Genomic DNA, 55,505 nt, shown 5'->3' on the forward strand with positions numbered 1-55,505 from the left:
GCGTTTCCGATCAGGTCCGTCAGCGGGTCGAGCCCGCCGACCATGAGCAGCCCAGCCGTGCTGAGTGCGTCGCCGGGCGCGAGCGCTCCTGCGGTGTGGGCGCGAGCCAGGACCGTGAGCGCGTCGTCAGCCGGTCGGAGCGAGCGGGCGTGCAGGTGATCGGCGAACCGTTCGAGCATCTGCTGCATCTGTCGGGCGGCGTGGCCGTCGGTGTCGGGATCGGCGAACGGGTCCAGGTTGACCGCGACGGCAGCGCCCCAGTCAGCGAGTTCAGGAAGCTCGGGCGGGTCCATTCCCAGGAAGCTGCCGAGGACGGAGACCGCCAGGGGGCGGGCGAACCCGCCGACCAGGTCGACCTCGTCACCTGATCCGAGCGCGTGGCACAGGTCCCGTACACCGGCGGCCACCGTGGGAGCCATCCACGTCCTCGCCCGCGCCATCGCGGCGGGCTCGAAGGCCGGAGCCGCCGCACGACGTAACCGCGTATGGTCCGGCGGGTCCGTGGTCAGCATGGAGGGCGGCAGCGCGGTCCTGCGTAGCCGCAGCCGTTGTCCTTTGCTGGCAGAGAACCGCGCGTCGCGCAGCACCGCGAGACAGTGCTCGTGTGAGGTGACGAACCACGTGCCGGCCGAGGGTACGTGGCTGACCGGGGCGAGGCTCCGCATCGACCGGTAGAGGGGATAGGGATCGGCGTGGCCGTCTGGCCGACGCGGATCGAAGACGGGAACGGTCGCCATCGGGTCAGTGCATCGTCAGTCCGCCGTCGACGGTCAGGACCTGACCGCTGACGAACGCCGACTCCGGCGAGCAGAGGAACCGCAACGCCCCGACGAGGTCCGTCGGCCCCTGCGGACGCTTCACCGCCTGGTAGCGCACGATCTCGTCGACCGCGTTCCGTCCTACCTGGCTCAACGGCCGGTCGGGAATCACGGCACCAGGGGCGAGTGCGTTGACCGTGATGCCGCGCGGCCCGAGTTCGCGGGCAAGGGCCTTGGTGAGTCCGACGACTCCCGACTTGGCGGCGATGTAGTGAGCCATGTTCGCGAGTCCGGACCAGACGAGGTTGGTCGCGATGTTGATGATGACCCCGTCGCCCTGCGCGGTCATGGCCGGCAGTACAGCCTTGGTGCAGAGGAAGACGCTGTCGAGGTTCAGGGTCATCACGCGGCGCCAGGCGTCGAGGTCGATGTCGTCGAAGGGGACGTGCGGGTAGCTTCCGGCGTTGTTCACGAGCACGTCGACCGAGCCGAAGGTGCTCCTCGCCGTGTCGACCATCGCGATCGTGTCCTCGGGCGAGGTGACGTCCACTCCCACGCCGGTCACGCGCTTCTCGCCGCACGCGTCGTTGAGTGAAGCGGCCAGGTCGTGGGCGCCGTCCGCGTCGATGTCGGCGACGACCACCCGCGCTCCGGCTCGTGCGAGGTCCTCGCAGTAGGCGCGACCAATGCCGTTGGCACCGCCGGTGACGATCACGACTCGCTCGTCCAGTGGTTTTGTGCTCACGTGTCACTCCGATTGGTGTGCGGTTCGAAGAACATCAGTTGGTTGCCGTCGAGATCGCGCGCGGCGAGCACCCGTGCCACCCCGGCGATCTCGGTCGCCGGTTCGGTGACCGCCACGCCGTTCGCCGCGAGTACGCCGCGCACCCGCTCGAGGTCGTCGACCTCGAAGTCGAGAACGGCGCCCCGGTTCGCCACCGTCGTGGGCATCTCCGTCAGGCCGAGCGTCATACCGGGGACCGCCGTCGACACCTCGACCCATCCGAACTCGGGGATCGTGGAGACGATCTCGCTGCCGATCACGCGGGCGTACCAGTCGGCCGACTTCCTGGCGTCGGCAACGCCGAGCACACACTGGACCCGGCGCCCCGTCAGGGCGGCGCCCTTGGCCAGCGCGGCGGCGTGCACCGCGGCGGCTGGTTCGGAGCGGACGGCGTCAAGGGTGGCCTCGTCCCGCTCACCCAGCAGGCCGGACGTCACGGTCGGGTCGAGTGCGAGCGTGTGGAGCTCCCGGGCCAGGTCCCGCAGTCGCGTGGCGAGGTAACCGTCGGCGGCCCGGCCGGCCGGGATGCCCGTCCGCCACGACTCGTCGTCGCGAAGGCGCGCCCTGATCCGGGTCAGCAACAGGCCGAGTACGTCCACGGGCGCGAAGGAGAAGTTCAGGGCCAGTGACGCCTCGCCGACGGCCTTCGCTTCGTGCCACGTACCCGCGGGCAGGCACAGCACATCACCGGGTCGCAGCACCACCTCGACGAACCTGTCGCGATCGACCGGAGGGGTTTCCCAGGGCCGCAGGGATCGTGGGGTACGCCCGACGTAGCGGATCTCTCCGCTGGTGTCGAGGAACGCGTTGTCCCTCGGATGGGGCACGCCGGGCTGTCGCGAGATCCGCCACCGCTTGGTTCCCTCGATCTGCAACGTCGTCACCACCTGGGCGTCCAGATGGGTGTTGAACCCGTAGCCGGGCGTGGAGTAGTAGCACTTCACACTCACTGGCCCGACGTGTCCGAGTCCGTTCTGGAACGAGGTCGCGAGCGCCGCGAGCCGCGGGTCCGCGCGGTCGACGGGATCGACGCACAGCGACGTACCCGCCCGCACGTGCTCGGCGACGTCGGTGGCCTCGACCAGGACGTGTGCGCTCGCCGCGCCGTGGTCACCCTCGCGGTCACCGCTCACGCGGACCGAGAGTCCGACCTCGTGCTGGCGGGCCAGCACCCGGCGCAGCGCGGCCCGGTCGAACACGCCGGCGAGCCGGTCGGGCCAGCCGGTGAGATGGACCGGCCGGCGCTGCCAGTACTCGGCGCGGAACTGATCCGGCGACAGCGGGTACAGCAACGACTTCAGGGCCGTGGCTCCGCTCGGGGCGGGCTGGTGCGCCGTGTGCGAGATCGGCACACTCATGCCGACACCGGCCGGCCGACCAGCATCGCGTACACCACGGACTCGTGGAGCCCGTCGAACCCGAGGGCGCGGTCCACCTCGCGGTCGAAGTAGCCGCCGATCGGGACGGCTGCGAGTTCCCGACCCCGCGCGGCGAGGAGGGCGTTCTGCACCAGGTGTCCCGCCTCGAGCAGCACGAACCGGTACCCGCGTTCGCCGTACTTGAAGACCGAACGGAAGAAGACGGCCGAGACGAGTACGACGGCGGCCGCGGACTCCACCAGGTCCTGCTGGACGAACGCGTCGTCGATGTCGACGTCCCCGAGAACGTCGAGGTCGTGGTCGTGCGGGTCGTAGTGGTAGAGGCCGGTCGGGAGGTCGGTGACCGACCGCGCCCAGACATACACCTCGAGCGGGTAGAGCGCCCCGCCGGACGGTACGGAGCGGAACGGGCGTGGGAAGGAGGTGTCCACGTTGTCGCGGGTGACCCCCTGGGCGCAGCGCAGGATCGTCCCGACGTCGCCGAGACTCACCGGCCCGGGCCCGAACTCCCGCGCCGACTCCCGCCCCGTGAGCGCGTCCTCGAGGGAGACCCGCATCGAGCCCAGCTCCTCCGGGAGGGCGACCTTCGCCCGGTCGGCGTACGGCTTGACCTCACGCAGACCCCGCATCATGGTCACGATCGTCTGGTCGGAGGGGTGGCGTTCGAAGTAGAGGTGTGGTTCGACGCGGCTCGTCTTGGAGTTCTCGTGAAAGGCCTCCCATACGACGTCGTCGCCCTCACTCAGCAGGAACGCGTCGAGTGGGTGCACCGCAGATCTCCTTCACTGTCGGGAAGCCGCTGGTCCGGGCCGTCGCCCTCGGGGACGTCGGTGTCGGGTGGGTCGACTCAGGGAAACGGGTGGGGGTAGGGGTTGTCGTGCTCGGGCGCCCAGGGAGCGGCGGCGCCGAGCCGGCCAGGCATCGTCGCGAGTCGTCGACCGCCCAGACAGCGGTTGGCGTGGCCCATCTGGAGCGGGTGGAACCCTGGCACGACGACCCGCACCACGCGCAGGCCGAGGTCGGCGATGTCGGGGGTGGTGAGGTCGAAGGCGATGACGTCCTCACCCGTTGCCGACACCTCGGCCACGAGGGTGTCGAGGCCGCCGTCGGCCGCGCCCCGAACCTCGTCCATCGCGACCTCGCTGTCGCCACTCCACGCGAACCGTGCCGCGGCCTTCGACTCCTGCGGGCAGTAGAAGCGCAGGTGGGCGCGCTGGCCGTCGACCGCGGGATGGCCGCCCTCGACGTCGACCGGCACCGGTGGCAGGAAATCCATCACCTGGGCGGCGAACTTGCGGGTGTGGGCGAGTTCCTCAAGGCTCTTGCGGGTCGCGACCCCCGGGGCGGGGTGGGACGCCGCGGCGACGGCGAGAGCGGGCGACGTCGGCGCGAAGCCCTCGGCGACGGACAGGACGGTCGGGCAGGCGACGTCGGTGCTGATGTCGACGAGGTGGACGACCAGCCCGACGGAGTGGTACCGCTCCACGAGGTCGAGCAGGTCGCCGGGAAGGCTGGAGCAGGGGATCCGTGGCCGCCGCAGACGGGCCTGCCACATGAGGGTGAAGGCGTCGCGTTCGACCACCTCACACAGGGCGGACAGGGCCGCGTTCTCGAACGACACACCGCACGCCAGCCCGGTGGAGATCGGCTGGGTGACAGGGGTGTCGGAACGACTGCGCTGGTAGTGGTAGGGCACGTAGACGAAGGGCGCCGGTACGAGGACGGCTTCGCCGCTCACCAGGGAGGTTCCCCGGACCCAGGCGACCGGAGTGTCGACGTCGAAACGGCGCCACGGAAAGCCAGGAGCGTCGTACTGCGCGGAGGTGTAGAGCGCGAACGCGTCGGGTGGGGTCGCCGGCTCGCCGAGCCCACGGAAGGTGGACCAGGTCAGGTCGTCGTAGTCGAACATCGCGGAGCAGTACCGCTCCACCGCCTCACCGAGGGCCTTCGCGATCGCGGCCGCCGGGCTCGCGCCGACACCGCCGTTGTTCCCGAAGTTGGGCAGGTACCCGAACGCCTCGGTGTGGGAGGAGTAGGAGAGATAGTGGACGAACGGCGGATCGTCGTCGTCCACGAGCAGCTCGCGGAGTTCACGGACGATGCCGGTCCGTGCGTCGACGAGCTCACTCCACAGATCGAGGATGGTGGGCGCAGCCGTCATCGTCGCGACCTCTCACTCGGCGAGTTGGGAGCCGTGCGCGACGATCGGCGCGCCCTGCCGGGCCACGCCGCTGCAGGCCGGACACCGCGGCACCCGAAGCACGCGTCGAACATCGCAGCGGAACGGGACCAGGCTAAGTTCGATCGCCCGGCCGACGGTCGTCACCGGTAGGCCGCTGAGGTACTTCACCACTTCCATGCCAGCGACCTGACCCGCCACCGAGGTCATGGGCGACAGGAACCCCGCGCCGGAGTAGCCGTCGCCGTCCTGTCCGCGCAGGAGCCGGTGGACCTCGCGGTGTGGGTCGTTGGCGTCGACCCGCAGCAGGTAGCAACGCAGGCACGCACTGTCGAACGGGTGGGTCATCGGGCCGACGTGAATCACCAGATCGTCAAGCCACACAGGAAGGAAGACGACTCCAGCGCCGAGGGCCGCGTCCGCCTCCGCCACCGGGCCGCCCCCGGCGGGATCCTCCGAGGCCGCGCACCAGATGTCCCACGTACCTGCCTGCTTGGGTGGCTTGGTGTCGGTCTCCACCCGACCGACACCGCACGCGGTAAGGGAAGCGGCCAGGGATTCGGTGACCTGGCCGTCGCCGATCACGAGAGCAGAAGCCTGGGTAAGCCGCGCCCTCGCGTCCGGGGCGTGCGAGGCGACACCCAGCCAGAACAGGTCGGCCGGCTGCTCGGCGCTTCGGTCGTGCAGCAGACCTCGCGCCCGCAGGCCGGTGACCAGGCGACGCACCTCCGGCTGGAGGTCGGGCTCGAACGTCGCCACCATGGCTTCCGCATCGAGGGTTCCGTCGGCGAGCCGCAGGACGCGGTCGAGGACTTCGGCCACCCCTTCCAGCTGCAGCCGCACCTCGGCGAGGCCTCGTTTGACGATGACCTCGTCCGGGCTGAGCCGTACGACTCGCACTCCGCGGGCGCTGAGTCCTGGCTGGGGGTCGGCCGGCTGCCCGTGATCCGCGTCCGGCAACTCGCTTCGTGCCATAGCTAGGCGGACTCGGACATGTCCGTGGCCGCGCAGCAGCAGCATGGAGTGCAGCAGCAGCACGACACGTCGACCGACGCGAGCTGGCCCTTGCCGATCTGGGCAAGGTCCTTGCCGGCCGCGACCTTGAAGTCGAAGAAGACCGACTCGATGTCCTGGATGTCCTCCAGCGACAAGGCGGCGACCTTCGGGTTGTTGGTGGGAACACCGCTGAACTCCGCGGCGAGGTCGTTGAGGTCACGAACTGTCAGATCGGCGATCCTGGGGGTCCTTTCCAGGGTCTCTCGCCCGACCAGGTCGAGGTCGGCGACAGTTCGAAGTTGCTGGGCCTTGGTGGGATTGGTCGCTTCCCGCGAGAACGGGCGGACCTCTGCTTCGGCCCCTTCCAGAGCCTTTTTGAACGGGTTCTCTTCGCCGGCCATCACGGCCCCCTCCTGAGTCTTTTCTGGAAGATAGGCTCCGTGTATAACCCGGTCAAGGCTGTGTTGAAGCCCGACTTCAGGCCCGTCTGGAAGCGGTGTCGACGCGGTGTCGAGAATGCGTCGCGACGGCGTCGAAACGTGCTGTGGCGTTGGTGGTCCGTACTTGCTGTGGGGGTGCGCATGTACGTCGGATGGACCCAGGTGGCCTCCGATTCGGAGTTGACGGGCGAGGTCCTTCCGGTCGACATCGCCGGCCGTCGGTTGGTCGCGGTGTACGGTGATTCGGGCTGGGTGGTGTGCGATGGGACCTGCCCACATCGCGGGGCTCACCTCGGATATGGCGGACGCGTGGATGGTTCGGTCGTCGTCTGTCCCTTCCACGGTCACCGGGTACACCTCGGCGACGATCGTCCGGCGTTGTTCTCGGTTACCCGGTATTCAACGTTGCACGCGGCCGGCGGCCTGTTCGTGCTGCTCGATGATGCGTGCGAGACGGGTCTTTCCCGCCGCCTGCTTGCCCTTTCGCGCACTCATTTCGTAAAACCCGCGTTCCAGCGAACATTGTCGATTCCTGCCGAGTACGTCATCGAAAACGTCGTCGACGCCGACCATTTCGCGGCCGTGCACGCCCTGACCCGCCGGCCCCGGCTCTCGGTGTTCGAGGACGAGGCGGGTGTCCTACGCGTCGAGGGCTCCTTCGAGATGGTGCGGCCGAACAAGTGGCAGGTGGAGGAGGGCGCCGACACGACGGCGCGGGCGCGGTTCTCGGCCGAGGTGTTCAGCCCGACCGTCGTGGTCTCCGAACTCGGGTCGGCGGATGCTCCGAACGTCGTCATCACCGCGGCGACGCCGACGGCAGAGGGTGGTTGCGTGGCCCGGGTGACGGTGGCTCTTCCACGCCAGCGTGCGAGCGGTGCGCCGACCGTGCGCGAACTCTCCTCACTGGTCAGCGGCAGCAGAACCGCCTTCGACCAGGACACGGTGATCTGGGACCACCTGGACACCTCGGTGACGCCGAAGTACACCGAGGGCGACGAGCTCGTACGTGCCTACCGCGCGTTCTGCCAGCGATTCGTGAGCGTGGGCCGATGACCGCGTCGCACTGGGACGGCCTCTCCGTCACCGAGGTCGGAGCCGGCCCCGGGGTGCTCTGGTTGCACGGTTACACGATGCGGGCTGCGGTGTGGCAGCCCCTCTGGGACCTGCTGCCGGGCTGGCGGCACGTCGGGATCGATCTGCCCTGGCACGGATCGTCGCGCTCGCTTCGGCCGGAGGAGGATCTGGGGGCGCTGGCCGACACCGTGGTCAGTGCGGCGGCCAGGACCTCGATCGCGCATGTCGTCGCGCTGTCGTTCGGCACCGTCCTCGCTGCGGAGATGGCGATCCGCCACCCACAGGCGTTCGAGTCGTGGACGCTGGCCGCGCCCGCACTCGCCGGAATGCCCCACGAACCCACGGTCGAACGCCGCTATGTCGACCTGGCCACGCTCTTCGCTCGGCACGGACCCGGCCCGCACATGACGCGCCTGTGGATGACGTCCCCGCCGGCGACCTTCGCCGGCCTCGACAGCCGTCCGGACGCCTGCCCGCGTGTTCGGGCGCTGATCGAGCAGCACGAGTGGCGTGAACTCCGCGACGGTGGCATGCGCCGCCTCGTCGACCGTCCGCAGCGGGCCGGTGAGCTCGCCGCCGTCGAGACTCCTGTTCTCGTCGTGCTCGGCGAACGCGACCTGTTCACCCACCGGGCCTGCGCCCGGTCGATCGCGGCCGCGGTCCCGTCGGCCACGGTGCGGGTGATGCCCGGCTGCGGACACCTTGCCCTGTTGGAGGATCCGGGCTCGGCGGCCGCCCTCGTCGGGGACCATCTCAGGAGGGTCAGGCGTTGACCCAGCGCACCAGCCGGTTCAGCACGCTCATCCCGTCGTGCGGCCGCCCGGCATAGGTGCGCTCGGCCTCACCCAGCGGCAGCACATTGTCGACACCGCGGCTGGCGAGCACGTCGCGCAGGCCCGCGAGGGCATCGGCGGGAGCGACTCCCACATGGGAGACGTCGCGATCGACGTGGGTGCGGGCCGCTTCGGCGAGGTTCGGGACAGCGCGTACGAGGACCATCCGGCCCCCTGGATGGCGGCGCAGGTCGAAACCGCGGTCGATCCGTACGACGGCGGACGTCACGTCGGGCCAGCGTCCCTGGACGTGCCAGTCTCCGGTCGCCAGCAGGCCCCGGCGCAACGCCAGCAGCTCTCCCCTGGTCCGGTCGGGGGAGCGGTGGGGGAGCGCGGCGTCCCAGCGAGCCAGCATGTCGGCGAGCCACCTGGCGTAGGTGTCCGCCTCGTCGTCGGAGCCCTCGACGAGATGCAGCAGGGACGACATGCATGCCTGCTGGTCGGCGATCGTCGAGTCGACCGCGGCGAGTCGGACCGTGGCGGCGAGGTCGTGCGCGAGCGCCGCTCGCCCGATCAGACTGACCGCATGTCGGGGCCGCATCACGATGGTGTCGGTCGACCCGCCCCTGCGTGTCACGCTGCGGACCGTCTCGGCCGACCCCCAGACCACCCGGCGGTCGAAGGCGCCTTCCGCCAGCAGGACGTCCTCGACCCGCGCGTCACCGCCACGCCAGTACGCCAGGGTCGTGTGCCTGGTCAGCGGATGCGCCGGGTCAACGGAGGCCAACGCGCCCGCGAGCGCCGCGATGACGGGTGCGGCCTCGGCGGACGGCTTGACGACGCACGCGCCCTTGGCCGCCCATCCCCACAACAGCGAGACCACCGGCACGACCGGCGTGTTGCCTGCCGTGATGTGCAGCTGGGTGGTCGGCGCCGCCCTCGACAGGGGCGCGGCCGTGGACACGGTGGGCGGGCTGAGTTCGGCATCGCGGGAGGCCAGCTGTGCGTGGATACCGTGGACGACCGGCTCCGGCATCCGCACCCAGCCGTCGAGCTGGCGCAGGCCCGTCCCGCCGAGCTCGGTGCTCACCATGGATCGCAACGTCGCACCGTCGAAGAGTTGGGGGAGCTGGCTCCCGAAGGCACGGTGGACGCGGTCGTCGACGGACGAGGTCACCGCCAACAGGTCCGCGGCGGCAGCCACGTCGCCGGCACCGTCCGCGAGGGCCGCGCCGACGGCGTCGACGAACTGACAGATCTCCTCGAACGGCGTCCGCAGCAGTTCGACGATCGCGGCGGACGGATCTGGTTCGAGCAGCTCACGCGGGTCAGGAGCGGGTACGACGACCACCTGCACGTCACCGGAGGGCGCGAGGGAGCCCCGGTCGAGAACGGGACGGACAAGCAGGTAGGCGTCGTCGGTGGTGGGACCCAACACCACCTGTGCGCGGGCGGCCACGGCCTCGCGGATCTCGCCGACCCGCGGCCACGCCGGCATCCGGGGGCGACCGCGGACCACGGCCGGCAGCCGTACCACCTGGACACCCGCGACGGTTCGGACGTCGGCGAGGTTGAGGCCGGCTCGGACGGCGGTCATCGCTGCGCCCGCACGTCGACCACGCCGCACCCACGCTCGGGTGCACCTGGCATCCGGCGGATCGGCGGGAGGAGCGTCTGGCCACCCAGCCCGCACGCGCAGGGGTCCTGACGCAGGTGCACCTGGTCGGAGGTGGCGAGGAGGCCGGGGTAGGAGAGCGCGAACGGATCGAACACCGCCAGCCGCCCGTCGGGTGCCGGATCGTCGACAGGTCTGAGCAGGTCGTCGACGACGACGGCCTCGACGACGGGCGGCACGTGGTAGCGACCGTCGCGGCAGGAGACGAAGACCGTGTTGAGCTCGGCCGTGGAATAGGTGTCCACACAGCGTCCGCGGTCGATGCCGAGCAGCTCCGACACAGCGTCGAACAAGGTCGCGAGGTCGTGGGGAAGGTCCTTCTTCCAGCCACCGCCGGTGAGAACACAGCTACCGGGTGGGAGTCGCAGGCGCTCGGGGAGCTGACCGAGCCGGTCCACCACCTCCGAAAGCCCGGACGGCGGACCGTAGATGACGACCTGCTGCTGGTGGTGTGCGGCCGTACGCAGGAACTCGGCGAGTCCGGGTCCGCCGAGCCGGTGGACGCGGCGCGCGCCGGCCGCGAGCCCGGCAGCCCCCGACTGGATGCCGGAACCCATACCGGGGGACGTCAACGCCAGGAGGTCGTACTCGCCCGCCGCCGGCGACCAGGGCAGACGTACTCCGGAACTGCTCCGTAGGGCGGCCAGCGTGATCTCGTCGCGTGGAACGAGCGACGGCTGCCCGCCGGTGCCGCTGGAGAACGTGACGAAGATGCCGCTCCGCCTGAGCTCGGCCCGCCACGACGCCAGGTCGGTCGACCCCTCGATCCTCAGCGGAGCGCGGACGGCAGCGATCGTCTCCAGCCACGCCGTGAGCCGGGCGAAGTCGCAGCCGACCCAGTCCGGGTCGTAGCTCTTGAACCAGTCGTCGCGGAGGACGAGCCGCTCCCGGATGACGTCGGGGGAAGCCTGGTCCGAAACGCCGGCCTCGGCCGCTATCTGGGCGTACACCGGTATCTCTGCCAGGTGACGCCGGTGGTTCGAGGCGAGTGCCTGGTCGCGGACGGAGGAAACCGCGTCGAGGTCGACCGCGCCGCCGGTCGACCACAGGCGGGCCGCCACCAGCAGCCTCTGGAGCAGCGGCAGGGCCGTGACGCCGGCGGCCGCCGGTCCCTGCGTACGCTCGATCCCCCCGATGGCCGCCATAAGGCTCAATGTCCCAGCCCGCACCGCTCCCGTCCAGCCCGCCGGTGCCGCGAAGTCGGGAGGGGTCCTGACTGGCTCAGTCGATGACGACGACCATCTTTCCGTTGGCCTCGTTGGCCTCGTTGGCCTCGTTGGCTTCCATCACCCGATGCGCCTCCCTGATCTCCTCGAAGTGGAAGACCCTGGACGGCTTCGCCTGGTAGCGCCCGGCGGCCACGTCGGCCGCGATCTCCCCCAGAGGAACGTCGGAGAGCGGGAAGCCCGGCGTGCCGAAGACGAAGCTTCCGAAGAAGCTGAAGTGCACTCCGCTCGGCATCTGCAGCAACGGGTTGAATTCCGCGATGGGGGCGAGGCCGCCCAGCCACCCGGCGAGACACACCCTCCCGCCGCGCCGGACCATCGCCAGCGAGTCGAGCAGCGTGCTGTTTCCCACGAGGTCGAGAACCGCGTCGAGCTCACGGCGTTCGAGGATCCGCTGGGACAGGTCGGTGCCCTCGATCTCGACGCGTTCCGCGCCCAGCGCCTCGAGTTTGCCGGCACGCTCCTTGCTCCGGGTCGTCGCGATGACCTTCGCTCCCGCGTTCACCGCCATGTTCAGTGCGGCCAGTCCGAACGACGAGGTGGCCCCGCGAAGCACCAGCGTCTGGCCGCGGGAGATCTCGAGGTTGCGGAAGAGGCAGGTCCATGCTGTCGCGTACGTCTCCGGAATGGCCGCGAGCTCGGCCCAGGACAGCTCCGACTCGATCGCCGCGACGTTCGACGCCGGCGCGCGCGTGTATGCGGCGTAGCTGCCGTTGATGGTGCGGCCCAGGCCGCCCATGAGCGCGGCGACCTTGGTCCCCACCTGGAACTCCCCACCGGGACAGGCGTCCACGACACCGACGCACTCGATGCCGCTCACCTCGGCCGCCTCCGCCCACTCTCCCCGGCGCATGTGCATCTCGGCGTGGTTCACCCCGAATGCCATCACCTTGATGACAACTGTCCCTTCTACTGGCTCCGGCTTCGGTATCTCCTTGAACACCAGCCTGTCGAGGCCGCCGAATCCGGCCAGTACCACTGCCTTCACTCTGAACACCTCCATGCCTGCGGGCGCGATGCGTTTGACTTTCACCATCGAGCCTAGGAACGCAGATCCGCGGCCGGACGCCAGAGATCATGAAAGTTTCGGGGTCTGATCGTAGGTTTCGCGAATGCCGTGAGACCGTGTGCCGTCAGCGGATCAGTGTCGCGACATGGTGCTGGAAGCCGGCGGAAGCGGCTGCTCGTGGATGACGAGGGGTTCGATCAGCAACGCTCGCCACGATGTCAGCTCGGCGGATCGCCGCAGCCGCTGGGCGAGTGACCGCGGCCGCAGGTCGTTGCTGAGCAGAGAGTCTGTCGCCAGCCACACGGCGCGATAGCTGCCGGAGTCCGAGTCTGCCGGGCTTCCCATCTCCGGCCCGCCGCCGGTGCCGAAGGTCCCGCCCACGGACCGGGCCAGGAAGTAGTACTGCTCGCTGCCGCCGAAGTGCACGGTCGCGACGAGCCCGTCGATGGACACGTCCAGGCCCAACTCCTCGGCCGCCTCTCGCACCGCGGCCTACGCGGGCTCCTCGCCAGGCTCGATCTGACCGCCGGGCAACACGTGGTAGCGGCTGCCCGATCTCACCCGCTCGATGGCGGCGACGAACCCGTTCGCGACCAGGATCACTCCAGCACGTGGCACGTGCGCATGCTAGATCCGTTCGTCTGCTTTGTCGACGACTCGCCCTTCGCACCGTTCCGGTGCTTGGCGCCGATGTGCGCAGGTCTGCCTCACGTGGCGACAATGGCGGCTTGACAGATGATCGCCGCGATCACGGGCGCGTGATCGGAATCCCCGGAACAACGAGGAACCACAGACCGGTTGAGCAGGTGTCATGGAATGGCTGACTGGTTGGTTGCTGGGCCTTCACGGCCTTCCCCTGTACGCGCTGGTCGGTCTGATCGTGTTCGCGGAGGACGCGCTGTTCGTCGGGTTCGTGTTCCCCGGGGAGATCGCCGCCATCCTCGGTGGAGTCGCGGCCAGCGCCGGGCACGCGAACCTTGCGGTGATGATCACCGTGGTGGTGGTCGCCGCGATCGTCGGTGACACCGTGGGCTACGAGGTCGGCAGGCACCTGGGTCCGCGACTCCTGTCCGCCCGTGCGCTCGGCCGGCACCGGCGACGAGTGGACTCCGCACGTGACCTCATGGCCCGCCGGGGCGGCACCGCGGTGTTCCTCGGCCGGTTCGTCGCGTTCTTCCGGGCCACCATGCCGGCGTTGGCCGGCGCTTCGCGGATGCCCTATCCACGGTTCCTCGCCTACAACGCCGCGGGCGGCGTCACCTGGGGCGTCGCCGCCGTCCTGGTCGGCGAGCTCGCGGGCTCGTCGTACGCGGTGGTGGAGAAGACGTTCGGCCGGGTGACGGCTCTCGTCGTCCTCGCGGCGGTGCTGATGGTGATCGCGGTCTGGCGCGTTCGCCGCCACCGTCGTCACCGCGGTGACGGCGAGACGGAGGTCGACCGCCCCTCCGCGCCAGAGGGAGGTTGATCAGACCCGACTGGGCCGAACCGCGCGTCCGGGGGAGTCCTGCCAGCTGGAAAGATCCGCGAGCGCCTCTTCGGATCGAGAGCGAGACTTGGGCAGATAGACGAACAGCGTCTGTTCCTCGTCGTCGTGGGAACGCAGCGCCTCGACCTCGAACTCGAGGTCACCAACCATCGGATGATGCAGGTGTTTCTCCCCGCATCGGGTCACCACTCGCTGGCTCTCCCACCACTTCCGAAACTCCGGGCTCTTCGCCGAGAGTTCGCCGACGAGCTCAGATGTACGAGGGTCATCCGGCCGCCGGACGGCGTCCAGCCGTAGGCACCCGACGATGTCGGAAGCTACCTCTTCCCAGTTGCGATAGATGGCTCGCGCGCGTTCGTCGAGCAGGAGCCACCGGGTGGCGTTGCGTTCCCGGGCCGGCATGGCGGAGAAGTTCGTCAGTAGGACGCGCGCCATCTGGTTGGCCGCGAGCACGTCGGTCCGTCGACCGAGGACGTACGCGGGCATGTCGCCGAAGGTGTCCATGAGCCGGAGCAGACCGGGCCGGACCGCCTGCGCGGCTTGCGGTTGACGCTTCGGCCTGTTCCGCGCGCGAGCAAGCTCGACGAGGTACCTGCGTTCGATGTCCTCCAGGCCCAGCGCGGATCCGAGAGCGTCAAGCACACCTTCCGACGGCGAGATGGGCCGGCCCTGCTCGAGCCGGGTGTAGTAGTCGACACTCACCCCGGCGAGACGTGCCAGCTCCTCCCGCCGTAGGCCGGGCACCCGCCGCGGCACGACCGACTGGAGGCCGAGGGAGTGCGGGCTGGTCCGCTCCCGGCGCGAGCGGAGGAAGTCGCCCAGCTCGGCGTTCGGATCCATACGTCCACGGTAACCGCGCCGACCTTGGTCACCGGCTCGCACGTGGCCCTCCCAATCCTAGGAAGCGGTGGGCTCGCTGCCGTACCCCGTGGCTGCCGTTCTCCCTGTTGGCTGAAGAGACATGAACACGACGGCACACAGCAGCAGGAGAACCGCAATGTCCACGACCTGGCTCATCACCGGAGCTTCCTCCGGATTCGGCCGGCTGCTCGCCGAGCGGGTGGCATCGGCCGGCAACCACGTGATTGCCGTGGCCCGCCGTGCCGACCGGCTCGCCGAACTGGCGACGCTCGCGCCGAACCACATCACGCCGGTGATCCTCGATCTCACCAGCGAGGGGGCCGGACCGATCGTCGAGGAGGCCCTCCGCACGGCCGGAGGTCTGGATGTCCTTGTCAACAACGCCGGTTATGGGCTGTTCGCCACGGTCGAACAGACCGACGACCAGAGCGCCAGGGCCATCTTCGAGACCAACTTCTTCGCCATGCTCAGCGTCCTGCGCACCGCGCTGCCCGCGCTGCGTGAGTCCGCCGGCCGGATCGTCCAGGTCTCCTCGTTCCTCGGACAGGTCTCCTGGCCCGCCACCGGTCTGTACTCCGCGACGAAGAGCGCGGTGGAACTGCTCTCCGACACCCTGGCGCTCGAACTGGCACCCACTGGCGTTCGGGTGTCGACCATTCAACCGGGCGTCTCCCGCACGGGCTTCGCGTCCTCGGTGCGTTTCGTCGCGCCCAACCAGACCTACGCTCCGACCGCCGGCGCCTTCCTCAGCGAGCTCTCGAACCGCCCGATCGAGGGGTACGGCGATCCAGGCCTGGTCGTGGACGCGATCCTCGCCGTGGTCGCCCACCCGCAGCCGCCCCGACGCCTGGCCGTCGGAAGCGAGGCGTTCGAAGGAGTCCGCGGCGTCCTGCAAGCACAGCTTGACGAGCTGCGCCGATGGGAGCCCCTCAGCCTGGGACTGACGGAGACCTGACGTTCACCTCGACCCCCACCATGAGCCGGTTGACGCTGGCTCGACCGCTGAAAGACATCCCTGGAGTTTGAATGTCAAGCCGCAACCGCAGATTCCTCTGGTTTGGCCGAGCGGTGAGCCCAGGCGGTTTCCTCGTTGTAGCGGGTGCGGGTCTTGAGGCAGCCGTGCAGGATGCCGACGAGCCGGTTGGCGACGTGTCTGCATGCTGCGAAGTGGTCGGTGCCGCGGGCTCGCAGCTCGTCGTAGAGGGCTCGTGCACCGGGCGAGGCGGTCATGGCGGGGACGACCTGGCTGAGCAGGGCGTCGATGAGCCTGTCGTTGTGAACGTAGCGGGCGGCGACGACCTTCTTCTTGCCCGAGGCGCGGGTGATGGGGCTGGTGCCGGCATAGTTCTTGCGGGCTTTGGCGCTGGTGTAGCGGTGCTGGTCGTCGCCGAACTCGGCGAGCACCCGGGCACCGAGAATGGGCCCCAGGCCCGGCTGAGACAGGACGATCTCAGCGTCCGGGTGTTGGCCAAAATGTTGCTCCACCTGCCCTTGCAGGGTCTTGATCTGCTCGTTCAGTGTGGCCAGCACGGCAGTGGCAGCGCGGATGGTGGTCGCGTACGCCTGTGCCACCACGGCGGGCTGGCCGAGGTGCTCGGCGCGCAGGGCGGCCTGGATCTTGCCCGCTTTGGTGTCGATGTCGCCGCGTCGACGTGCTCGTTTCAGCGCCGTGCGGATCTGGGTGAGCGTCAGCTTCGCCGCCGACGCGGGGTCTGGTGCCTTGGCCAAAAGTTCCAGCGCATCGGGCGTGGTCAGCTCTTCGAACGCCTCGAGCGCAGCCGGGAAGTAGTCCCGCAGGGCGTGCCGCAGCCGCTGCATGTGCCGGGTCCGCTCCCAGATCATGCTCTTGTGGGCACGAGACACCACCTTGATCGCTGCCGCCTCGGCACTGTCGCCGGCCACCGGGCGCAGCTGGTGGGAATCGGTGCGCACCATGTCGGCCAGCATGTGCGCATCGGCGCCGTCGCTTTTGGCGCCAGACATCCCGTACCGTTCCCGGTATCGCGAAGCCTGCAAGGGATTCACCGCACACACCCGGTACCCGGCAGCGATCAACGCCTGCACCCATGGGCCCTTATCGGTCTCGATCCCGATCACCACCTGCTCGGCGGTCTCGTCGGCGTCTTCACCGAGCTGCTCGCCGATCAGCGCGTGCAGCCGGGCCATCCCGGCCACGCCCTCGGGCAGCCGCGCTCTGGCAAGCCGCCTGCCAGAGGCATCCATCAGCTCGATGTCGTGGTGGTCTTCGGCCCAGTCATCTCCTACGAACAGCAACGCGCCTCCCAGGCTCGATGTTGGTCATGGTCAACATCGGCGGCCGTACGAGAGAACCATCGGCGACCTAATGAACCAGTGCTCACGCCCACCAGGGACAAGCACGACATCCCATCAGCGATCAACTCTCTCGGTCACCGGCGGGGGCACGATCTTTCATCGGAACTCCCACAGGGGTTCAGGAGCAACAAGTGCTCACCCGCCGGCGGCCACCAAACCCGAAGTCTGCCCGAACCCGGGCCGACCCCGTTAACAACCATTAGGAGCACCCATGAAGACCTGGTTCATCACCGGTTGTTCGAGCGGCTTCGGCCGCCACCTGGCCGAGGAGGTGCTGGCCCGGGGCCACCAGGTGGTGGTCACCGCCCGGAACGTCAACCGCTGCACGCCACTCGTCGAAGGGGTGGGAAGCCGCGCGCTGGTGCTGCCGCTGGACGTCACCGACCACGCCCAGGCGGGCACGGCGGTCGCGGCCGCGCACGAGGCCTTCGGGGGTATCGACGTTCTGGTCAACAACGCCGGCATCGGTTACTTCGGTGCGGTCGAGGAAAGTGCCGAGGCCGAGGTACGCCGTATGTTCGAGATCAACGTGTTCGGCCTGTGTCACCTCACCCGGGCCGTTCTGCCTGGGATGCGGGCGCGCCGCACCGGGACCATCGTCAACTTCTCCACCATCGGCGGGCTGCGCTCGTTCCCCTGTCTGGGCTATTACAACGCCACCAAGTTCGCTGTCGAGGGACTCTCCGAAGCGCTGTGGCAGGAGGTCGAACCCCTCGGGCTGCGCGTCCTGATCGTCGAACCGGGTCCGTTCCGCACCGACTGGGCCGGACGCTCGGCCGAGCAGACACCGCCCACCGACGAGATCGCCGACTACGCCAACACCGCCGGAACCCAACGTGCCGCCCTGCGCACCAACGCCGGACGAGAGCCCGGCGACCCTCGCCGCGCGGCCGCGGCGATCGCCTCCACCGTCGAGGCCAGGAACCCTCCGCACCGGCTGCTCCTGGGCGGGACCGCCTACGAGATGGCCATGCACAAGCTCGACGAACTCCGGGCCGAGTTCACGAACTGGGAGCCGCTCACCCGCAGCGCCGACTTTCCCGTCGACGACCAGAGCCTGATTCACCTGTGACACCCGCTCAGGCGAGTAGTCCAGGCATGTGACGGGCGACGCCTCCACGATCGGCCCCTCCGATCACTCCGCTGGACCGACCTTATGGACCGGTCCACGAGCAGACATCGGGCCGATGGTCGCCGGCCGGGAGCGAGATAGCGTGGACGCGCCGAAAGGGGAGAGTCCATGAAGGCGGTGGCCTGGCACGGCAAGCGTGACGTGCGGGTTGACGAGGTGCCCGAGCCGAAGATCGAAGAGCCCACCGATGCTCTGGTGAGGGTCACCACGGCGGGAATCTGTGGGTCTGATCTGCATGTCTATGAGGTGCTTGGTCGCCCCTACATGGAAGAGGGCGATGTACTCGGACACGAGACGATCGGCATCGTCGAGGCAGTCGGGCACGATGTCACCAATGTCAGCCCCGGTGATCGGGTGGTCCTCCCGTTCAACATCTCCTGCGGCCGATGCTTCATGTGTGCCCACGAGCTCTACAGCCAGTGCGAGACGACCCAGGTGCGCGAGCACGGCAAGGGAGCGGCTCTCTTCGGCTACACCAGGTTGTACGGCAGCGTGCCCGGTGGACAGGCCGAGTTGATCCGGGTTCCGCAGGCGCAGTTCGGTCCGATCCGGGTGCCTCACGGCCCGTCCGACGAACGGTTCGTCTACCTCTCCGACGTACTTCCGACCGCCTGGCAGGCGGTCGCCTACGCCGAGCCACCGCGCGACGGCAGCCTGGCGATCTTCGGCCTGGGGCCGATCGGGCAGATGTGTGGCCGGGTGGCTCGCCACCTCGGCGTGGCGCGCGTGTTCGGCATCGATCTCGTCCGCGAGCGCCTGCAGCTTGCCCGGCGGTACGGCATCGAGACCCTGGATCTGCGCGAGTGCGACGACATCGCGACGGCACTGCGTGATCTCACCGACGGACGCGGGCCCGACGCCGTCATCGATGCCGTCGGGATGGAGGCCCACGGTGCCTCGGTGGCGAAGCTGACCCACCAGATCGTGGGGGCTCTACCGAGCCGGATGGCGCTGTTGGTGGCCGAGCGGGCCGGTATCGACAGGCTCGGCGCGTTGTACGCGTGCCTCGACTCCGTACGCCGGGGCGGAACCGTCTCGATCAGCGGAGTCTACACGGGGATGATCGACCCCCTTCCGCTCATGGACATCTTCGACAAGCAGCTCCAGCTGCGCATGGGTCAGGCCAACGTCAAGCGTTGGGTGGACGACCTGATGCCCCTGCTGACCGGCGAGGACGACCCGCTCGGTGTCCAGGACCTGGCGACGCACCGCCTTCCCCTCGCCGAAGCGCCACGTGGTTACGAGCTCTTCCAGGAGAAGAAGGAGGGCGCCATCAAGGTCCTCCTGGAGCCTGGTCAGGTCGCGGCTGACGGGGACGCCGGGCGAGCGCCGTTCGCACGATAGAAGGCCGCGACCGCACTGAAGGCGGCTTTGGGTTCCCACCGCATGTCCGGGTAGGTGTCACCGTGCCGGTCGTCGAGAACCCTCACGATGCCGTAACTCGCCAGGTCCAGGTCGTCGCGGGGATCGCCGTCGGGGCGGTGCGGGAAGCTGTCGAGTGCGAAGGCGAACACGAAGGTACTGTCGACGCCTTCGGTGTCGAAGATCTCCAGCAGTTCGCGTAGACAGGTGGCCTGGCCGGCCTCGTCGCGGACATATTCCCCGTTGAGTCGAACCGGCGCGCCGGTGTCCTTGTCGTTCTCGACGATCTCCAGGCCGCGAGCGCCCATGTCGCTCGCACCCCGGAAGGTCGCGGCGCCGAACTCCGTGATCGCGACCGGCTTTCCCTGCGCGACGAGGCGGCGGACCCCGTCGTTGAACTGGTCGGCGATCTCGGCTGACCGGTAGAGATCCATGGACACGATGTCGAAGGGCGCCCAGTCGACGCGGTCGAGTTGTATCGAGGCGTAGGTGACCCTGCCGCGGAATCGTTCGCGGATGAGTGCCACGGCTGTGCCGAGGAACTCGTTGACACGTGCGCTGGTCTCGGCGATCTGTTCGCGCAGGTCGTGTGGTCGGCCCAGAATCAGCTGGAGCCGCTGGTCGATACTCTCGCCGGGCAGGAACCCCTTGGTCATCAGGCTCAACTCGGCGCCGGTGACGAACACGACCTCGCCACCGCGCTGCCGGAGTCGTTCGGCCCGCTCGGCACAGTCGGCGAACAACGACAGCATCTCGTCGGTGGTCAACTCCAGCGGGTACGGCGAGAACCAGACCTCCAGGCCCAGGTCGACGGCGAACGTCGCCGCCAGCTCCAACCGCTCGGGATCACCACCGATGATGCGGACCGCGTTGCAGTGCAGGTCGTCGCGGATGATGCGCAACTCACGCTTGACGACCTCGGGGTCGAAGTGCTCGCGGGAGATCGTTCCGTCGCGGACGAAGCCGGTGTCGTAGCTGATGCCGTTGGCGCGCACGGGCAGCCTTCCTCTCACTTCATTAGGTACGCCGAGTACTCTAACTCATAAGGTACGGTTGGTGTCGATGTCTGGCAAGCCCGGTGATGACGTGCGGACCCGCGCGACGCGGCGGCGTGGAGCCGTGCTCGAGCAGGCGATCCTGCGCGCCGCGATCGACGAGCTCGTCGAGTTCGGCTACGGCGGACTGACCATGGACGGGGTCGCCAAGCGGGCGGGCACCAACAAGAACGCGATCTACCGCCGCTGGCCGAGCCGCGCCGCGCTCGGCATCGCCGCCTACCGTGAGATGGTCGAGGCGCAGATCCAGGCGCCCGACACCGGCGAGCTGCGCAAGGACGTGCTGACGCTGCTAGGCCGGATCAACCGCGGACTGTCCAGCCCCAACGGTGACATCCTCCGCGGCCTGTTGGCCAGCGCGAGTGACGAACCCGAACTCTTCACGCAGCTCCTCGAGCAGGCCGGTGACGGCGCGAGTGACGTCTGGCTGACCATTCTCGAACGTGCCGTCGCCCGTGGAGAGGCCTCACCCGAGGCGTTGCGTCCGCGGGTCGCCACGGTGGCTCTGGTGCTCCTGCGCAACGAATACATCACCCGGGGGATCACCACCGTCGCCGACACCGTCCTCACCGAGATCGTCGACCAGGTCTATCTGCCGCTGGTACGTCGAGCGGAGTGACGCTGCCGGCCGGCGGGCCCGCTTGACAGCCACGTCGGCGCCGAGCAGCCTGACAGGTCGCTCACCCGCACCGAGGAGAAGTGATGACGAGCACCGATCCCGTCGTCCGGACGATCATCGACGCCAACCTCTACATGGTGCTCGCCACCGCGGACGAGGGTGGCCGCCCCTGGGCATCGCCGGTCTACTACGCCCATGCCGACTTCCGCGAGTTCTTCTGGGTGTCGTCGCCGACGTCGACCCATTCGCGCAATCTCGCGGTCCGCCCCGAACTCGGCATCGTGATCTTCGACTCGCAGGTGCCGATCAGCACCGGGCAGGGGGTCTACATGACCGCCGTGGGGGAGCAGGTCAAGGACACGGAGCTCGAACGGGGAATGGACGTCTTCTCGCGTCGCTCCCTCCTGCACGGCGGCGTGGCGTGGACGCCGCAGGACGTCCAGGGGGAGCCGGCGATCCGGCTCTACCGCGCCACCGTCGAGGAACACTCGATCCTCGCGAAGGACGGCCAGCCGGACCACCGAGTGCCCGCTCACCTCGGGTCCTAGGAACCACCTGACCCGAGCCGCCGATCTCAGGCGGTGACAGCCTCCGCCATCGGAGAACCCTGGTCGGTCGTGATCGCGCCGAGTAGGTCGTCGAAGCTCACCAGGCCGAGCAGGTGTCCGCGTTCGTCTCGTACGAGACACAGCTGTGCACGCCGCTCCCGCAACAGCCCGACGGCACCCGCCAGATCGGTGTCGTGCGCGAGCGTCGGGATCGGCGTGGACAGCGAGCCCGCGGGCGTCTGCGAACCGTTCGCCCGCGCGAGAAGCGCATTGCGCACGTGGACGGAGCCGACGATGTCTCCGGCGCCGTCCATGACCACGAGGCGGGTACGTCCGCTGCGGTGTGCGGTGTCGACGACCGTTTGCGGAGGGGCGGTGTCCGCGACGGCGACGATGTGTTCGGCCGGGACGAGGATCCGCTGGATCGGCGCCGACGCCGCCCCGATCGTTCGGGTGAGCAGCCGGTAGTCCTCCTCGGCGATCAGGCCGAGGCGGTGGGATTCGTCCACCAGGTGGTGGATCTGCTCCCGGTTGCGGACGTTGACGATCTCGTCCCGAGGCGACACCCGACACAGCCGGAGCAGGAGGTTGGAGATGCCGTTGAGCAGGCCGATCAGCGGGCGCAGTGTGCTGGTGAAGGCTCGGAAGACCGGGGCGAGCAGCATGGCCGAGCGATCGGGATCGGTGATCACCCACGACTTCGGAGCCATCTCGCCCACGACGACGTGCAGGTAGCTGACGGCGACGAGGGCGACGACCAGGGCGATCACGTCCGACGCGGCGGCCGGCAGCCCGAGTGTGGCGAGCACCGGTTCCAGGTAGTGGTGCAGGGTCGGCTCGGACACCATGCCGAGGCCGATCATGCACATGGTGATTCCCAGCTGGGCTCCGGCCAGCATGAAGGACAGCCTGCGGATGCCCACGAGCGCCGCGGCGGCTCCGCGGACGCCGGCCCGGGCGGCCTGTTCGATGCGGTGGCGGCGGGCGCCGACGAGCGCGAACTCCGAGGCGACGAAGAACCCCGAGGCGAGGAGGAGTCCGAGGGTCACCGCAAGTGCGGGTTGCCAGCTCATGCGCGGGCCACCTCCGTCCTTGTCGCGGTCGCCGGCTGGGCAACGCGCAGCCGCACCTGGTCGGGCACGCGCCGGTCCACGGTCAGAACCTCGACCTCGATGGCTGGCGCACCTGACCCGGGTGTCGCGGGAACGACGAGGTGGTCACCGGGGCTGACCAGCCGCCCCGTCATGGCGACGATCATGCCGGCCACGGTGTCGTAGTGCGGGCCGGCTGGTAGCTCGATGCCGGTCCGTTCGGTGATCTCGTCCGTACGGCGTGCGGCGTCGACGTGCCACCAGTCACCGGCCTGGGTGGCGAAGGCGGCATGCGTGTCGTTCTCGTCAGCGATGTCACCGACGAGTTCCTCGGCCGCGTCTTCGAGGGTGACGATTCCGGCGAGGCCGCCGTACTCGTCGACCACGCAGGCGAACTCCTCGTCCTGTTCCCGCATCTGGGCGAGCAGTCTGGGCAGGCCGACGGTGGACGGCACGAACAACGCGGGTCGTGCGATCGACCCGACGCGAGTGGTGCCGAACGCCTCCGCGGGCAGGGCCATGAGCTCACGAACGCCGGCGACGCCCAGAACGTCGTCGGTGTCCGAACCGAGGACCGGGTGGTGGGAGTGGCCGCTCGCGGCGATCAGTTCGAGAAGCCGTGCGGCGGAGTCGTCGGCGCGGACGCTGACGACGCCTGGCCGGGGAACCATGGCCTGGGCCGCGGTGCGATCGGAGAACAGCAGGGCCCGTTCCAGCATGGCCGACAGGTCGGTTGAGAGCGACCCGTGCTCCTCGGACTCGCCGATGATGTGACCGAGTTCCTCGAGGGTGGCGCCGTGGTGGAGTTCCTCGACGGGTTCGATGCCGACCCTGCGCAGCACCCAGTTCGACGAACTGTCGAACACCCTCACCACCGGCCCGGCGATCGCGAGGTAGACGTGCGTGGAGGGAGCCAGTGCCTTGGCGAGCTGTTCGGACCTCGCCAGGGCGAGGTTCTTGGGGAACAGCTCACCCAGGACCATCTGGATGACGGTGGCCAGCGCGAAGCCGATCACGACGGACAGCGCGGACACCGCGGTGTCACCAAGACCCATCGCACCCAGCAGCGGGCGGAAGGCCTGCACCAGTGCGGGCTGGGCGATGAAGCCCACCAGCAGACCGGTGACGGTGATGCCGACCTGCGCGGCGGACAGCATGAAGGAGAGTCGTTCCATGACTCGGATGGCCGAAGCGGCGTTCTTGTCCCCGGCGGCGGCCTGGCGGGACAGTTCGACGCGGTCGGCGGAGACGTAGGAGAACTCCTGGGCCACGAAGTAGCCCGTACCGAAAGTCAGGACGAAGACGGCGACGATTCCCAGCGCGACGCTCATCGGACACCACCCCACCGCGCGCTGGACAGATCGTGGGATGGGCTGGATCTATGACTTGATGGGTCCGTCGACACGGGCGGACACCACTCCTCTCGGCATTCGGGTTCATCAGGATAGCCGTCGACATGTGGACCCGACCAAGGGCGGCTCGACCCTGCGGGTCCGGGCCGGAACGCTCAGCTACCGAGCGATGTCAGCGATGGTTGGGTGTGGGGCTCGCGGGTGCGGCGGCGATCCCGCCGGAGACGTTGAACACCCCGGCCATGCCCTCGCGCCAGTGGGCCTGGCTGTAGAAGGACAGATTGCCGGACTTCGGGAGCGTCAGGGGGATGGGCCAACGCTGTCCGGGCGGGACCTGCAGCTTGATGTAGCGCCCGTCGACGGCGAACATGTGCGGCTCTTTGGCCTTGTTCTCGATCTGCAGGGTGATCTTCTGACCAGGACTCCCTTTGATCACCGTCGGAACGAAGTAGCCGTCCTCGATCACCACGGTGACGAGACGGTCCCCGACGATGTTCCTGGATCCGTGGTAGTTGGCCGTGATGCCGGCGACTTTGACCCTGCTCCCGATCGCTGGGCCCTGCTTACGTGGTTCGGCGGTCGGAGTACGAGATGTCTGGGCGGGTTGCGGCGCGGACTGCGCGCTGCAGGCGGTTGTCACGAGCGCGGCGGTGGCGACCAGCGCGCCGACGATCAGCTTTACCCGCATGTCACAACCCCCAAGGGAAACCGTGCTGGGTTCCCCATTGCGATGTGCGGAGACGTTCGACCCCGGATACGAATCTAGACGAGCACAGCGGCCCGCACCGGCGCGTGCGATATGCGTCCGACGGAACGCCCGAAAAGGGAGGGTTGCTTCAGCGGGCGGCAGGCACGGCCTCGTCGCCGGCGGCGGCTTCGTCTCCGACCGGTGCGTCGGTGAGACCCAACCGCAGGTGCTCGACGTGGTAAAGCGCCTGGTCCAGTAGCTCGGCGACGTGGTTGTCGTACAGCGCGTAGACCACCGACCGTCCCGTGCGGGTGCCCGTCACCAGACCGAGGTTGCGCAGCAGGCGCAACTGGTGGGAGCAGGCGGACTGCTCCATGCCCACCTCGGCGGCCAGTTCGGTCGCGGGAAGCGGGCCTTCGCGCAGTCGCGCGAGGATCAGCAGCCTGGACGGGGTCGCCAGCGCCTGCAGTGTCGTGGCGACCTTCGCGGCGCCGGCCGGGTCCAGGCGTGTGCGCGAAACGGCGCTCTCGCCTGGCGTGGCTCCATGACCCATGCCGACATCATACGCCGCCCATGAACGCATGAATCATTGTTCATTCATTCCTGTATGGTGGGGAGGTCAGCGTCCCCTTCCCGCCGTGAGGTCTCCGCCACGATGTGGTCCACTCTCGTCCGCTCGACCCCGCCCACTGGCGCCACCCGCGACGCGTCAGCACCTGTGCGCCGGACCCGGATCCTCGCCGTGCCCGAGGCTCGCTGGGCCGCGGTCGCGCTGGCGCTCTTCCTCGTCGCGCTGCCGCTGAACCTGACCGGGGCTCCGGCGTGGTCCTGGGCGCCGCTGTTCGCCGCCGTCTACGTGACCGGCGGTTGGGAGCCGGGCTGGGCAGGCTTGCGGGCGCTGCGGGAGAAGCAACTGGACGTGGACCTGCTGATGGTGGTCGCCGCGCTCGGGGCGGCGGCGATCGGGCAGGTCCTGGACGGCGCCCTGCTGATCGTCATCTTCGCCACCTCCGGGGCGCTGGAGGCCATCGCCACAGCCCGGACGGCCGACTCCGTTCGCGGCCTGCTCGATCTGGCCCCGACCAGCGCCACTCGCCTGACCGACGACGGCGCCGAGGAAAGCGTCCCGACCGACCGGTTGCGGGTGGGGGACATGATCCTCGTGCGGCCAGGGGAGCGGATCGGCGCCGATGGTCGGGTTCGTGGCGGCGCGAGTGAGGTCGACCAGGCCACCATCACCGGCGAGCCGCTGCCAGTGGCCAAGGAGGCCGGGGACGAGGTGTTCGCCGGGACCCTGAACGGCGCCGGTGCGCTGCGGGTGAGGGTCGAGCGCGACCCGTCGGACTCGGTGATCGCACGGATCGTCGCCATGGTCGAGGAAGCCTCCCAGACCAAGGCGCCGACCCAGTTGTTCATCGAGAAGGTCGAGCAGCGCTACAGCCTCGGCATGGTTGCGGCCACCGTGGCGCTGTTCGCGCTGCCGCTGCTCTTCGGCGCCGCGCTGCAGCCCACCCTGCTGCGGGCGATGACGTTCATGATCGTCGCCTCACCGTGCGCCGTGGTGCTCGCCACCATGCCGCCGTTGCTGTCCGCGATCGCCAACGCCGGCCGCCACGGCGTACTGGTGAAGTCGGCCGTGGTCATGGAACGCCTCGGGCAGGTCGACGCCGTCGCGCTGGACAAGACAGGCACCCTCACCGAGGGCACGCCACGGGTCACCGACATCAGGCCGCTCCCCGCCACGGGACTGGACGAGGACGCGCTGCTGCGGCTGGCGGCCGCGGCCGAGCATCCCAGCGAGCACCCGCTCGCCCGCGCCATCGTGGCGGCCGCGCGGTCCCGCGGCCTGGACATCCCGTTGGTGGAGGACTTCGGCTCCGCGCCCGGTACCGGAGTCACCGCGACCGTCGACGGCAAGGTCGTCGCGGTCGGCAGTCCCGCCCGGCTGCTGAAGGGGCGCGCCGAGCATCCCGCCGCGGTGGTGGCTGCGCACCTGGAGGGCGAGGGTCGCACCGCGGTGGTGGTCGAGGTGGAGGCCACGCCGGTCGGCGTTCTCGGTGTCGCCGATCGGCTCCGTGCGGAGGCGGCCGCCACGGTCGCCGCCCTGACCACCCTCACCGGCACGTTGCCAGTGCTCCTCACCGGGGACAACCCGCGCGCCGCCGCCCGGCTGGCCGAGGAGGTGGGTGTCACCGACGTGCGCGCCGGTCTGCTGCCCCAGGACAAGGTCGCCGCTGTACGGGAACTCGAGTCCGCCGGTCGCAAGGTGCTGGTGGTCGGTGACGGCGTCAACGACGCACCCGCGCTGGCCGCTGCCCACACCGGCATCGCCATGGGCCGAGCCGGATCCGACCTCGCCCTGGAGACCGCCGACGCCGTGGTCGTGCGCGACGAACTCGCCACCATCCCCGCCGTGGTCGCGCTGTCCCGCCGGGCCCGCCGTCTGGTGGTGCAGAACCTCGTCATCGCCGCGGTGTTCATCACCGGCCTGGTGATCTGGGACCTGGCCGGCACGCTGCCGCTCCCGCTGGGCGTCGCCGGTCACGAGGGCTCCACCGTCATCGTCGGCCTCAACGGTCTTCGTCTGCTGGCCGACGGCGCGTGGCGCCGTGCCGGCCGGGCTCAGGAGGTCCGTACCGCGCGGACATAGCCGTACGACGGGTGGTCCCTGGACAGGCCGCGGAGGCGGAACGGCATCTGGCCGGACTCGATCTGGGCGAACCCGGCGGCTTTCAGGAGTGGGGGGAGGTCCTGAACGCCGGTCGTCGGCCCGCTTACCGAGCCGGGCTCAACGGGGTGGTCCGGCCGGGTGAAGTCGACCAGAACCACGCGCCCGCCCGGTTTGAGCACACGGCCGACCTCGGCGAGCCCGCGCGGGAGGAGGTCGTGGGGGACATGGTGGGTCATGAAGGTGCCGAACGCGGCGTCGAAGGAGTGGTCGGCCAGCGCGAGCGCCTCGATTCCGGCGAGCTGAAACTCGATCGGCAGGCTCCGCCGGGCAGCCTTGCGTCGTGCACCGGCGAGCAGGTGCGCCGACGGGTCGACGCCGACCGCGCGACCCGCCTCGCCGATCCGACGTTTCGCGGCGATGGCCAGCGTCCCGGTGCCGCATCCGACGTCCAGGATCGCCTCACCGGGGCGCGGTTCGGCGAGGTCGAGGACCATGGAACGGAAGGTCTGCTCCCGGCCGCGCATGATGAACCAGCGCGCGATCAGGTCGTAGAGGACCGGGGGCGCCATGATCGGGCCATGCAGGTGCTGTCGTGCCATGGGACGCGCCTTCCTTGACTCGTTGCCGGCGACTTGTCAGGGCGAGGATCTGAACCGGGCAGTGCTAGTTTATGGGCGGTCGCCCATACTGTATGGGCAATCGCCCATACTGACAACGGGTCGCGCGGCAAGGAGATGGGATGTCGCCACGAGGCGTGCCGGTGGTCGGACTGCACGAGCGGCTCTTCACGGCGGCGGAGCAGTTGCTCGTTCGTAAGGGGCCGGGCGCGCTCGACAGCAGGAGCATCACCTCCGAGGCCGGCTGCGCCAAGGGGGTCCTCCACAACCACTTCGGCAATCTCGACGCGTTCCTGACGGCGTTCGCGGCCGACCGGTTGCGCCACGTCCTGGATACGGCGGCGCGGCTACCGGGGCGGGCGGGCGAGGGCGACGTGACCGAGAATCTGGCGACGACCGCGGTCGAGGCCTTCGGTTCGAGCTCGATGGCGATCGTCGGTCTGCTGACCGCCCGCCCCCAGCTCCAACCGCTGGTGCAGGACGCGCTCGGCGTGTGTGCCAACCTCCAGGGCCTGGAAACCGCCTTCGCGGCGTACTTCGCGGCGGAGGCGGAGTTGGGTCGGATCACGCCGCACGCCGAGCCCGAGTTCCTGGCGCTGATGTTCGTCGGCACGCTGCACCACCTCGTGGCCAGCGGTCGATCCGGCGTGGGTGACCTTGGCGAGCGGGTGAAGAAGATCGCGACCGTTCTGGTCGGCGTCGACCAGGCCTGACCGGCGGGCTCGGCGCGACGAAGTTCGCGCCACGAACTATCGTGCATCCGGGTGTTACTCTCGCCGCGTGGCTAAGGACAGTGGCCAGATCGGGGTCGTGACCGCGCTGGTACGAACCTCGTTCCTGGTGAATGCCGTGTATGCCGAGTCGGGCCGGGAGTACGGGCTCACACCGCAGCAGGGACAGTTGCTCTGCGTACTGATGGCCCAGCCCTACGGCATGGGCGAACTGAGCGCGATGCTGGGACTGGCCAAGTCGAGTCTGACCGGCCTGGTCGACCGCACCGAGCGTAACGGCCTGGTTCGACGCGAACCCGACCCGCAGGACACGCGCGCGGTGCGGGTCGCGCTCACCCCGCGCGGCGGCAGGCTGGCGGAGGAGTTCTACGCCGAGACCTGCCGGCGAATCGACATGCTTCCGCTGGGGCTCACCTCCGCGGAGCGCGCCACGCTGGCCACGCTGCTCGGCCGCATCGTGGTGGACAACGAGGTGCCCATGGTCTTCATGGAGTCGGACGAAGGAAAGTCTGCCGCTCGCAAACGCTGAACGAGAACCTGAGGGCGGGATAGACAGTTCGTGCCGCGAACTATATAGTTCGTGGCACGAACTGTAATTCTTTTGTCCGTAGGAGGAGCGATGTCTCTACAGGATGTGGTCTTCGGATTCGGTGCGCACAGCGGCGTCGACGACGGTCCGGAGCTGTTGCGCATGACCCAGCAGGCCGACCGGGACGGGCTCGACCTGTTCTCGCTGTCGGACCATCCCTACATCGGTGAGCGCCTCGACGCCTACGCCACCGTCGGATTCGTCCTCGGACGTACGCAGCGCCTCGCGGGCTTCGCCAACGTGACCAACGTGCCGACCCGCCCCGCTCCCATGCTGGCCCGGGCGGTGACCTCGCTGGCGGCGCTCTCCGACGGCCGCGTCGTGCTCGGTATGGGCGCCGGCGGGCTGTGGGATCGAATCTCCGACATGGGAGTCCCGCGGCTCTCACCGGGGGAGGCCGTGGACGCCTTCGAGGAGGCGATCGTCCTGGTCAAGAGGCTGTCGGGTGGCGGTTCGCCGGTCACCTACCAGGGCCGCCACTACCAGGTGAAGGACCTCGAGCCGGCTCCTGTCGACGCGCCCCCGGTGTGGACCGGATCGGTCGGCCCGAAGTCCCTGGCCGCCACCGGCCGAGTAGCGGACGGCTGGATCCCCGGTCACGCCGCGGACTGGCTCAGTGAGCGGTACCGGCGGTCGCGTCCGATCATCGACGAAGCCGCCGCGGCCGTCGGCCGCGATCCGCGGGCGGTCCGCACGATCTTCAACTTCCCCGGACGCATCACCGACCGGCCACTGGCCGCCACGCGTGACGACGCCGGCCGCTGGATCGGTGGTTCTGTCGACCAGTGGATCGAGGAGCTGACCAGTGCCGTGCTCGAGCACGAGGCGTCGGGTTTCATGCTCTTCTCGCCCGAGGGCGGCACGCCCGACGCGGTCTCCCTGGGGCGCTGGGCCAACGAGATCGTGCCGGCCGTACGTGAGTCGATGTTGAGTAGCAGTACTCATCACTGACAGCACCGCGCCACCTAAAATCGGTGCGTGACCGACCCTTCGAGGCTCGCCCAGATCGAGGCCGACCTGGCAGCTGCCGCCGAGCTCCGCCGTCGGCATTCGGACCTGACCCAACGACTGACGACCGAACGCGCGCAACTCAAGCTCGTCGAGGAGCGGGTACGCACACTTCGCGGCCACCTCATCGACGAGGCCAAGGACGTCGAGGTGCTCGAGTCGTTCTCACCCACCCGGATCTGGGCCACGCTTCGAGGTTCGCGGGCGGACGACCTTGCCCGTGAGCGGGCGGAGCACGAGGCCGCGCGCTATGCGGTCGCCGAGGCCGAAGCCCGGCGCGACGCGGTGAGCCGGGACGTGGAGTCACTCCAAGCCCAGGTCGAGGGGCTCGGCGACGTCGACGACGTCCAGCGGCGCGCCGTTGCCGCCAAGGAACAATGGGCGCTCGCCAACGACCCTGTTGTCGCGGCCGCGCTGGAGGACATCGCGAGGGAACGCGGCCGGCTCACCGCGTCGCGCAAGGAGGCCGCGGAGGCGTACGCCGCCGGAGAGCCTGCTCTCGCGCTGGTGGAGCAGGCGGTCCAGCTGCTCGGAAGTGCGGAGTCGTGGTCGACGGCCGACACCTTCTTCGGCGGTGGGGTACTCACCGACATGATGAAGTACGAGAAGATGGACGAGGCGGCCGACGTACTCCACCGTGCCGACGTCGCGCTCGGCAGGTTCTCGCGCGAGCTCGCCGACGTCGGAGTCGACGGGATCGACAGTGTGCAGGTGGACACCATGACCCGTACTTTCGACATGTACTTCGACAACATCTTCACCGACATGGCGGTCCGGTCACGGATCCAGGACGCCGGTCGCAAGGCCGGCGCGGCGCGGCAAGCCGTACGTCAGGCGCTCCTCGGGCTGGAGAAGACGTCGCAGGACATCGCCGGCCAGCTCGCCCAACTCGAGGAGAAGCGGAGCTGGCTGCTCTCGGGGTGACCGCCTCGGGCGAACAGTCGGTGAAGTGTCCCGCGAGGTCGATCGCCCGTCGTTATGGTGCGAGCGACATCGCCGGCCCGTGAGAGGGAGGCCGCTGTGGTCGCGGTTGGGACGTGGAACCTGGAGAACCTGTTCCGTCCAGGCGGGGGAGAGGGTGCGCCGCGAACGGAGGCGGCCTATCGGGAGAAGCTGACTGCGCTGGCGGGGACGATCACTCACCTGGCGCCGGACGTGCTCGCGGTGCAGGAGGTCGGCGACCCGGCGGCGGTCGGCGACCTCGTCGCTTCGCTCGACGGCGCCTGGCACTGGGAGCTGGCCGAGCCCGATGACCGTGGCATTCGGGCGGGCGTCCTCTCTCGACTGCCGCTGCACGACGTCGAAGAGGTCGTCGACTTTCCCGACCGGCTGCTGCCGGTTCAGGTCGACGACGGTCGCGCCACCATCACCCGCATGGGTCGGCCAGCCCTCCGGGCGCGCGTCCAGGTCGATGATCGTGTTCTCGACGTGGTCAGCTGCCATCTCAAGAGCAAGCTGTTGAGCTTTCCGGGTGGCCGGTTCAATCCGAGGGACGAGGACGAACGCGCTCGCTACACGGCATATGCGCTGGCCCGTCGTGCAGCGGAAGCCGCCGCCGTGCGTGCCTACGTCACCCGGCTGCTCGACGATCAGGGCCAGCAGCGTGCGGTCGTGGTGGCGGGGGATCTCAACGACGAGCCGCAGGCCGCCACCACCCAACTGCTGCAGGGTCCGCCGGGCTCCGAACTCGGCACCGGGGGCTTCGACCGGCCCGACCGGGGCGACGGTCAGCGGCTCTGGAACCTCGCCGGCCTCATCCCGGCTGAGCAGCGGTTCTCCCGGATCTACCGCGGTCACCAGGAACTCATCGACCACCTGTTCGTCAGCCACGCCCTCGTCGGCGCCGTGACCACCGTGAGTACCGGCGACACCGATGTCCGTTCCATCACAGACGAACCAGCCGAACGCCGAGACCAACCAGGGTCAGACCACCGTCCGGTCATCGCGCACTTCGACCTCGCCTAGGTCATGTCCAGGGCGACGGGTCGGGTCAGTGGCCCGGGCTGGAGTAGTGCCGCATCTGCCGGTGGAAGAACGCCACGGCGGCGACGTAGAGCAGCAGGCCGACTGCGGGTGACGCGACCGCGAGCCAGATCGGCACGAACAGGTCACTCGTCCGCCCCAGCAGCACGGCGGCCGGGAAGAACGCCGCGAAGGCGAGCGGCACCACGAACGTCAGCAGATAGGCCACGGCTCGCGGCAGCACGCTCAGTGGGTACGGCCCGAACGTCACGAACGCCATGTCCGCCACCTGCAGAACGGGCGAGCTGACCAGCAGCCGGAAGGTCAACGAGGCGATCGCCAACATGACGGCGGACTCCAGGAACGCACTGCCCACCACGGCAGCGACCAGGTACGCGACCCAGCCGACGGACCAGTCCACCGGCGCGGCCACCGCCGTGACCGTCAGCACGACGAGTCCGAACACGATGTCTCCCGCCGCCGTGACCTGGAACCGTCGGGTCAGTAGCTGGACCAGCGGATTGACCGGTCGCAGCAGGTAACGGTCGAACTCCCCTTCCCGCACCACGCCGTCGGTCGCCCACAGTTGGCCGGACAGCACGCCGTGGAGCGCGTGTCCCATCGATCGGATCCCGTAGACGAACGCGATCTCGACCAGGCTCCAACCGCCGATGCTGCCGAACGCGTACACGATCACACCGACGAACGCGAGCGAAAGCGCCTCGTAGCAGATCGCTCCGAATGCCGTCAGCACGAAGTCCGCGCGGTACTGCAGCGCCGACGCCAGCCCGATCCGCACCAGGACGGCGTACTGTCGCAGCGCCGAGGGTGGCCTGCCGATGTCAGCCACCCTGAACGACCACCCGATGCCGCGCCCGCGACCACAGCCACGCGCAGAGCCCACCGAGCACGACGATCCACACCGCCTGCACACCAAGCGCCACGGCGAGACCGCCGGGTGGGCGGCCGAAGTAGACCGCGAGCGGTGTGTACGTCGCCGCCTGGAACGGCAGCACTCCGGCGATCGTCTGCAGCCAGCCCGGCATGAACCACAGCGGCAGTACCGTGCCCGACATGAACGACCGTACGACGAAGAACGCCATGTTCAGCCCACCCACCTCCAGCGTCCAGAACGACGTCAGCGCCATCAGCAACGTGATCAGCTGCGACACCCCGAACGCGAGCAGCACACTCACCGCGAAGCTCACCGCCGCACCGGTGCTCTGCGGAGGCGCGAGTCCGCCCACGACGAACCCGGTGGCGAGGCCGACCCCGGCGGCCGGCAGCGCGGCGAGGACGTAGCCCACCTGGACCGCGAGGTTCTGGGTCAGCAGGCCGATCGGGCGGGTCAGGTCGACACCGATCATGCCGTCCCGCACGCGGGACTCGATCGACCAGAACGGCGAGGTGTCGAGCACGCCGGCGATGGTTAGCCCCAACACCGCGTACCCGACCGCCGTCTGTACGTCCGCCCCGGCGACCGGGCCGTCGTGACCGGAGTAGATCGCCCGCCACACCACGCTGTAGAGCGCGATCTGGATGGCGAGGACGAGGAACGAGAGCAGCATCGAGGCCCGATAGGCCCACGGCGTGAGCAGGCCGATCCGCACCTGGCTCAATACGGGGCGCAGCGCGTTCATGCCGGGTTCTCCGGTAGGCCGCGCTGGGTGTAGATGCGGCCGATGACCGCCTCGAGCCGCGGCTCGACGACGGACAGGTCGACGACCGCGTGTACCGAGGTGACGGCCGCGATGATCTCCGGTGCCCTCACCTGGTCGGAACGGAACCGCAGCGTCACGACCAGCCCGTCCCGCGCGACCTGCTCCGCGCCGCGGACGTCGACGTCGGCGGGTTCAGCGAGCGTGACGACCAGATCGCGGTAGGGCGCGTAGCGCGCCATCAGTTCGGTGAGTGCGCCGTCGTAGAGCACCCGGCCGTGGTCGATGAGGACGATCCGCCGGCACAGTTGCTCCACGTCCTCCAGGTCGTGCGTCGTGAGAACGACCGTCGTGCCTCGCTCGGCATTCGCGTGGGCGACGAACTCGCGGATGCGCTGTTTCGCGACGACGTCCAGTCCGACCGTCGGCTCGTCGAGGTAGAGCAGGCGCGGTTGGTGGAGCATGGCGGCCGCGAGGTCACCGCGCATCCGCTGACCAAGAGACAACTGACGAACCGGCGCGTCGAGGAACTCGTCCATGTCGAGGAGTTCGACGAGCTCACCCTGCCTCCGGTCGCCCTCCCGTTGGGGGACACCGTAGAGGTCGCGCACCGCGCGGAAGGACTCACGCAGCGGGAGGTCCCACCACAGCTGGCTGCGCTGACCGAACACGACTCCGATGTTGAGCGCGTTCGCCTTGCGTTCGCGGGACGGGTCATGGCCAGCGATCGACACCGTGCCGGCGGTGGGCGTGAGAATGCCGGTGAGCATCTTGATGGTCGTCGATTTTCCGGCACCGTTGGGCCCGAGGTAGCCGACCAGTTCGCCACCGGCGATGTCGAACGACACGTCGTCGACGGCCCGGATCACGTCGTAGTCGCGGCCGACAAAGGTGCGGAGCGCGCCCAGCCGACCGGTGATCCGCTTGACCCGGCGGAACTCCTTGACCAGGCCGGCCGCCCGCACGAGCGGGCGCTGAGTGGTCGTGACTGCCACATCCTGTACGAGGGACACCGGCCACCGTCGCAGACGGGCTCCCTGCCCGGCAAGCGATTTCTGGCCGGATGGTGCCGGCACTCGGCACGGAGTGAGAACCTCGAGAATGGCAAACGTCGAGATCGACGAGGACCTGGTGCGGTCCCTCCTGTGTGAGCAGTGTCCGGACCTGGCGGGTCTACCCCTCCGCCAGGTGACCGCCGGCTGGGACAACCAGCTGTGGCGCCTTGGGGAGGACCTGGCCGTCCGGCTGCCCCGTACGCCGCGCGCCCCGTCTCTCCTTCGCAAGGAACACCAGTGGCTCCCTGTCCTCGCTCCGCGCCTTCCGCTCACCGTACCGACGCCCATACGGATGGCCGAACCGTCCGCACGTTTCCCGCAGCCGTGGATGGTCACGACCTGGATTCCCGGCGAGCCGGGCGACCGAGCCACGATCAGCCGTGGTCAGGAGGCGGCCGACAGCTTGGCAGGCTTCCTCAGGGCGCTCCATCAGGCCGCGCCGACCGGGGCGCCGACCAATTCGGGCCGCGGCGTTCCCCTTTCAGACGCTCACGCACGAGTTCGACCGGATGGTCCAGGCGCTCGCCCCTAGCGACGCCACGGAGGCGCGCGCCGTTTGGGACGATGCGGTCTCGGCGCCTCGCTGGGAGGGTCCGCCGGTCTGGCTGCACGCTGACCTGCATCCCGCGAACGTTGTCGTCTCAGACGGAACGATCGCCGGGGTCATCGACTTCGGGGAACTCTGCGCCGGCGATCCGGCAACGGATCTCGCCGTCGCGTGGCTACTCCTCCCGACCGATGCGAGCTCCCGGTTCTTCGACGCGTACGCACACGTGGACGACGCGACGGTCCGGCGCGCCCGAGGGTGGGCAGTCCTGCGCAGCCTGTCACTCGTGGGTATCGGCCAGGCCTGGGACAAGGGTCTTCCCGGTGGGCAGCCAACCTGGGGACTCGCCGGTCGGACGGCGCTCGAGCGGGTGCTCGCGTCCAGTCGCCCCGCCCACCGATGAGTTTCGCCGGCGTCTTCGGTCCTATGTGCGTCCCGACGACGACGATACGAGGAGCAGCACCGTGAGCGAGCAGTGGACGACCGAGACGATGGGCACCGGCGCCTACGCCGAGGTCAACGGCATCAACCTCTATTACGAGACGCACGGGACCGGGCGCCCGATGATCCTGCTGCACGGTGGGCTCGGTTCGGGTGAGATGTTCGGGCCGATCCTTCCGGGGCTCGCGGAGTCCCACCAGGTCATCACCGTCGACCTGCAAGGACACGGGCGTCTTCAAGCTGCTCGACGGTGGTCTGCGTGACGGCGGCTGGATGGGGGAGGGCCGGCCGAAGGGCGGGCACGCGCTGGCGATTCTGCCCGGCCTCACCCACTACAACATCTTCGCCTCGCCCCTGCTCGCCGCCGTCGTCCTCGCCTTCCTGGACGAGCAGCAGACCGCGTAGGGGTTGCCGACCACCGGTTGTGGCGCGTGCCAAGGCCGCGCGGTGCGCCGGTGAGAACGAGCGGCGTCAGAGCCGCTCAGAGACGACTCCCGGTTGTGTTCGGCTCCTGACCCCGTCAACGCGGTCCTCCACAAGGACACGCACTCAAGAAGCGTCCGTCGAGTTCGAGTGTGTTCAGGGTGTTGGTGGTCAGCGCGGCGACGCCGGCCGAGATCGCGTCGGCGTCGTCGTTACTTGAAGCAATGGAGAGCCCAAGGCCAAGACGACGCGACGACCTCAGCTCTCGAGGTGCTCGCGATACCGAACAGCCTCCTGGCCCGACACTGGCCAGTTCGAGGCATCGCCTGGGCACTTCCCGCTTGGCGGGAACACTACTTTCCGCTCAGATCAGCGGCCTGCGTTTGGAATTCCCAACAGCTGACCGAGCGGGGACAAGGGATCTGCGCGCGCTTGCGCAGGTCTGCGCACAGGCTCATACTCGCAACTAATATTGAGCGTTTCGGAAACCTCAGCCACGAACTGCGACGATGGATTTTGATCGGGGCGCGGCGTACTGCGGGACCTGTCCTAGGTGCGGCGTATTCGTGCCTCGCTGGCTGTGTGCGGATTGAGAACCTGCCCTGGAACCAGCTGACAATGCCCTCCTACCGGGAGCGTCGAGCGTGGGGGAGTATCGGATGCCACACCACTGAATGGTGTCTCAAACGATGCCTGTTCACTCAACGAGATGGGGGATCTGCCTCCAAGCGGTGCTCGCGAATGTCGTACCCGAAGTCGTCAGGGGAGGCGCAAGAACCCGGAGGACCTCATGACCAAGGTATCGCCGTTCGAACTGGGAGCGCACACCCTGATTTACCGAAAGGAATCGCTGGAGCGTGCACTCCAGGGCATTGCGCAGGCTGGCTTCTCGTGTGTCGGCCTGTGGACCGAGCACGAGGGCAGGCCAATTATGTCCCTTCGGCCAGGCACTGCCGAGATATCGACATTACGGCGGCGTATCGAAGGATTCGGCCTGACCCCCGTCACGATGCTCGCCCGAGAACGCGCGATGGAGGACAGGAGCATGCTGCTGGCCGATCTCGACCTGTGTGCTTCGCTGGGGCTGCCGCTGCTCCAGGCGATCGGGCCGTGGCCATTCGTGTCCGGACACGAACGCAAACCGGAGATGCGCTGGTACGGCGAAGTTGAGCGCTTTCTCTCCATTCTGGAATACGGAGCCGAACAGGCCACCCAACGCGGGGTGACCATAGCGCTCAAGCCGCATCGCGGCGCGACGGCAACTGGGGCCGACCTCATGGACGTGATCCACAGAGTCGGCTCGGAAGGCGTGCGCGCATGCTGGGACGCGGGAAACGTCCGCTTCTACGAGGGAATCGACTCCGAGGACGATCTGGAGCGCTCCGGGATCGCGCCCCTGGTGCGCAGCGTGTGCATCAAGGACCACGTCGGTGGCAAGGGGAACCCACACTTCCCGGTGCCAGGTGACGGGCAGGTGGACCATGCACGCCTGCTGCACGCCCTGGCGAAGGCTGGGTTCAGCGGTCCGCTCCTGGCGGAGCGGGTCGACCAGCCGACTGCGGAGGAATCTGATCGCGCACTGAGCCGGACGCGGGCCTTCCTGCAGTCGCAGGTCGACAGGTTGGCGGACGGATCCCCTGCCAAGTCGCAGGGCGACCGCACACAGGCGAACCGCTCCTCCAGCGAGGCTGACGTCAGCTCGGACGATCTGGCTTCCGGATGAGCGCGACGACAAGGGACCACCAGGACACCGTCGCGACGAGAGGCCGTGCGTCAACCAGCCAGCGCTCGGTGGGATGGCGGATCCGCCGCGAGCGCTGGATGTACCTGTTCATCGTGCCAGGGATGCTCTACTTCGTTGTCTTTGCGTACGTACCTCTCCTCGGCAACGTGATCGCGTTTCAGGACTACTCCCCGTATCTTGGTTTCACTGGATCGCCGTGGGTCGGCCTCGAAAACTTCGCGACGATGTTCACCGACCCTGCCGTCGTCACCGCACTGAAGAACACCCTGATCATTACGTTTCTGCAGATCGTCTTCGCCTTCCCAGCCCCCATCGGGTTGGCGTTGCTGCTGAACAGTCTCATTTCTGACGGCGTGAAACGGGCTGTGCAGTCCGTGGTCTACCTTCCCCACTTCATCGGCTGGGTCGTCGTGGTCTCCATCTGGCTCGAGGTGCTCGGAGGTGATGGTCCGGTCGCGCACCTGTTCACGACGATCGGGCTGGGGACACCGAACATCATGGCCAACCCAGACACGTTCAAGGCGCTGATCACCGCCCAGGTGATATGGAAGGAGGTCGGCTGGGGGACCATCATCTTCTTCGCAGCGCTCTCGGCCATCCCGCCCGAGTTGTATGAGTCAGCCGCCATGGACGGGGCGGGAGCGTGGCGCAGGATGTGGCATATCACCTTGCCGGGTATGAGTTCAGTCATTGTTCTGCTCCTCATCCTGCGTCTGGGGTCGGTTCTGACCGTCGGGTTCGAACAGATCATCCTGCAACAGCCCGCGGTTGGCGCGAACGCGGCCGAGGTGCTCGACACGTTCGTCTACTACCAAGGCGTGCTGGGTGGCGACTGGGGACTGTCTACCGCTGCCGGACTCTTCAAGGGGGTCATAGGAACCATTCTGGTGATAGCGGCCAACAGGTTCGCCAAGCGTGCAGGAAGCGGAGGGATCTTCTGATGCCATCCACAGTCGCACGTGGAGCGCCCAGGCGTTACAGGCGACGCAGTGGGCGTGCGGCCAGACCCGCCTGGATGGAGAGACCTGGCGTAGCGGTTCAGGCGATCAAGGCAGTCGTGATATCGGCAATTGTGATCATCATGGCCTACCCGTTCGTGTACGTGATCGCCACAAGCTTTGCCTCTACCAAGGGTCTCACGTCGGACTTCTTTCCGACCGATTTCACGCTCGAGGCCTACCGGTCGATCCTCTCTGGCGGGATCATCAACGACGCGCTCCTCGTGTCTGGCGGCGTCACCGTGGTCGGGACGCTGCTGTCGGTACTCTTTACGACCACCCTCGCCTACGGACTGATGCGCACCAAGGACGTTCCCGGCGCCAAGGCCAGCCTGTACCTGGTGTTGTTCAGCATGCTCTTCAGTGCAGGAATCATTCCTCAGTACCTCCTCGTGAAGTACCTCGGACTGCTGAACTCGTACTGGTCACTAATCCTGCCGGGGCTTATCAGTGCGTTCAATCTGGTCGTGGTGCGGAACTTCTTCATGGACCTGCCTGATGAACTGCTGGAGTCCGCCCGTATCGACGGCGCCGGCGAAGTGCAGATCTTCATGCGCATCGTGCTGCCGTTGTCGAAAGCAGTGATAGCTGTCATTGCGCTGTTCTATGCCGTCGGTTACTGGAACAATTTCTTCAACGCACTCCTGTATATCAACGACACAGGTATGTGGCCGGTACAGCTGATTCTGAACCAGTATGTCATTCAGAGTACCCCGCTGACTCAGCTACAGAACCCCAAGGCCATACCTCCTCCAGCGGAGAGCCTGCAAATGGCGGTCGTCGTGCTCGCCACGGCACCCATCCTGATCATCTATCCGTTCGCACAGCGGTACTTCACCAAGGGCGTGCTCACGGGCGCGATCAAGGGCTAGTCGAGGCACTCGCCACGCAGCCGGAATCTCAGCCAGACACGAAGGGGAGCGAGTTTGATGTCGAGTAGGACGACTCCGGAGCGACCCACTCGCCGGCACGCGTTGGGGTTGGGCGTGGGTCTTGTGGGCGCGGCAGTGGTTGGAGCATGCAGCGACACGGGCAGGAGCGGTGGTGACGAGACGCGAAAGAAGCTCGTCCTGCCGGACTACGCGCCTCCCCAAGAGCTACCCGGCTCGATCATCAGCAAGGCTGAAGGTGTGTGTCCGGCCTATACACAGTTTCCGGCGAAACCGTTCCGATCCGTCAAGGCCAGGCCGGGCAGGGGCGGAAGCATCAGAGCGTTGGTACCCACCTGGACAGTGCCACCGCCCTCACTGGCGGAGAACGAGTGGGCGAAGGAGTTGGATCGACGTCTGGGCGTGAAGTACGTGCCAAACGTGGCCGTGGACTACGACGCAAAGGTCGCCACCACCCTCGCGGGGGGTGACCTGCCCGATCTGCTCTTCGCTATACCGGGTGGAGCGCCGGTCGTGCTACAGACACTCCTCCAGGGCGGATTCACGGATCTCACGGAGTACCTGTCGGGTTCGAATATCAAGAAGTATCCGAACCTCGAGTTGCTACCTACCTACGCCTGGAGATCCTCGGCTGTCGAGAACAGGCTGTACGGCGCGCCCAATACCCTCTCGTTCATCAATCAGTTCGACATCTACCGTCGGGACTTGGCGAAGAACCTCGGGTACACCGCGTTGCCGGCGAACGGCGATGAGATGTTCGACATGCTGACCGGGTTCGCCAAGAAAAATACCGGCGGTGACGCATGGACCTTCGGCAGTGTCGTCAGAGGCATCCGGCTCGCGCAGGAGATGTTCCGAGTTCCGACGAACTGGCGGTCCGGAACTGATGGTGGTCTTACCTACTACATTGAGACCGACGAGTTCGAAGCCGCTCTGGAATACGCCAACCGACTGTGGGACGCGAAATGCTATCACCCCGACGCGCTGAGCAACAGTGACACCAAGGAGCGGGAGCTGTTCGTCGCGGGAAAGCTGCTCATCCACTGGAGCAGCCTGGACATCTACTTCGGGAACGGCCTCAGTGGAATAGAAGGGCAGATGAGGCGGGTGGTGCCGGGTGCCGATCCGCAATACTTCCTGCCGCCAGGTCATGATGGAGGTAAGTGCAACCCTACCGGAAGTAGCCCCGGTTCCTATGGTGTCGCGGCGATCCCCAGTGAAATCGGGAAGGACAAGGGCCGGGTCGAGGAGCTCCTCAACATCATGAACTACTGGGCGGCGCCCTTCGGCAGCGAAGAGTTTCTGTTCTTACATTTTGGGATCGAAGGTCGGCACTTCAACTTCAACACTGATGGGCAGCCGGTGCCGGTGGACGACGCGCGGGTGCTGAGTGAGATGACCATGAACGTGCTGTGTGGTCCGGCGTTCCAGTACTACCCGTCCCATCCGCAGACCGCCGTGACCGCCCAGAAGATCATCGCGCGAAACGCGCCACTGGTGCTGAAGGATCCTACGGTCGGTCTGGTCTCCCGAACGGCGATGAGGCAGTCATCAGCGCTCTCACAACTGGTGACGGACTACACCAACCAGATCGTGAGTGGTCGTAAGCCGGTCAACGCCGTGGGTGAGTTGCGTCAGCAGTGGCGGAGCCGGGGAGGCGACAGGATCCGCGACGAGTACCAGGAGTCGGGGAGCCGGGTCGCAGGGACCGCCAAGTAGCTCACGGGCAGGGGAGGTCAGTCGGATGTGCTCGAGGACGGGTTCGCAACTGGGAGCGCGGGGCTACCACGTCCTCCCGGAGCCCCAACGTGTCGAGCTGACCGGTACCGATGTCGAGTTCGACGCCAACTGGCAGGTGACGACCGAAGGATCACTGACCGTGGACGACGACCTGGTCGAGGTCCTGCGGGAGTGCCTCGACGAACGTCACTGCCTCACGGTCGGCACTCGCGACTGCGGCTCGCGCGGCCCTGCGATCGTGCTCGTGTTGGAGCCGAGAAGGACCGTGGTGGAGGAGGCGACAGACCGCGACACCCTCGGTCTGGCTGCCCAGAGCTACGAACTGCAGGCGACGGGGGACCTCGTCCGTGTCAGCGCGCCTGAGCGAGCCGGACTGTTCTACGGCATTGTCACGCTGGTCCAGCTGATCAGGTCAGACCAGGGCAGGTTGTGGCTTCCGGAGGGTGTGATCACCGACTGGCCGGACGTGGGCCGTCGACACTTGTTCTGGGACAACTCCGAGCATCTCGACCGGCTGGAGACGTTGAAGGCCGCAGTGCGAAAGGCAGCGATGTACAAGGTGAACGGAGTGGTCCTGAAACTCGATTCGCACTTCGTGTACGAGAGTGCTCCAGCGCTTGCCGATCCGAACGCCTTGATGCCGGCGGAGCTACAGGAACTCACTGACTACGCACAGCGCTACCACGTGCAGCTCATCCCGTATATCGACGCACCTGGGCACCTGGCTTGGCTACTCAAGCACCCGGAGTACAGGAACCTGCGCGAGTTCGCGGACTGCAACTACGAGCTGTGCACCACGGATCCAGGTTCGTACCGCTTGTTGGAGGGACTGTTCGACGATCTGCTCAGCTCGAATCAGGGGGTCGAGCACTTCGTGCTGTCGACCGACGAGCCGTACTACATCGGCCTGGGCCGGTCGAGGGCGCGGGCAGCCGAGCTGGGCAGTGTCGGGAAGCTCGAAGCGGAGTTCGTCAGGAGGGCGGCGGGGTATCTGCGCGACCGCGGGCGTACGGTCCAGATCTGGGGCGAGTATCCCATCGAGCGAGAGGACATTCCATCTCTCCCGCCGTATCTCATCAATGGCGTCGCCAACGGGCCGAAGTACGATCCCGTTTATGCGAGGAACGGCATACGCCAATTCCTGTATGTGTCCACCCAGGCGGAGTTGCAGAACTTCCCCGACTATTACCCGGCGGATCCGGCGGACCTGATCAATCCGGTCGGGTCGAACTGCTCTGTCGCCAAGCTTCACGAGGAGCTTTCGTTCCACCCTGCCCGGCGGCAGGACAACGTTGTCGGCGTCTTTGTCGCCGCGTGGGCCGACGCCGGACTGCACCCGGAGACCTTCTGGCTCGGCTTCGTGTGTGGAGCGGCGTGGGCCTGGCATCCCGGATGCCCGGAGCCGGGTGATGCGGTGGAACGGTTCGGCCGACTCTTCTACGGTGATGGCGTTCGGGACACGGCGGCGGTGTATGAGTTGATGAGCGTGCAGGCCCAGTTCTTCGAATCGAGCTGGGATCGCTGTGACTCGACCGCTCGTACTCCCATCTTCGGTGGCCCCTACGAGATCTACGACTCTCCGCGCCCCGCGAAGGATCAGTCGGTCCCGCTTCCGGACCTGCCCGATCGAACGCTCTCCCGAGGGAGCCGGTGGCGCAGAACCAACCTGCGATGAGTGCATCTGGCGGGCAGGGCCGCCGTCGCGAACGACACCCTCGTCGACCGCCTGACGGCCGACCGAAGCAGGGCACGGCACAATCGCCACAACCTCGACGTGTTCTCCTCCATCGCGGCCCTGTTCGCTCAGAACCTCCACCTGTTGCTGGATCTCGCCCGTGTCGATGATGAGTTGCGACGCGCGGAGAGCCTCGCACGAGAGGGAAGTGTCCGCAGCGCGGTGGCGTGCGTCGACCTGGCCCTCGACCTTGCTCACTCCATACGCCGGGACCGCAATGACACGCTCCGTCGCGTGCTGGACGTGTGGGCGGTCAGCCGGCATCTGAAGACGCCGAAGGCGAACGGGCGGGAGCTTCTGCATGCTTTCGACGACGTCAAGGATCATCTTCCTGACCGGACGACTGACATGTCGTACCTGATCCTTCGACAGTTGTTGCTGCCACTGGACGAGTGGTTCGAGCGGTTGCGGAGTGTGAGGAACCACTACGCCGACGCGCACGGCGTGCCTGTGCGGAACGACTCTCTGAACTGGGCAGCGTACGGCGCGCACGAGTAGACATGCATGGACGGGCCGACCGACGAAAGGGCGGGCATGAGCGTTCGTATCGGGTTCATCGGGGTGGGCTCCATCGCTGCCAGCCATCTCGCAGACCTCGTGAGGATTCCCGAGGCCGAGGTCGTGGCGTTGTCGGATGTATCGCCGGAATGTATCGAGTTCGCGAGACGCAAGGTCAACGAAGCTTCGGTCCGGGAGCGCGGGTCGGCAGGGCCGGCGTCGGAGCATCGACCACTCGAGGCCGCGGCGTACACCGACTATCGACTGATGCTTCGGAACGAGCGGCTGGATGCGGTGTATCTCTGCCTCCCACCCTTCGCCCATGGTGATCCTGAGGAGGCAGTCGTGGAGGCTGGCCTGCCGATGCTGGTGGAGAAGCCGGTGTCCTTGGACCTGCGCACGTCCGCGCACATCCTGAAGTTGGTTCGGGCGAAGAACCTCACCGTGGCAACCGGATATCAGACCCGATACGCCGGATACGTCGAGCGAGCGCGACACCTCATCGCCGACCGAACGATCGGAATGGCCCTCGCGACGAGGTTCGGTAGAACGCCTGACACGAGTTGGTACCACCGACAGGACCAGTCGGGGGGCCAGATGATCGAGATGGCGACACACCAGGTCGATCTTCTGCGTTACCTGGTCGGTGAGGTGGAGTCGGTCTATGCCGCGGCAGGGACACGCATCAACAACAAGGCTCAGCCTGACTACGACATCTTTGACGTGAACTGTACGACCATGAGGTTCGACAGCGGCGCGGTCGCCAATCTTGCCGTCAATTTCGTCGCCCAGCTTGGCGACCCGATGTCGGGAGCGGCCGTGCACATCTTCTGCGACGGCCTGACAGTCTCGTTGGGGGGAGCGGGACTACGCGCGACATCGGCGGAGGGGGTGGAGGAGGTCGCTTCCGAGGAGTCACCGATGGCGCTCGAGGACCAAGCGTTCGTACGAGCGGTGGCGGAGGATCGCCGCGACCTCATCAAGTCGGACTACGAGAGCGGAGTCCGGACCTTGGCGGTCACCATTGCGAACGATCGATCCGCGCGCACCGGCCAGTCGGTCAGTGTCTCCGATCTGCTCGCCGAGGAGGCCGCCATCCTTTCGGCGTGAGTCGTGCCGCCGTACGGTCAGATGCTTCGGTGCGTGCTGACGGCGGCCCGGAGTTCGGCGAGCTTGGGTGCGAAGGAGGCATCGACGGCGAGCGGGTCCCGCGCGTTGAGGTCCTCCATCGCGCGGCGCTCGGGCAGTTGGGTGTTGATGTCGATCTGGCGACTCTCGATCCCGGCCGCGATCTTGGCGACGACCTCGCCGACGGGACGAAGGCCGTAGCCCAGGTCGGCGCCGGCCCGGGTCGTCGTCATCATCGGCGTGTCGACCGGGCCGGGGTAGACGGTCGCGACGTGGACTCCGCTGCCGTACAGCTCGCGGCGCACTGCTTCGTCGAAGCGGGTGAGGCCGGCCTTGGTGGCCGCGTAGGTGGCGTAGTAGGGCGCGCCGACCAGGGCTGAGGCCGAGGCGATGCCGATCAGAGCGGCGTGTCCGTGCTCGGCTCCGGCGGCGCGGAGGTGCGGCAGCGCCGCACGCGTCGCGAGGATCGGGGCGAGCAGGTTGAGCCGGATCATGGCGTTGATGTCGGCGACGTCGATGTCCTCGAGCGCCGCCGCGCGCACGTTACCGGCGTTGTTGACCAGGATGTCCAGGCCGCCGAGCGCGGCGACCGCCTCGGCGATCACCCGTTCGGGCTCGCCGTCGGCGGTGAGGTCGGTGGTGATCGTGTGAGCCGTGCCGCCGAGCCCCGCGACGAGGGCCGCGGTCTCGGCCAGCGGTTCGGGGCGTCGGCCGGCGAGGGCCAGCGTTCCGTGCCGGGAGGCGAGTTCGAGGGCCAGGGCGCGGCCGATTCCGCTGCCCGCGCCGGTGATGAGGGTGCGGCGTCCCTGGAGGTCGAGAACGGGAGAGGTCATGAACGTTCCTTCGGAGTTGCGGGCCGGGGCAATCGGCAGGCCGCGTCGAACGTCCTGGTTCGCCCTGCTTCCTGCGGTATCTTCTTGTCGGGCAGGGCCTGGCGCACCAAGGAGTCGGGCGCGCGGTGCGGACGCCCTGAGGCGTGGTAGCGCATCATGTTTGACGACCCCGTCATGTTTGACAGGCTTGCATAGCTTGGCGATGCTGTCAAACATGGGCTAGGCTCGCGCCATGGCTGGGCGGCGACAGTTCGACGAGAAGGCCACCATGGACCGTGCCCGAGAGGTCTTCTGGTTCAAGGGGTACGGCGCGACCTCCATGCAGGACGTCGCGACCGCGACCGGCGTCCTCCGCGGATCGCTCTACAACGCCTACCGCGACAAGGAAACCCTGTTCCTGCACGTCTTCGAGGACTACGCCGACCAGTTCCTGGCCGAGGCGGACCAGGCACTCGCCCATCCGATCGTCGAGCATGCTCTGCGCGACTTCTTCGACTTCACCATCACGTCCATGACCACCGGGGTCCCCACGCGTGGATGCCTGACGACGAAGACGGCGATCGACACCCAGGCCGAAGGGGAACGCATCCGCGGCGCGCTTCGCGATCTGCTCGACGCCATGGAGCGGCTCCTGCGTGAGCGGCTCTCGGCCGCGGACGCCCAGCCCCGGCTCGCCATCCCCGCGGCGGAGGCAGCACGGGTGCTCATCACCATGACGCGGGGAATTGTCGTCATGGAACGCGTCTACCAGGATCCCGAACGTCTCAGGGCAACGGCCGACTCGCTGATCGACGCGCTCCTCCCGCCCGTGTCCTGAAGCGGTGTCGAGGCGGAGTCATCGGCACGGAACCAGCGCAGGCGCCGGACTCTGATGCGCCGGAGGTGACCCCATGGTCACTGTCCTTCTCTGGCCGTAGTCGAGGAGTTCCTCTCTCGATTCCGTTTTGCGACACTTGCCTTCCACGATGTCGAATTCCGACCGCGGCGGCGTAGCGGCGTGTCGGCGTCGACGTCGTGCCGACGCACACGGGATCCACGCACCGGCACCGTTGCACGGCCTGTGCCGGCCATCACCGCGATCGGACGACCCGACGGGAGGTCGCGAACAGCCGACCGTCGGATGACCAGCCAGCAGGGTTGCACCCCCGCCGCGTGCCCGCGTTCGGTCGGCGCGCCGAGAGAGCCTGATGCCACCCGGCATCTCCTCGAAGAATCGGGAGCACCAGCGATGGCAGAGTTGAGCCGCAGGGGGTTCGTCATCAAGACCGGCGCGGGCGCGCTGGCCGGCGCGTCGTTTCTTGCCGGATGTGATCTTCTTTCCACCAAACCGAGTGAGGGTGCGTCCAAGGGGGAGTCCCCGGCCGGGTCGGCGGCGGGAGGCGGCAAGGAGGCGCCCGCTCTCGCCGCGATGGTGAAGGCGGGCACGCTGCCGGCGTTGCCGGACAGGCTGCCGAAGAACCCGAAGGTCCTCACGCCCGTCGACCGTCCAGGCCGCTACGGCGGAACGATCAACTCGGCCGCGCTCGGACAGGCGGACAGCGGCTGGATGGACTGCATGGTGATCGCCCAGGACAACATCGTCTGTTGGGACCTGGAGTGGAACGAGGTGCAGCCCAACGTCGCGGAGTCGGTCGAGTACACCGATGGACGGGTCTACACGTTCACCATGCGAGAGGGCACGAAGTGGTCGGACGGTGAGCCGTTCACCACCGACGACATCATCTTCTGGTACGAGGACATCTTCTCCAACAAGGAACTCACCCCAGCGCCGGACTCGGCACTGGTCGCCGGGGGAAAGCCGGTCGTGATCAGGAAGTCCGGTGAGCGCTCCGTCGAGTTCGTCTTCGCCGCGCCGAACGGACTTCTGCTGCCCTGGCTGGCGGCGTACTACTCGTCGTTCCAGCTCGTGCCCGCCCATTACCTGAAGAAGTTCCACAAGAAGTACAACCCTGACGCCGACACGTTGGCGAAGGGAGAGGGCTTCTCGGACTGGAGCAAACTCTTCCTCAACAAGTTGGACTTCTGGGCCAACCCGGAGATGCCGCGGCTACACGCGTGGGTGCCCAAGAACGCGTTCGGCCAGGGCAGCCGGGTCGTGTGCGAGCGCAATCCCTACTACTTCAAGGTCGACTCCGATGGGCGCCAACTGCCCTATGCGGACCAGATCTCCTTCGACGTCATCTCCGCGCCCGAGACACTCACCCTGAAGGCACAGTCCGGCGAGATCGACATCTACTTCAGGTACGTCAACACCCCGGCGAACAAGCCCGTCTTCGCGGCGAACCGTGCCTCCGGGCGCTACCACTTCATCGAGATCAAAGAGCCGTTCCTGAACACCATCACCCTTCACCTGAATCTCACCCACAAGGATCCGGTGAAGCGGCAGATCTTCTCCAACAAGGATTTCCGGATCGGTCTTTCGTACGCGATGGACCGGAAGGACCTGATCAGCACCGTCTTCCAGCGACAGGGCAAGCCGTGGCAGGCCGCACCCCGACCGGAGGCCCCCTTCAGCGACGAGGAGATGGGTACGCAGTACACCGAGTTCGACACCGACCTGGCGAACGAGCATCTGGACAGGGCGGGCTTCGACCGGCGGGACAGCAGGGGGATGCGTCTTGGTCCGGACGGCCAGCCGATCAGGTTCTCGATCCTGTCCCAGACCCGCTACATCGAGCAGGTCGACGCCCTTCAGCTCATCCGGAAGTACTGGCTGGACGTCGGGATCGACATGCAGCCGATGAACATCGACGCGAACCTGTGGAACGTGCGGGTCGAGGCCGGCGAGCACGACGGCTGCGTGGACGACGGATCTCCCGGCTACAAGGAGATGATCATCGACCCGAGGTGGCTGTTCGCCAACGAGGCCGGCTACCGGTACGCGCCGTTGTGGGCGAACTGGTTCATGGGTGTGAAGCCGAACGAGGCGCCGCCCGCGGCGATGCGCGAGCAGATGCGCATCTGGCGCGAGGAGGTCCAGACGTCTCCTGACCCGGAGAGCCAGTACGCCGGGATGAAGAAGCTGGTCGAGATCGCCAAGCAGGAGTTCTGGATCATGGGCATCTCCCTGCCCCCCAGCACCTACGGGATCGTCACGGACCGGCTCCAGAACGTACCGAAGTCCATGTGGGACCTGGGACGTTTCCCGTCGCCCGCGCCCAGCAACCCGGCGCAGTACTTCATCAGCACCTGACGCGCAGTCCAGCGTTGGCTCGAGGCAAGGAGGATGCGATGGCTAGTCTCACCGCCGCCGAGCAGCGGCAGTTCGAGGAGGAGGGATACGTCGTCGTCGACGACGTCTTCGACCCCGAGCGGGAGTTCGATCCGGTCACCGCGGAGTACGACGGCGTGCTGGACCGGCTCGCCGCCGAACTCCACGAGTCCGGTGCGATCAGCTCGACGTACTCGGACCTGGCGTTCTCCGACCGCCTCGCGCGGATCTACGCCGAGACCGGACAGGTCTACCCGAAGTACTTCGACCTCTCCCTGCCGCAGAGTGGGGTCACCCATCAGACGCCGTTCTGGACAGGGCCGGCGGTCTTCAACCTGTTGCGCAGCCAGGGCGTACTGGACCGGGTCGAGTCGCTCATCGGGCCGGAGATCTACGCCAACCCGGTCCAGCACATCCGACTGATGCCGCCCGAACGGCTGGTGCCGACGGACCCGTCGACCGGGCAGGCACTGTTGGCCGCCACGCCGTGGCACCAGGACAACGGCGTGGTGACCGAGGAGGCGGACGACACGCGGATGATCACCGTGTGGTTCCCCCTGATCGACACGAGCGAGGAGATGGGGTGCCTGGTCGTCCAGCCGGGAAGTCACCGCAGGGGCCTGTTGACGCACTGCGGAGGTGGGCGTCTGCACGTCCCGGACCAACTGCTGGGCGACGTGAGCGCCAAGCCGTTGCCGATGCGTCGCGGATCGGCCCTGTTCATGCACCGGCTGACGGTGCACTCCTCACTTCCGAACCTCAGCGGCCAGGTGCGGCGTAGTTTCGACTTCCGCTACCAGCCGACCGGTGAGCCGACCGGGCGCCCGGCGTTCCCCGGTTTCGTGGCCCGCAGCCGGACCCGACCAGACACCGAACTCCACGACCCCGAGGTGTGGACGGCGTTGTGGCTCGAGGCCCGTCGAGCCCTCGCCGACGGCGACCAGCCCCGGTTCAACCGTTGGGACGCCAACGCCGCGATGTGTGCCTGAGGCCGAGGCGCCACCGATCGACTCGGCCGACTCGGCCGCCCGCCCCCCAGCGCACCCCATCATGACCGACGCCTTGAGACAGGAGACTGATCGACGGTGAAGATCACAGACGTACGCGTGACCAAGTACCGGCTGGGAAAGCTGGACCGGCCACACCGGAACTCGATCCTGGTCAGTGCGAACAAGGGCCTGGAGTTCGTCGAGGTCGACACCGACGAAGGGCTCACCGGCGTCTCCATGGGAGCGGGGCGGGGCCGGGCCGAGGCCTTCGTCAGGCAGCTTCGGGATCGCCTGCTCGGTGAGGACCCGATGGACGCCGCCCGGGTGTGGCATCACATGTTCACGGGATGGCGCAAGCCGATCGTCAAGGGTGACGCGATCATGTCGATCGGCGGGGTCGACAACGCCCTGTGGGACCTGCGCGGCAAGGCGCTCGGCATGCCGGTCTACCGCCTGCTCGGGGGCTTCCGGTCCCGGGTCCCGGCGTATGCGGCCGGCGGCTACTACGAGGAGGGCAAGGGCCTGGCGGAGCTCGGCGAGGAGATGAAGTCCTTCGTCGCCGCCGGCTACAAGGCCGTGAAGATGAAGGTCGGCGGCGCCACGGTGAAGGAGGACGTCCGCCGGGTCGAGGCGGTCCGGGAGGCGATCGGTCCCGACATCCGACTGATGGTCGACGCCAACGACGCGTGGACCGTCGCCGAGGCGTTCCGGTTCGGTTCGGCGGCGCAGGAGTTCGACCTGGAATGGTTCGAGGAACCCTGCTGGCCTGACGACCAGGAAGGGATGGCGCTGTTGCGGCGCAAGCTCAGCGTGCCGATCGCCAGTGGTGAGATCGAGTTCACCCGGTGGGGCTTCCGTGACCTCATCGAGCGCGGTGCCGTCGACATCGTGCAGGCCGACCCGCACCTGTGTGGAGGCCTGACCGAATGGATGCGAATTGCGGCCCTCGCCTCCGCCCATCACCTCGTGATGGCCCCGCACGGCAACCACTACGTCGGCGCGCACGCGGTCGCCGCGGTCGACAACGGTTACATCGTGGAGAGCTACGCGGGCATGAGCCCGTGGCAGAACGAGTTCCTCGGCGGCATCACCTTCGACGACGGGGATCTCATCCTGTCCGACGAGCCCGGGCTCGGCATCACCATCGACCGGGAGGCGCTGGAACGCGCCGCCGGACAGGCTGGCTGAACGCCGTACACCGCGATGTCTGGCTCCTCGGCGCGGGCGCAGTCACGTCCCCAGGCTGCGCCTATACACTGCGCGAACTTGCGTCGTGTTCGCTCGAAAGGGGGCTGGCCGTGGCGTCGAAGAGGAAGCGCCGTGAAGAGGCTCGCCGTCAGCGATACTCCGAGTTCGATCGGCTCGAGGAGCTGGCGGCGGTACGACGGCGACGGGTGCGGTCCGCCCTGATCGTCGTGACCGCGGTGGTTCTGGTCGCCGTCGTCGGCACCCTCGTCGCGGTGATCGTCGACCGGAACGGACAGTCGCCGGTCGCCGGTGCCTCCGGCTCGGCGACGACCTCGGCCACCCCGACGTCACAGCCCACGGAGCCTTCGACGGCACCGGCGGCCAAGGGCCCCTCGGTCAGCTTCCGCGGCGTGACGGTCCAGGGCGCCGCCGACCTCGGCGGTGCGCCGGCGGTCACCTCGAAGTCGTCGAGTGATCCGACGAAGCTCGAGTACAAGGATCTCGTGGTGGGGAAGGGCAAGGCGGCCACGCCCACGTCCCAGGTCTCGGTGCAGTACGTCGGCGTGCTCTACAAGGACGGGAAAGTCTTCGACTCCTCGTGGAGCAACGGTGCGCCTGCGGACTTCTCCCTGACCGGCGTGGTCCCCGGCTTCACCCAGGGGATCGGGGGCACCAAGGGCGTCCCGCCGATGAAGGTCGGCGGCAGGCGAATCATCATCATGCCGGCCCCCCTGGGCTACGGCTCGGAGGCCAGGGACTCGATTCCAGCCAACTCCTCACTCGTCTTCGTGGTCGACCTGAAGAACGTCACCACCTCGACCACGGGCGGCTGAAGCCCGAAGGGCGTCGCCTTCGAGGAAGCGACGTAGCTCGCGGCGTGAGCGGATCCGGACGAACCTGACATGGCTGAACCTCGGATCGTCCATGGCCTGGGCGTACTGCACGCGAGTGCGGCCGTGGTCGGTCCACGACCAGGCGAGGATCGAGCGCCGCGGATCGAGGCTGAGCTGGTCGCGCAGGGGGCGTTCCCGGTTGCCGTTCCACAGTTCGGCGCGAGTCAACGTACGCCGGACGGTCCGTAGGACCAGTTGCCTCATCACGACAGGGCGCGGGAGATCCAGCCAGATCACGGTGTCGGCGGCGGTCCAGACCAGTTCCCGAATCGCGGCCGCGTAGTTGCCGTCGACCACCCACGACCCTCCGGCGCAGGCGTCCCTGACGCGTGCCTCGAACTGCTCGGGCGGCAGATGGGTCCAGTTCGGCTGCCAGAAGATCGAGTCGAGCTCGATGTGGGGAACGCCGAGGCGTCGGCTGAGTTCGCCTGACAAGGTCGTCTTGCCCGAGCCCGACACGCCGACCACCACCACTCGAGACATCCGGGCAGTGTCGCGGAACCGGGTGCGGCGGACAACCCGAATACCGAGGAAGCCCGCGACCGGAGCCCCTGGCCTCGGGTCGGCCGCTGGCGTTGATCACGCCGGCTCTGGCGTGACCCCGGCGAGGACCGTGCTCACGGCCCGGCGGACAGCCGCGGGCTCGGGTGAACCGCCCGTCCGGTCGGCGAACAACAGATGCGCGGTCCCGATGAGCATGGCGGCGAGCGTGTCGACGTCGGCGTCGGCCGCGACCCGACCGAGGTCGCGCTCCGCGGCGAGGTAGGAAGCGATCATGGCGACGGCTTCGGTCAGGACCGGCACGCCGACCGGCCAGGTCCGGCGCAGCCGGGCGCGCAGTTCGTCGCGGAAGGTGATGAGGGCGACGATGGCCACCGCCACCGACCCGAACAGCGTCGTCAGCGTTTCGGCGAGGTTGTCGGCGACGGTGCCGGTTCCGGCGGCCTGGCGCAGGGCGGCGGCCTGGGGAACCAACCGTTCGACGCGGTCCAGTACGAACTCGGCAAGGAACGCGTCGAAGTCGTCGAAGTGGCGGTGCAGGACGCCCTTGGCGCAGTCTGCCTCCGTGGTGACCGCCCGGCTCGTCAGCGCGCTCGGCCCGTCGCGGACCAGGATGCGGTCGGCGGCGTCGAACAGTTGCTGACGCACATCGCGGATGGCTACCCCTGTCGGCACCGCGGATCCCTCCTTCCTTCGGTCGGGTCGTTCCGTTGCCCGAGTGGGCATGTGCCCATTAGAGTGGGCGCATGCCCACTCTACCTCCGGAACGCGCACCGCGCTCTTGGCGCGAGTCCCATCGGTATCGACAGGTGGCGGAGTCCTTCGGCGTGGACGTCGAACGCTACGACCGGACCCGGCCCAGTTATCCCGACGCGATGATCGCGCGGATCGTCGCCGAAAGTCCCGGCCCCGACGTCCTCGACGTCGGATGCGGTACGGGCACGGCTGCCCGACAGTTCCTCGCGGCCGGCTGCAAGGTGTTCGGCGTGGAGCCCGACGCGCGGATGGCGGAGTTCGCGCGTCGCGGCGGACTCGACGTCGAGGTGGCGACGTTCGAAGCCTGGGACCCCGCCGGGCGGCGCTTCGACGCGGTCGTCGCCGGGACGGCCTGGCACTGGGTGGACCCAATCGCGGGAGCGGCCAAGGCGGCGCGGGCGCTGCGACCCGGCGGTCGGTTGGCGCCGTTCTGGCACGTGTTCCAGCCGCCGGCCGAGGTGACCAAGGCGTTCGTCGCGGCCTATCGGCGCGTCGCGCCCGACTCGCCGTTCGACCTCGACCGCATCCAGACGGCGTCAGCGATGGACGTCTACCAGGTGGGGTTCGCCAAGGCCGCCGACGGGATCAGAGCGGCCGGCGGGTTCGGCGAGCCGGAACAGTGGCGATTCGACTGGGAGCGGTCCTACACCCGCGAGGAGTGGCTGGACCAGTTGCCCACCCAGGGCACCCTCACCGGGCTTCCGCCGGACAAACTGGCGGAGGTGGTGCAGGGCGTCGGCACCGCCATCGACGCGATGGGTGGCAGCTTCACGATGCCCTACACCACGGTGGCGCTCACCGCGACCCGAACCAGCGCCGCCTGACCCGCGCAAGACCGGGTTGACAGCGCCTCACTCGTCCACGGTGATCGCCAGTGCGGGGCACAGAGCGGCGGCCTGGCGTACGTCGTCAGCCTGTTCCTCGGGCGGGTTCTCGTTCAGCAGAACGACGATGCCGTCCTCGTCCCGTTGGTCGAACACCTCCGCCGCGGCCATCACGCACTGCCCGGAGGCGACACACTTGTCCTGGTCGATGCTAACCTTCATGAGCTCCACTTCGTCTCGTTCGTCGCGCGGTCTCGAGCGACCGGAAATTCACCAGGTGATGGGCAGTTCGTACACGCCGTAGACCGAACCGTCGTGTTTGAAGGGGATCTTCTCCAGATCAGTCGCCAGCCGCAGCGTCGGAACGCGCTTGTACAGCGTGCGGTAGACGACCTGGAGTTCCATCCGGGCGAGCGGCTGGCCAAGGCACTGGTGGACGCCGAAGCCGAACGCGACATGGTGCCGGGCGTCGCGGTGGAGATCGAGTTGGTCGGGATCGCCGGGGAACGCCTCCGGGTCTCGGTTGCCGATGTCGTTGGCCACGATGATGCCCTCGCCGGCACGAATGGTCTGGCCGGCGACCTCGATGTCCTCCAGCGCGACGCGGCGTCGCCCGTTGTGCGTGATGTGGAGGTACCGCAGGAGTTCCTCGACCGCCCCGGCGATGACCTTCGGATCGTCGCTGTCCCGCAGGATGGCCAGTTGGTCCGGGTGTTCCAGCAGGGCAAGGGTGCCGAGCGCGATCATGTTGGCCGTGGTCTCATGCCCGGCGATCAGCAGCAGGACGCCCATCTGGGCGGCGCCCTGCGGGGTGAGTTCCCCGGTCCTGATCCGCTCGGTCAACCCGGACAGGAGGTCGTCGGCAGGGTTGTCCAGCTTCTCACCCACCAGGTTGTCGAGATAGTCGAGCAGCCGCTTGAGGGCGGCACCGCGCTCCGCGCGCGTGGCGCTGCGCCTGATGATGGTCCGGCTGTTCTCCTGGAAGAAGTCATGGTCGGCGTAGGGCACACCGAGCAGGCGGCAGATCACCAACGACGGCAGGGGAAGCGCGAAC

Annotated in this window: 59 protein-coding genes and 1 pseudogene (2 of these 60 running past the window's edge); 32 read left to right on the top strand and 28 right to left on the bottom strand. The window is 68.0% G+C overall.

Going from position 1 to position 55,505, the window contains the following annotated elements; translation table 11 throughout:
• From HEB94_RS28570 to HEB94_RS28600, 7 genes are all read right to left on the bottom strand, one after another.
• Positions 1-737, bottom strand: the 5' portion of a protein-coding gene (locus tag HEB94_RS28570; RefSeq protein ID WP_192752744.1) for a cytochrome P450. The gene continues 451 nt to the left of window position 1, outside the view; the window shows 737 of its 1,188 coding nt (coding positions 1-737); it begins with the start codon at positions 735-737; its stop codon lies off the left edge, out of view.
• A 4-nt stretch (positions 738-741) separates the two neighbouring features.
• Complete coding sequence (locus HEB94_RS28575) at positions 742-1,503, bottom strand: SDR family oxidoreductase (protein WP_202896603.1); 762 nt, start codon at positions 1,501-1,503, stop codon at positions 742-744.
• Positions 1,500-2,900, bottom strand: a complete 1,401-nt coding sequence (locus HEB94_RS28580; RefSeq protein WP_192752745.1) for a JmjC domain-containing protein — start codon at positions 2,898-2,900, stop codon at positions 1,500-1,502. Before HEB94_RS28580 ends, HEB94_RS28575 begins: the two co-directional genes overlap by 4 nt.
• Positions 2,897-3,691 (bottom strand): SagB family peptide dehydrogenase, encoded by a 795-nt coding sequence (locus HEB94_RS28585; RefSeq protein ID WP_192752746.1) that lies wholly within the window; start codon positions 3,689-3,691, stop codon positions 2,897-2,899. Before HEB94_RS28585 ends, HEB94_RS28580 begins: the two co-directional genes overlap by 4 nt.
• 77 nt (positions 3,692-3,768) lie before the next feature.
• On the bottom strand, positions 3,769-5,082 hold the full coding sequence (locus tag HEB94_RS28590) for a YcaO-like family protein (protein WP_192752747.1): 1,314 nt from the start codon (positions 5,080-5,082) through the stop codon (positions 3,769-3,771).
• 12 nt (positions 5,083-5,094) lie between these two features.
• The gene (locus tag HEB94_RS28595; RefSeq protein WP_192752748.1) at positions 5,095-6,075 is read right to left on the bottom strand and encodes a TOMM precursor leader peptide-binding protein; all 981 of its coding nucleotides are present in this window, start codon (positions 6,073-6,075) and stop codon (positions 5,095-5,097) included.
• 2 nt (positions 6,076-6,077) lie between these two features.
• Positions 6,078-6,497, bottom strand: a complete 420-nt coding sequence (locus HEB94_RS28600; protein WP_192752749.1) for a hypothetical protein — start codon at positions 6,495-6,497, stop codon at positions 6,078-6,080.
• Between the two features lie 180 nt (positions 6,498-6,677).
• Between HEB94_RS28600 and HEB94_RS54830 the strand changes: the two are divergent.
• The 3 genes and pseudogenes from HEB94_RS54830 to HEB94_RS28610 all read left to right on the top strand — a co-directional run.
• Positions 6,678-6,875, top strand: a pseudogene (locus tag HEB94_RS54830) (Rieske 2Fe-2S domain-containing protein); the annotation flags it as partial.
• 183 nt (positions 6,876-7,058) lie between these two features.
• On the top strand, positions 7,059-7,589 hold the full coding sequence (locus HEB94_RS51245) for a hypothetical protein (RefSeq protein ID WP_238361657.1): 531 nt from the start codon (positions 7,059-7,061) through the stop codon (positions 7,587-7,589).
• Positions 7,586-8,383 carry an alpha/beta fold hydrolase gene (locus HEB94_RS28610; RefSeq protein WP_192752750.1) on the top strand — a complete coding sequence of 266 codons (798 nt, stop codon included), beginning with the start codon at positions 7,586-7,588 and terminating at the stop codon, positions 8,381-8,383. The genes HEB94_RS51245 and HEB94_RS28610 overlap by 4 nt, the downstream gene beginning before the upstream one ends.
• Here HEB94_RS28610 and HEB94_RS28615 read toward each other — a convergent pair.
• The 5 genes from HEB94_RS28615 to HEB94_RS52770 all read right to left on the bottom strand — a co-directional run bounded on the left by HEB94_RS28615 (position 8,373) and on the right by HEB94_RS52770 (position 12,911).
• Entirely contained in the window at positions 8,373-9,980 is a 1,608-nt protein-coding gene (locus HEB94_RS28615; RefSeq protein ID WP_192752751.1) for an acyl-CoA reductase, read from the bottom strand. The genes HEB94_RS28610 and HEB94_RS28615 overlap by 11 nt on opposite strands.
• A complete protein-coding gene (locus HEB94_RS28620; protein WP_192752752.1) occupies positions 9,977-11,203 on the bottom strand; it encodes a LuxE/PaaK family acyltransferase in 1,227 nt (408 codons plus the stop codon). The genes HEB94_RS28615 and HEB94_RS28620 overlap by 4 nt, the downstream gene beginning before the upstream one ends.
• A 76-nt stretch (positions 11,204-11,279) precedes the next feature.
• Positions 11,280-12,272, bottom strand: a complete 993-nt coding sequence (locus HEB94_RS51250) for a zinc-binding dehydrogenase (RefSeq protein WP_192752753.1) — start codon at positions 12,270-12,272, stop codon at positions 11,280-11,282.
• Between the two features lie 153 nt (positions 12,273-12,425).
• Positions 12,426-12,779, bottom strand: coding sequence for an NUDIX hydrolase (locus HEB94_RS28630; RefSeq protein WP_192752754.1), 354 nt, complete (start codon positions 12,777-12,779; stop codon positions 12,426-12,428).
• A 6-nt stretch (positions 12,780-12,785) separates the two neighbouring features.
• Entirely contained in the window at positions 12,786-12,911 is a 126-nt protein-coding gene (locus HEB94_RS52770; RefSeq protein ID WP_273376627.1) for an NUDIX hydrolase, read from the bottom strand.
• A 193-nt stretch (positions 12,912-13,104) separates the two neighbouring features.
• Between HEB94_RS52770 and HEB94_RS28635 the strand changes: the two genes are divergently transcribed.
• Positions 13,105-13,758, top strand: coding sequence for a DedA family protein (locus tag HEB94_RS28635; RefSeq protein ID WP_192752755.1), 654 nt, complete (start codon positions 13,105-13,107; stop codon positions 13,756-13,758).
• On the opposite strand, the gene HEB94_RS28640 is transcribed toward HEB94_RS28635, so the two are convergent.
• Entirely contained in the window at positions 13,759-14,619 is an 861-nt protein-coding gene (locus HEB94_RS28640) for a helix-turn-helix transcriptional regulator (protein WP_192752756.1), read from the bottom strand.
• Between the two features lie 157 nt (positions 14,620-14,776).
• On the opposite strand from HEB94_RS28640, the gene HEB94_RS28645 reads away from it, so the two are divergent.
• Positions 14,777-15,595 carry an SDR family oxidoreductase gene (locus HEB94_RS28645; RefSeq protein ID WP_192752757.1) on the top strand — a complete coding sequence of 273 codons (819 nt, stop codon included), beginning with the start codon at positions 14,777-14,779 and terminating at the stop codon, positions 15,593-15,595.
• Between the two features lie 74 nt (positions 15,596-15,669).
• Here HEB94_RS28645 and HEB94_RS28650 read toward each other — a convergent pair whose 3' ends face one another.
• Positions 15,670-16,914, bottom strand: a complete 1,245-nt coding sequence (locus tag HEB94_RS28650; protein WP_192752758.1) for an IS110 family RNA-guided transposase — start codon at positions 16,912-16,914, stop codon at positions 15,670-15,672.
• Between the two features lie 271 nt (positions 16,915-17,185).
• Between HEB94_RS28650 and HEB94_RS28655 the strand changes: the two genes are divergently transcribed.
• A complete protein-coding gene (locus tag HEB94_RS28655; RefSeq protein ID WP_192752759.1) occupies positions 17,186-18,046 on the top strand; it encodes an oxidoreductase in 861 nt (286 codons plus the stop codon).
• Positions 18,047-18,214: 168 nt separating this feature from the next.
• The gene (locus HEB94_RS28660) at positions 18,215-19,450 is read left to right on the top strand and encodes a zinc-dependent alcohol dehydrogenase (RefSeq protein WP_192752760.1); all 1,236 of its coding nucleotides are present in this window, start codon (positions 18,215-18,217) and stop codon (positions 19,448-19,450) included.
• On the opposite strand, the gene HEB94_RS28665 is transcribed toward HEB94_RS28660, so the two are convergent.
• Positions 19,402-20,463, bottom strand: coding sequence for a hypothetical protein (locus HEB94_RS28665; protein WP_192752761.1), 1,062 nt, complete (start codon positions 20,461-20,463; stop codon positions 19,402-19,404). The two genes, HEB94_RS28660 and HEB94_RS28665, sit on opposite strands and share 49 nt — an antisense overlap.
• A 67-nt stretch (positions 20,464-20,530) precedes the next feature.
• Between HEB94_RS28665 and HEB94_RS28670 the strand changes: the two genes are divergently transcribed.
• Complete coding sequence (locus tag HEB94_RS28670; RefSeq protein WP_192752762.1) at positions 20,531-21,142, top strand: TetR/AcrR family transcriptional regulator; 612 nt, start codon at positions 20,531-20,533, stop codon at positions 21,140-21,142.
• 83 nt (positions 21,143-21,225) lie between these two features.
• A complete protein-coding gene (locus HEB94_RS28675) occupies positions 21,226-21,690 on the top strand; it encodes a pyridoxamine 5'-phosphate oxidase family protein (protein ID WP_192752763.1) in 465 nt (154 codons plus the stop codon).
• A gap of 26 nt (positions 21,691-21,716) precedes the next feature.
• Here the strand turns inward: HEB94_RS28675 and HEB94_RS28680 are convergent, their stop codons facing one another.
• The 4 genes from HEB94_RS28680 to HEB94_RS28695 form a co-directional block, all read right to left on the bottom strand.
• Positions 21,717-22,763: a hemolysin family protein gene (locus HEB94_RS28680; protein WP_192752764.1), complete on the bottom strand. Its 1,047-nt coding sequence runs from the start codon at positions 22,761-22,763 to the stop codon at positions 21,717-21,719.
• Positions 22,760-24,112: a hemolysin family protein gene (locus HEB94_RS28685; RefSeq protein WP_192752765.1), complete on the bottom strand. Its 1,353-nt coding sequence runs from the start codon at positions 24,110-24,112 to the stop codon at positions 22,760-22,762. Before HEB94_RS28685 ends, HEB94_RS28680 begins: the two co-directional genes overlap by 4 nt.
• 193 nt (positions 24,113-24,305) lie before the next feature.
• Positions 24,306-24,821, bottom strand: a complete 516-nt coding sequence (locus tag HEB94_RS28690) for a cupredoxin domain-containing protein (RefSeq protein WP_192752766.1) — start codon at positions 24,819-24,821, stop codon at positions 24,306-24,308.
• Between the two features lie 148 nt (positions 24,822-24,969).
• Positions 24,970-25,374, bottom strand: a complete 405-nt coding sequence (locus HEB94_RS28695) for an ArsR/SmtB family transcription factor (protein ID WP_192752767.1) — start codon at positions 25,372-25,374, stop codon at positions 24,970-24,972.
• A 102-nt stretch (positions 25,375-25,476) separates the two neighbouring features.
• Here HEB94_RS28695 and HEB94_RS28700 point away from each other — a divergent pair, with 102 nt between their 5' ends.
• On the top strand, positions 25,477-27,471 hold the full coding sequence (locus HEB94_RS28700; protein WP_192752768.1) for a heavy metal translocating P-type ATPase: 1,995 nt from the start codon (positions 25,477-25,479) through the stop codon (positions 27,469-27,471).
• Here the strand turns inward: HEB94_RS28700 and HEB94_RS28705 are convergent.
• The gene (locus HEB94_RS28705) at positions 27,444-28,091 is read right to left on the bottom strand and encodes a class I SAM-dependent methyltransferase (RefSeq protein ID WP_192752769.1); all 648 of its coding nucleotides are present in this window, start codon (positions 28,089-28,091) and stop codon (positions 27,444-27,446) included. The two genes, HEB94_RS28700 and HEB94_RS28705, sit on opposite strands and share 28 nt — an antisense overlap.
• A gap of 140 nt (positions 28,092-28,231) precedes the next feature.
• Here HEB94_RS28705 and HEB94_RS28710 point away from each other — a divergent pair, with 140 nt between their 5' ends.
• From HEB94_RS28710 to HEB94_RS28730, 5 genes are all read left to right on the top strand, one after another.
• Complete coding sequence (locus HEB94_RS28710) at positions 28,232-28,822, top strand: TetR/AcrR family transcriptional regulator (RefSeq protein WP_192752770.1); 591 nt, start codon at positions 28,232-28,234, stop codon at positions 28,820-28,822.
• Between the two features lie 67 nt (positions 28,823-28,889).
• Complete coding sequence (locus HEB94_RS28715) at positions 28,890-29,369, top strand: MarR family transcriptional regulator (RefSeq protein WP_202896605.1); 480 nt, start codon at positions 28,890-28,892, stop codon at positions 29,367-29,369.
• A gap of 90 nt (positions 29,370-29,459) precedes the next feature.
• On the top strand, positions 29,460-30,380 hold the full coding sequence (locus tag HEB94_RS28720) for an LLM class flavin-dependent oxidoreductase (RefSeq protein ID WP_192752771.1): 921 nt from the start codon (positions 29,460-29,462) through the stop codon (positions 30,378-30,380).
• Positions 30,381-30,407: 27 nt separating this feature from the next.
• Positions 30,408-31,361 carry a hypothetical protein gene (locus HEB94_RS28725; protein WP_192752772.1) on the top strand — a complete coding sequence of 318 codons (954 nt, stop codon included), beginning with the start codon at positions 30,408-30,410 and terminating at the stop codon, positions 31,359-31,361.
• A gap of 96 nt (positions 31,362-31,457) precedes the next feature.
• Positions 31,458-32,402, top strand: coding sequence for an endonuclease/exonuclease/phosphatase family protein (locus HEB94_RS28730; RefSeq protein WP_202896606.1), 945 nt, complete (start codon positions 31,458-31,460; stop codon positions 32,400-32,402).
• A gap of 25 nt (positions 32,403-32,427) precedes the next feature.
• Here the strand turns inward: HEB94_RS28730 and HEB94_RS28735 are convergent, their stop codons facing one another.
• Genes HEB94_RS28735 through HEB94_RS28745 form a run of 3 tightly spaced genes read right to left on the bottom strand, consistent with a single transcriptional unit; the run spans position 32,428 to position 35,052 of the window.
• A complete protein-coding gene (locus HEB94_RS28735) occupies positions 32,428-33,249 on the bottom strand; it encodes an ABC-2 family transporter protein (RefSeq protein WP_192752774.1) in 822 nt (273 codons plus the stop codon).
• Positions 33,242-34,039, bottom strand: a complete 798-nt coding sequence (locus tag HEB94_RS28740; RefSeq protein WP_192752775.1) for an ABC transporter permease — start codon at positions 34,037-34,039, stop codon at positions 33,242-33,244. Before HEB94_RS28740 ends, HEB94_RS28735 begins: the two co-directional genes overlap by 8 nt.
• Positions 34,036-35,052, bottom strand: a complete 1,017-nt coding sequence (locus HEB94_RS28745) for an ATP-binding cassette domain-containing protein (protein ID WP_192752776.1) — start codon at positions 35,050-35,052, stop codon at positions 34,036-34,038. Before HEB94_RS28745 ends, HEB94_RS28740 begins: the two co-directional genes overlap by 4 nt.
• A gap of 106 nt (positions 35,053-35,158) precedes the next feature.
• Between HEB94_RS28745 and HEB94_RS54835 the strand changes: the two genes are divergently transcribed.
• The 11 genes from HEB94_RS54835 (at position 35,159) to HEB94_RS28790 (ending at position 45,238) form a co-directional block, all read left to right on the top strand.
• Positions 35,159-35,644: a phosphotransferase gene (locus tag HEB94_RS54835; RefSeq protein ID WP_420481548.1), complete on the top strand. Its 486-nt coding sequence runs from the start codon at positions 35,159-35,161 to the stop codon at positions 35,642-35,644.
• Positions 35,622-36,062, top strand: coding sequence for a phosphotransferase (locus HEB94_RS52775; protein ID WP_273376634.1), 441 nt, complete (start codon positions 35,622-35,624; stop codon positions 36,060-36,062). Before HEB94_RS54835 ends, HEB94_RS52775 begins: the two co-directional genes overlap by 23 nt.
• Before the next feature lie 61 nt (positions 36,063-36,123).
• Positions 36,124-36,363, top strand: a complete 240-nt coding sequence (locus HEB94_RS49570) for an alpha/beta fold hydrolase (protein WP_202896608.1) — start codon at positions 36,124-36,126, stop codon at positions 36,361-36,363.
• A gap of 10 nt (positions 36,364-36,373) precedes the next feature.
• Complete coding sequence (locus HEB94_RS52780) at positions 36,374-36,505, top strand: hypothetical protein (protein ID WP_273376637.1); 132 nt, start codon at positions 36,374-36,376, stop codon at positions 36,503-36,505.
• A gap of 808 nt (positions 36,506-37,313) precedes the next feature.
• Positions 37,314-38,246, top strand: coding sequence for a sugar phosphate isomerase/epimerase family protein (locus HEB94_RS28760; RefSeq protein WP_192752777.1), 933 nt, complete (start codon positions 37,314-37,316; stop codon positions 38,244-38,246).
• A complete protein-coding gene (locus HEB94_RS28765; protein ID WP_192752778.1) occupies positions 38,243-39,208 on the top strand; it encodes an ABC transporter permease in 966 nt (321 codons plus the stop codon). The genes HEB94_RS28760 and HEB94_RS28765 overlap by 4 nt, the downstream gene beginning before the upstream one ends.
• 140 nt (positions 39,209-39,348) lie before the next feature.
• A complete protein-coding gene (locus HEB94_RS28770) occupies positions 39,349-40,137 on the top strand; it encodes a carbohydrate ABC transporter permease (protein WP_238361659.1) in 789 nt (262 codons plus the stop codon).
• Positions 40,138-40,251: 114 nt separating this feature from the next.
• Positions 40,252-41,874 (top strand): type 2 periplasmic-binding domain-containing protein, encoded by a 1,623-nt coding sequence (locus HEB94_RS28775; protein WP_192752780.1) that lies wholly within the window; start codon positions 40,252-40,254, stop codon positions 41,872-41,874.
• Positions 41,875-41,899: 25 nt separating this feature from the next.
• Positions 41,900-43,570 carry a glycoside hydrolase family 20 zincin-like fold domain-containing protein gene (locus HEB94_RS28780; RefSeq protein WP_192752781.1) on the top strand — a complete coding sequence of 557 codons (1,671 nt, stop codon included), beginning with the start codon at positions 41,900-41,902 and terminating at the stop codon, positions 43,568-43,570.
• The gene (locus HEB94_RS28785) at positions 43,571-44,128 is read left to right on the top strand and encodes a hypothetical protein (protein WP_192752782.1); all 558 of its coding nucleotides are present in this window, start codon (positions 43,571-43,573) and stop codon (positions 44,126-44,128) included.
• A gap of 36 nt (positions 44,129-44,164) precedes the next feature.
• The gene (locus tag HEB94_RS28790; RefSeq protein ID WP_192752783.1) at positions 44,165-45,238 is read left to right on the top strand and encodes a Gfo/Idh/MocA family protein; all 1,074 of its coding nucleotides are present in this window, start codon (positions 44,165-44,167) and stop codon (positions 45,236-45,238) included.
• A 17-nt stretch (positions 45,239-45,255) separates the two neighbouring features.
• Here HEB94_RS28790 and HEB94_RS28795 read toward each other — a convergent pair whose 3' ends face one another.
• The gene (locus HEB94_RS28795; RefSeq protein WP_192752784.1) at positions 45,256-46,089 is read right to left on the bottom strand and encodes an SDR family NAD(P)-dependent oxidoreductase; all 834 of its coding nucleotides are present in this window, start codon (positions 46,087-46,089) and stop codon (positions 45,256-45,258) included.
• A 232-nt stretch (positions 46,090-46,321) separates the two neighbouring features.
• Between HEB94_RS28795 and HEB94_RS28800 the strand changes: the two genes are divergently transcribed.
• The 5 genes from HEB94_RS28800 (at position 46,322) to HEB94_RS28820 (ending at position 52,310) form a co-directional block, all read left to right on the top strand.
• On the top strand, positions 46,322-46,906 hold the full coding sequence (locus HEB94_RS28800) for a TetR/AcrR family transcriptional regulator (protein ID WP_192752785.1): 585 nt from the start codon (positions 46,322-46,324) through the stop codon (positions 46,904-46,906).
• A 411-nt stretch (positions 46,907-47,317) separates the two neighbouring features.
• Positions 47,318-49,282: an ABC transporter substrate-binding protein gene (locus tag HEB94_RS28805; protein ID WP_192752786.1), complete on the top strand. Its 1,965-nt coding sequence runs from the start codon at positions 47,318-47,320 to the stop codon at positions 49,280-49,282.
• 38 nt (positions 49,283-49,320) lie between these two features.
• Positions 49,321-50,289 (top strand): phytanoyl-CoA dioxygenase family protein, encoded by a 969-nt coding sequence (locus tag HEB94_RS28810; RefSeq protein ID WP_192752787.1) that lies wholly within the window; start codon positions 49,321-49,323, stop codon positions 50,287-50,289.
• A gap of 96 nt (positions 50,290-50,385) precedes the next feature.
• Entirely contained in the window at positions 50,386-51,477 is a 1,092-nt protein-coding gene (locus HEB94_RS28815; protein WP_192752788.1) for an enolase C-terminal domain-like protein, read from the top strand.
• 110 nt (positions 51,478-51,587) lie between these two features.
• A complete protein-coding gene (locus HEB94_RS28820) occupies positions 51,588-52,310 on the top strand; it encodes an FKBP-type peptidyl-prolyl cis-trans isomerase (RefSeq protein ID WP_202896609.1) in 723 nt (240 codons plus the stop codon).
• On the opposite strand, the gene HEB94_RS28825 is transcribed toward HEB94_RS28820, so the two are convergent.
• Together HEB94_RS28825 and HEB94_RS28830 are read right to left on the bottom strand one after the other, a co-directional pair.
• Positions 52,254-52,853: a P-loop NTPase family protein gene (locus tag HEB94_RS28825; protein WP_192752789.1), complete on the bottom strand. Its 600-nt coding sequence runs from the start codon at positions 52,851-52,853 to the stop codon at positions 52,254-52,256. The two genes, HEB94_RS28820 and HEB94_RS28825, sit on opposite strands and share 57 nt — an antisense overlap.
• A gap of 96 nt (positions 52,854-52,949) precedes the next feature.
• A complete protein-coding gene (locus tag HEB94_RS28830) occupies positions 52,950-53,546 on the bottom strand; it encodes a TetR family transcriptional regulator (protein ID WP_192752790.1) in 597 nt (198 codons plus the stop codon).
• A 71-nt stretch (positions 53,547-53,617) separates the two neighbouring features.
• On the opposite strand from HEB94_RS28830, the gene HEB94_RS28835 reads away from it, so the two are divergent.
• A complete protein-coding gene (locus tag HEB94_RS28835; protein ID WP_192752791.1) occupies positions 53,618-54,451 on the top strand; it encodes a class I SAM-dependent methyltransferase in 834 nt (277 codons plus the stop codon).
• A 27-nt stretch (positions 54,452-54,478) separates the two neighbouring features.
• Here the strand turns inward: HEB94_RS28835 and HEB94_RS28840 are convergent, their stop codons facing one another.
• Complete coding sequence (locus HEB94_RS28840) at positions 54,479-54,673, bottom strand: ferredoxin (RefSeq protein ID WP_192752792.1); 195 nt, start codon at positions 54,671-54,673, stop codon at positions 54,479-54,481.
• A gap of 48 nt (positions 54,674-54,721) precedes the next feature.
• Positions 54,722-55,505, bottom strand: partial view of a cytochrome P450 gene (locus tag HEB94_RS28845; protein WP_192752793.1) — the 3' portion only. The gene runs 500 nt beyond the window's last position; 784 of the gene's 1,284 nt are visible here — the last part of the coding sequence; its start codon lies off the right edge, out of view — the gene reads right to left on this strand; its stop codon occupies positions 54,722-54,724.

This window comes from Actinopolymorpha pittospori (assembly GCF_014873875.1).
GTDB lineage: Bacteria > Actinomycetota > Actinomycetes > Propionibacteriales > Actinopolymorphaceae > Actinopolymorpha > Actinopolymorpha pittospori.

Bases quoted from the DNA above. Each gene is read 5' to 3' on its own strand.
- HEB94_RS28580 (WP_192752745.1), bottom strand. From the start codon at position 2,900: ATGAGTGTGCCGATCTCGCACACGGCGCACCAGCCCGCCCCGAGCGGA.
- HEB94_RS28590 (WP_192752747.1), bottom strand. From the start codon at position 5,082: ATGACGGCTGCGCCCACCATCCTCGATCTGTGGAGTGAGCTCGTCGAC.
- HEB94_RS28595 (WP_192752748.1), bottom strand. From the start codon at position 6,075: ATGGCACGAAGCGAGTTGCCGGACGCGGATCACGGGCAGCCGGCCGAC.
- HEB94_RS28600 (WP_192752749.1), bottom strand. From the start codon at position 6,497: ATGGCCGGCGAAGAGAACCCGTTCAAAAAGGCTCTGGAAGGGGCCGAA.
- HEB94_RS28610 (WP_192752750.1), top strand. From the start codon at position 7,586: ATGACCGCGTCGCACTGGGACGGCCTCTCCGTCACCGAGGTCGGAGCC.
- HEB94_RS28615 (WP_192752751.1), bottom strand. From the start codon at position 9,980: ATGACCGCCGTCCGAGCCGGCCTCAACCTCGCCGACGTCCGAACCGTC.
- HEB94_RS28620 (WP_192752752.1), bottom strand. From the start codon at position 11,203: ATGGCGGCCATCGGGGGGATCGAGCGTACGCAGGGACCGGCGGCCGCC.
- HEB94_RS28635 (WP_192752755.1), top strand. From the start codon at position 13,105: ATGGAATGGCTGACTGGTTGGTTGCTGGGCCTTCACGGCCTTCCCCTG.
- HEB94_RS28640 (WP_192752756.1), bottom strand. From the start codon at position 14,619: ATGGATCCGAACGCCGAGCTGGGCGACTTCCTCCGCTCGCGCCGGGAG.
- HEB94_RS28645 (WP_192752757.1), top strand. From the start codon at position 14,777: ATGTCCACGACCTGGCTCATCACCGGAGCTTCCTCCGGATTCGGCCGG.
- HEB94_RS28655 (WP_192752759.1), top strand. From the start codon at position 17,186: ATGAAGACCTGGTTCATCACCGGTTGTTCGAGCGGCTTCGGCCGCCAC.
- HEB94_RS28660 (WP_192752760.1), top strand. From the start codon at position 18,215: ATGAAGGCGGTGGCCTGGCACGGCAAGCGTGACGTGCGGGTTGACGAG.
- HEB94_RS28670 (WP_192752762.1), top strand. From the start codon at position 20,531: ATGTCTGGCAAGCCCGGTGATGACGTGCGGACCCGCGCGACGCGGCGG.
- HEB94_RS28675 (WP_192752763.1), top strand. From the start codon at position 21,226: ATGACGAGCACCGATCCCGTCGTCCGGACGATCATCGACGCCAACCTC.
- HEB94_RS28680 (WP_192752764.1), bottom strand. From the start codon at position 22,763: ATGAGCTGGCAACCCGCACTTGCGGTGACCCTCGGACTCCTCCTCGCC.
- HEB94_RS28685 (WP_192752765.1), bottom strand. From the start codon at position 24,112: ATGAGCGTCGCGCTGGGAATCGTCGCCGTCTTCGTCCTGACTTTCGGT.
- HEB94_RS28690 (WP_192752766.1), bottom strand. From the start codon at position 24,821: ATGCGGGTAAAGCTGATCGTCGGCGCGCTGGTCGCCACCGCCGCGCTC.
- HEB94_RS28695 (WP_192752767.1), bottom strand. From the start codon at position 25,374: ATGGGTCATGGAGCCACGCCAGGCGAGAGCGCCGTTTCGCGCACACGC.
- HEB94_RS28700 (WP_192752768.1), top strand. From the start codon at position 25,477: ATGTGGTCCACTCTCGTCCGCTCGACCCCGCCCACTGGCGCCACCCGC.
- HEB94_RS28705 (WP_192752769.1), bottom strand. From the start codon at position 28,091: ATGGCACGACAGCACCTGCATGGCCCGATCATGGCGCCCCCGGTCCTC.
- HEB94_RS28710 (WP_192752770.1), top strand. From the start codon at position 28,232: ATGTCGCCACGAGGCGTGCCGGTGGTCGGACTGCACGAGCGGCTCTTC.
- HEB94_RS28720 (WP_192752771.1), top strand. From the start codon at position 29,460: ATGTCTCTACAGGATGTGGTCTTCGGATTCGGTGCGCACAGCGGCGTC.
- HEB94_RS28740 (WP_192752775.1), bottom strand. From the start codon at position 34,039: ATGAACGCGCTGCGCCCCGTATTGAGCCAGGTGCGGATCGGCCTGCTC.
- HEB94_RS54835 (WP_420481548.1), top strand. From the start codon at position 35,159: ATGGCAAACGTCGAGATCGACGAGGACCTGGTGCGGTCCCTCCTGTGT.
- HEB94_RS52775 (WP_273376634.1), top strand. From the start codon at position 35,622: ATGGTCCAGGCGCTCGCCCCTAGCGACGCCACGGAGGCGCGCGCCGTT.
- HEB94_RS52780 (WP_273376637.1), top strand. From the start codon at position 36,374: ATGGGGGAGGGCCGGCCGAAGGGCGGGCACGCGCTGGCGATTCTGCCC.
- HEB94_RS28760 (WP_192752777.1), top strand. From the start codon at position 37,314: ATGACCAAGGTATCGCCGTTCGAACTGGGAGCGCACACCCTGATTTAC.
- HEB94_RS28765 (WP_192752778.1), top strand. From the start codon at position 38,243: ATGAGCGCGACGACAAGGGACCACCAGGACACCGTCGCGACGAGAGGC.
- HEB94_RS28770 (WP_238361659.1), top strand. From the start codon at position 39,349: ATGGCCTACCCGTTCGTGTACGTGATCGCCACAAGCTTTGCCTCTACC.
- HEB94_RS28780 (WP_192752781.1), top strand. From the start codon at position 41,900: ATGTGCTCGAGGACGGGTTCGCAACTGGGAGCGCGGGGCTACCACGTC.
- HEB94_RS28790 (WP_192752783.1), top strand. From the start codon at position 44,165: ATGAGCGTTCGTATCGGGTTCATCGGGGTGGGCTCCATCGCTGCCAGC.
- HEB94_RS28795 (WP_192752784.1), bottom strand. From the start codon at position 46,089: ATGACCTCTCCCGTTCTCGACCTCCAGGGACGCCGCACCCTCATCACC.
- HEB94_RS28800 (WP_192752785.1), top strand. From the start codon at position 46,322: ATGGCTGGGCGGCGACAGTTCGACGAGAAGGCCACCATGGACCGTGCC.
- HEB94_RS28805 (WP_192752786.1), top strand. From the start codon at position 47,318: ATGGCAGAGTTGAGCCGCAGGGGGTTCGTCATCAAGACCGGCGCGGGC.
- HEB94_RS28810 (WP_192752787.1), top strand. From the start codon at position 49,321: ATGGCTAGTCTCACCGCCGCCGAGCAGCGGCAGTTCGAGGAGGAGGGA.
- HEB94_RS28825 (WP_192752789.1), bottom strand. From the start codon at position 52,853: ATGTCTCGAGTGGTGGTGGTCGGCGTGTCGGGCTCGGGCAAGACGACC.
- HEB94_RS28835 (WP_192752791.1), top strand. From the start codon at position 53,618: ATGCCCACTCTACCTCCGGAACGCGCACCGCGCTCTTGGCGCGAGTCC.
- HEB94_RS28840 (WP_192752792.1), bottom strand. From the start codon at position 54,673: ATGAAGGTTAGCATCGACCAGGACAAGTGTGTCGCCTCCGGGCAGTGC.